Raw genomic sequence first — 57,671 nt, forward strand, 5'->3', positions numbered from 1 at the left:
CAGCTTTACCTATAGCCTTACCGACGCCAATGGCGACGTCAGCACCGCAACGGTCACCGTCAATGTGACACCGGTTAATGACCTGCCGGTGGCGGTTGCCGATACGGTGCAAGCCACCGAGGACCAGGTGCTAAATGGCTCCCTGGCAACCAACGACACCCCGTCCGCCGATGGCGGCAATGTGTGGGCCCTGGGCACCCAGGCGTCCAACGGCGTCGTCACCGTCAACGCCGACGGCACCTTCACCTACACCCCCAACGCCAACTACAACGGTGCGGACAGCTTTACCTATAGCCTTACCGACGCCAATGGCGACGTCAGCACCGCAACGGTCACCGTCAATGTGACACCGGTTAATGACCTGCCGGTGGCGGTTGCCGATACGGTGCAAGCCACCGAGGACCAGGTGCTTAACGGTAATCTGGCCGGCAACGACACGCCTTCGGCCGATGGCGGCAATGTGTGGGCACTGGGCACCCAGGCGTCCAACGGCATCGTCGTGGTGAATGCCGACGGCACTTTCACCTACACCCCCAACGCCAACTACAACGGTGCGGACAGCTTTACCTATAGCCTCACCGACGCCAATGGCGACGTCAGCACCGCGACCGTGACGGTCAATGTGGCTCCGGTCAATGATGCACCGGCCCTGCAGCCAAGCCAGATCACGGTTAATGAGGACGAGCTGGCGAGTGGCAATCTGCTTAGCAGCGCAACGGACGTGGATGGTAGCGATACTCTGAGCGTGGTGAACTTCACCATCGGCGGAAATACCCATACGGCGGGAACACCTGTAGTTATTGCAGGTGTGGGCACGCTGAACGTCGGCAATGATGGACAATACAGTTTTGAGCCAACCGCCAATTGGAGCGGCAGCCTCCCTACCGTGACCTTTACCGTCAGCGACGGCACCACCACGCAGCAGTCGAGCCTGAATATCGCGGTCACGCCAGTGGCAGACGCCCCGACCCTGGATTTGGACAATCCTCTTGCGACACCGACCCCCACGGGCCTGGTGCTGCAAACCTGGAATAACCTGCCACTGGGAACCGGTGGCAACGGAGCCGACCCCGCCACCCTGCAATCGACCATCGATCAGGCAGGGGCGCCGGCGACCACTGGACAGACCAGCGACGCCAGCAACACCAATGTAAACGCCGGCACGGCCAGCAAACTCTCTGGCCTGATTCATCTGGAAGCCGGACAAACCTACACCTTCAGCGGTGGCGGTGATGACAGTATTCGGGTCGTCGTCGGTGGCACGGTCGTAGGCCAAGGTACTTGGGGTGGCAGCAGCGGTACCTTCAACGGCACCTTTTCGCCGACCACCAGTGGCTACTACACCCTGGAGATCTATCACCATAACCAAGCGGGACCAGGCAATTACGACGTAAACCTCAGCGTCAATGGCGCTGCTGCGCAGAACCTCAGCACAGTAGCCAGCGAGATTTACCGCAGCCTCAGTGACCTCAGCGCTGACGGCGTCCGCCTGTCGGCCCTGCATGGCAGCAATGGCAGAGGCTATTACAACGAATATGTCCAGAACGAGGGCGACGAGGACACCGCCATCCCACTTTCGGCGATCGATTCGGCACTGACCGACATCGATGGGTCGGAGAGTCTGGCGGTTAGCATTGGCAATATTCCGGTCGGTGCGAAACTCAGTGACGGCGTCCACCAGTTCACGGCATCGGCTACGCAAAACCGCGCCGATGTCACCGACTGGGACCTCGGTAAACTGACCATTACCCCGCCGCTGGACTTCACCGGTCAGTTCGCCCTGCAGATCACGGCAACCTCCACTGAGTCGGCCAACAGTCTTTCAGCCGATACCAGCCTGCCGCTGACTGTGGTGGTCCACCCGGTCATTGTCCCGCCCGTTCAAACCAACAACAACCCAGTCACCACCAACGACAGCGTTACCACCGCTGAAGACAGCCCGCTGTCCCTGCCAGCGGCCACGCTGCTGGCCAACGACAGCGACCCCGATGGCAACCCGCTGACCATCAGCTCCGTGCAGGGGGCCAGCCACGGCAGCGTAGTGCTGCTCAACGGCAACGTGGTGTTTACCCCCGACGCCAACTACAACGGCCCGGCGAGCTTTACCTATACCGTGATAGACGGTCAGGGCGGCAGCAGCACCGCCACCGTCAATGTCAACGTGACGCCGGTCAATGACCTGCCGGTGGCCGTGGCCGATACCGTGCAAGCCACCGAGGACCAGGTGCTTAACGGCACCCTGGCAACCAACGACACCCCGTCCGCCGATGGCGGCAATGTCTGGTCCCTGAGCACCCAAGCGTCCAACGGCACCGTGGTGGTCAATGCCAACGGCACCTTCACCTATACGCCCAACGCCAACTACAACGGTGCCGACAGCTTTACCTACCGCCTGACCGACGCCAACGGCGATATCAGCACCGCGACGGTCACCGTCAATGTGGCGGCGGTCAACGATTTGCCGGTGGCCGTGGCCGATACCGTGCAAGCCACCGAGGATCGGGTGCTTAACGGCACCCTGGCAACCAACGACACCCCGTCCGCCGATGGCGGCAATATCTGGTCCCTGGGCACGCAAGCGTCCAACGGCACCGTGGTGGTCAATGTCAACGGCACCTTCACCTATACGCCCAACGCCAACTACAACGGCGCCGACAGCTTTACCTACCGCCTGACCGACGCCAACGGCGATATCAGCACCGCCACCGTCACCGTCAATGTCGCCGCGGTAAACGACCAGCCCGTGGCCGTGGCAGATACCGTGCAAGCGACTGAAGACCAGGTGCTTAACGGCAACCTGGCCGGTAACGACACACCTTCTGGCGATGGCGGCAATGTCTGGAGCCTGGGCACGCAAGCGTCCAACGGCACGGTCGTGGTTAACGCCAATGGCACCTTTACCTACACCCCGAACGCCAACTACAACGGCGTCGACAGCTTTACCTACCGCCTGACCGACACCAATGGCGATATCAGCACCGCCACCGTTAACCTGACCGTAAACCCGCAAAACGATGCACCGGCAGCGGCCAACGGCGCGGCCAGCGGCAACGAAGACACCCCGCTGCTGCTGAACTGGTCCCAGTTCAATGCCAGCGATGTCGACACCATCGCCAGCGCGCTGTCGATCCGCATCACCACGCTTCCGGCCGATGGCCGAGTGCAGTTCAACAACGGCAGTGCCTGGGTCGACGTCAGCGTCAATCAACTGATCGGCAAGGCGGATATCGATGGCGGCAAGCTGCGCTTCCTGCCAGATGCCGGCGAGTCGGGCGGCGACGCGTTCACCGCGGCGGGCGTCGGCGATCAGCGGGTTGACTACGCCCAACTCGGCTATCAGGTGTCCGACGGCAGCTTGAACAGCGGCAGCGCCACCCTGACCCTCGATATCGCGCCGCGGGTGGACATACCCAGCCTGAGCGTGAGCAACGGCACCCGTTCGGTCTTTACCACCAGTTGGGAAACGGCGACGAACTCTGACACTTCCTCGCAGAGTGTCTCGGGCAGCAGCTTTGAGGGCTGGACCCTGATCACCAGTCCGGACAGTGCCCCAGGCGGCACCAATAGCTTTGAAGTCTGGGCCAACGCCGACACCCAGGCCAATTCCGCAGGGAATTTCGTAACAGTCAACATGGCTCCCGGCAATGGCAACAATGCCCTGGAACTGAACAATGCGACCAACAGCCTGGCCCAGACGCTGGGTATCGAGCGCAGCCTGACCACCGAAGCCGGCAAGGTCTATGACCTGTCGCTGGACTACGCCGGTCGCCCGGGCTTTACCAGCGGCTTCACCTCCATCGCGGTACTGGTCGACGGTGTACAGGTGGCGACTTATGCCTCGACCAGCCCGGACAGCGGACTGAGCTGGCAAAACCTGCATTTCAGTTTCACCGGCACCGGCGCGACGCAAAATATCCGTATCGTTACCAATGCCACGAGCATCGACGCCAGTGGCCGCGGTGCCCTGATCGACGACATTCGGCTTACACAATACCAGGGCGCGATCGCCGGTAACGCAGCCGGCGGCACCCAGACCCAGATCGCCCTGGCGGCCTATGTGTTGGCGGCACTGGGCGATAGCGACGGCTCGGAGAAACTGACACTGACCTTCGGCAACTTGCCCAGTGGCGCCAACATCGTTACCGCGAGCCATCCATCCGGCTACAGCGTGGCCAACGGCACGGTCACGCTCGATGCGGCGGACCTGGCCAGCGCCAAACTGCAAGTGGCGGCGAGCTACAGCGGCCCATTGAGCCTGACCGTGGCCGCTCACGCCACCGAAGCCAATGGCCAGACCAGTGACAGCGTCAGCCAGCAACTGGACCTGCAAATCCTGCCACGCAATGTCGACGTAGCGGCTATCAGCACCGGCCCCACCACCGGATCCAACCACCAGACACTGACCGGCACGGCGGGGGCTGACGAGATCCATGGCCTGGACGGCAGGGACACGATCAGCGGCGGTGGCGGCAATGACCAGCTGTACGGTGGCACCGGCAATGACGTGCTCAACGGTGAGGGCGGCAACGACAGCCTGTACGGCGATGAAGGTACCGACACCCTCAATGGCGGGGTCGGCAACGACCTGCTCGACGGCGGCAGTGACAATGACGTGCTGTTCGGCAACGAGGGCGATGACCGTCTGCTCGGCAATCTGGGTAATGACCAGCTCACTGGCGGCAGCGGCCATGATCAACTCGATGGCGGCGCCGGCGTGGACCTGCTGTTCGGGGATGATGGCGATGACCGCCTGATCGGCGGCCTGGGCAACGACCAATTGACCGGCGGTGCCGGCCATGACAGCTTTATCTGGCAAGCCGGACACGCCCAGAGCGGGCAGGACGTCATCAAGGATTTCAACCTGAGCCAGGATCGCATCGATTTGCGCGACCTGCTGCAAGGCGAGAACGACGGTAATATCCTGAACTTCCTGCGGGTCAACACCGCCACCTCGACCCTGGAGGTGAGCAGTTCAGGTGGCTTCTCCGGTGGCAACGGCACGGCCGACCTGACCATCAAACTGGAGAGCGGTGGCAACCCGGTGGACCTGTCCGCCTACGGGGCGAACTCCTCGCAGATCGTCAATTCCTTGATCGCCGGGGCCGACCCGGTGGTCAAGGTCGATCACTGACGGTTAGCCTGCCCGACTACCGCAGCGGCGGTAGCTGGGCGCGCCGTGGCACACCGACAGATGAACTGGAGAAGCCGATGTTCTACGTACAACGCGATGCCCAGGGCGTATTGCTGCGGGTTGAGACCAACGCCTTCGCTGGCATGACCGAGACGGAACCTTCGGACGCCAAGGATGCCCAGGAGTGGTACGCCGCACTCCGGCTCGAGTCCAGTCGGCTGCAACTGAAGCAGAGCGACCTGGACATGATCCGGGTACTGGACGACTTGATCCATCTGCTGATGACCAAGGGCGTGATTCGCGTGACCGACCTGCCTGTCGCGGCGCAATCGAAGCTGATCAACCGCAGCCAGGCACGGGAAGTGCTGGGTGGCCTGAACCAGCTGATCGATGACGAGGAAGCGGGCGTATTCTGATCCGTTCGCCCCCCCTACCCCGGCATGCTCGCCCATTCGCCCGGTTCGCCGAACAAGCGACCCTGGATGCCCTGGATGCCCATTTCGCGCAGTATCAAAAACTCACCCTGGCTTTCGACCCGCTCGGCAATCAGCGGCAGGTCGATGCTGTGGGCCGCACGCTGCACGGCCTCGATAAACAGGCGCTTGTCCTGTTCCCGATCAATATCGCGAATATAGCCGCCATCGATCTTCAGGTAACCCAGGCCCAGGCGCGCCAGGTTGCCAATCATGCTGAAACGCCCGCCAAAGTGCTGCAAGCTCAGAGCAAACCCCAGCTCGCGCAGACGCCGTGCCAGTTGCTCGAGCTGTGCCGCGCTAGGCAGCTGCGCTTCGTCCAGTTCGAAGATCAGCCTTGATCCCAGATGCGGGACCAGACGCAGGCGGGCATACACCCGCTCCAGAGCAACGTCGTCCTGCAGCAGGGCACCGGATAGATTCAATGCCAGCACTCCCTGGTGAGCGGCCAGCTGCGCGATTACCTGCTCCAGCATGACCAGATCCAGACGTGCGGACCAACCAAATCGCTCAAGCCATGGCAGAAAACGACCGGCCGCCAGGGTGCGTCCCTGCTCGTCCCGTAGCCGCGCCAGCACCTTGTAATGCAGCACTCGCTCGGGCCGCAGACTGTCGATCACCGGCTGGAAAAACAGCCGGATACCGTCCTGCTGCAACGCCCGATCCAACCGGGTATGCCACAAGTGGCGTTCATCCCCGACTGGCACCGTCTGACCACGCTCCAGGCAAGCCCAGGCGTCTGAGCCCGCCTCGGCCTGAGTCAACGCCTGGTCACCCAGGTGGAGCAGCTGCTGCGGTGTATCGCCGCTCTCGAATGGCGCCAGCCCGATATGCGCGGCTGGCTGGCAATCGGTCGCGCCGGTGGCAGACAGGCTGGCCAGGCCGCTGTCCAGCAGCTGCGCCAAATGCTGCGCCTCCTCACGCAACAACCCAGGTGCCAACAACGCGAACTCACCACCACGGCTGCGCGCAATCAGGCTATTGACGTGCGGGAACGTCGCCGCAGCGCGTACCAATTGGTCGCCAACGGCCTTGAGCAACTGATCGGTGCGCTGCCCGCCCAGGCGTTGGTTCAGACCATTCAGGTCCTTGACCCGCAGTAACAGCAGGGACCCTGAGTCGGCATGCTCCTCCGCACTCAAGATCGCCTGCAATTGCATATCGAAATAGCGCCGGTTGGCCAACCCTGTGAGGCTGTCCTGGTAGGCCTCGGCCCGCAGTTGTTCGCTGCGCTGTGCCTGTTCCTCGAACAGCGCCTTGAGTTTATCGACCATCTGATTCATCGCCTGCACCACGCGGCGCAACTCCGGTGTCCGCGGCAACTCGGGCAGGCGGAGAAATTCCCGACGGGCGATGGCCTGGGATTGCGCGACCATATAGTCCAGGGGCTTGAGTTGCTTGCGCAGCAAAACTGCTCCCAGCACTCCACTCAGCAGGCCGCACGCCAACAGCCAGACCAGACTCCCCAACGCGCTTTGCCAGAGTTTGCCGACGGCAAACAGCGGATGACTGACCACTTCGACGCGAGCCGCCTGCTCCCAGCCACGACTGACAATGGCATCGCCCCCGGCCGACTCCAGCGCGATCAGCTCGACGAACCAGCCCGGCGCGGCACTGGCCGCGGGTATGCCGCTGCGCTCGACCCTGACCTGGCCGGACAATGGATCGACCACCCGGATGCTGGAGAAATAACCGCTGTCGAAGATCGAACTGACCATCAGCTCCATCATCGCCGGGTCATCCACATGGGGGGTCAAGGCCAGACCCAATGCGGTCGCGGTATCCTGGGCGTGCGAGCGCAACTGATTGACGTACTGCGTGCGTGAGCTTTCCAGTCCCACCAGAAAACTGCCGGTAAACGCGACGATCAGAAACAGACAGATCGCCAGCAACAGTTGCTTGAACAGCGACATAACCTCTCCTATTGAGCCCAGTCCGCAGGGAATCCCTCGGCACGCATTTTCGACATCAGATCCTGCCAACGGGACAACCGTTTGCTGTCGCCGACCCTTTTGCTCCCGGACCAGAGCCCCTCACCATTGAATGCATACACCGGCAGCAGGTCGGTTCGCTGATTGGCCGGTCGGATGTCGGCGAACAGGTTATCCAGCACCAGAGGAATCGCCTCGGGCGAGGCGTAGTAGGTCAGCACCATATGCGGCTGGTTCAAGCGCAGGGCTTTGACGTAGGTAATACGCAGTTTGTCGCTGGGCACGCCCAGGCGGCGCAAGCTGAAGTATTTGGCGATGGCGAAGTCTTCGCAGTCGCCCGCGCCGCGGCGTAACGACTCCACGGGGGTGGCCCAGTAATCAGCGGCCTGCCACAGCGAAAGGTCATCGCGAAACTGCAGCTGCTGGTTGAAAAAGCTGTTCACCGCGCGCAGCTGCTCCTGCACGCTACGACCGGCCTGCTTATCCAGCACCGCTTGCCAGGCTTCAATGCGCTCGCGGCCTGCGCCCAACGGGCCATACAAAGCCTCCGCGCGACGGCTGATATCGGCGATATTCCACTCGGCATGCAAACCGCCTACCAGCACCCACGCAAGCACCGCGGCGACTGAACGCCACGGTCGAGAAGAAGATCGAGTGTTGGTGGAACATGGCCTCACCGGACTCAGGTCCCTGCAACGCTAAAAGGAAGCGATGGTGGGACTTAAGCATTGAAAAAACAATGGCGTTTTGAGATCAATGAAGGGGTGAGCCGGGGCGGACTGCCATTAAACCAGGGGATCCGAGAACGACACACGAAGTCTGGGGCCAAGGATGAAAAAGCCGTCCGTGGCTTGAGGGTTTAGCGGAAGTTGAAATGCAAGCCGATGCTGGGCTCACGCCGAATCGGCTCAGGACGGTAATAGTATTGTTGCTGGGGAACCACGTAGTAAGTATTACCCTGGCGGTAGTCATTACCACGACCGTTGCGGTACCCATCACGGTAACCGTCGCGCCAGCTGTTGGCACGATTATCGCGATGTCCCTGGTGGCGATTACCTCGATCGTAACGGTCATAGTCACGACGTTCGTTTTCGCGACCATGGCGCCCTTGATAAACGATCACCACGGGATCACTGCCTCGACGATAGTCGTTGCCACGCCGATCCTGGTCGCCCCGATATTCGTAGTAAGCACGCCCGCCACTGTCGCCCGCAGCAGCCAGACCAGACAAGCCCAAACCCAATACAGCAAAACACAAAGTTCTGATGGTCATAGCGGCCTCCTGGGACCGCGAACGTGCCGGTCAGCGAATGCTGATCGACGAGTCTCCAAGAATACCCTGGGTCTCATCGGGTTGGACAGTTCAGCAGGGGACCTGGTGCCCTGCCTGGGCGGGCAATATGTATGACCAAATAAATCCAGGAGAACTTGGACTGCCTGCTTCGAACAACAGCTGACGACTCCAAGGCATGGCGTTGACAGGCCCAAAGGCCTGCGCGCGAACCCTGCCGATTACCCTGTACACAGGTATTCGCGGGGCAAGCAGGCCCACCGGCCAATTGAGTTAACGCCCCGGCGGCACCCACCTGGGCAGCAGGGGCGCCGCCGCTAGAAACCGGCTTGATCGAGCAGGGCCTCGACGCTGCCCCGAGGTTTGCGGCCATAGAAAGCCAGCAACAGGTCCGGACGGTTGCTGAAAAAGCCGTCCACACCCAGGGCGCTGAGCCGAGCCAAATCCGCGGGGTCGTCCACGGTATAGGCATGGATTAGCAGCTTCCTGTCATGGGTCATCTGATTCATCCAGGGCTTGAGCAGGTCCGGGTAACTCTCCGCGCCGCCCTGATCCAGTTGCGCCGAGGGGCCGGTACCGACCGCGCCATTGGCCACGGCAAAATCCAGCCAGGCAGCCAATTCCGCCTCGGACTGCACTTGCTGCTGGGCGTAGTAACTGGCGTAATCCTTGGCACCCGATTCGGCGTAGGACTGTTCGGTCTTTTTCGCGATATAGCCGTCGCCCAGCCACAACAGGAAAATCTTCGGCACCTCGGGCATGTATTTGTGCAGCAGGCTCAGGCTGCTTTTCTCGAAGGTCTGCAGGATCACCCGCCCCTCGCCGTAGCCCACCGCGACCTGTTGCCCGGCATCGAAGCCGACCGGCGCGGCCCTGTCATCTCCCAGCCAACCGCGCTTGTTCAAGGCCTGCTGGAGCTGCAACTCGATCCCCGGAAATTGCCCCGGCACCTTGGTTTCGATGTACAACCCGGGCTTGTTGTCGCCCCCCTCGGCGATGTCCAGCACCTCGTCCAGGGTCAGTATCGTCAAGCCGACAAAACCCGGGCGAGCGCGCTCGGGAAATGCCGTATTGAACCAAGTGCCGGCATCCAGCTGCTTGAGCTCGGCCAAGGTAAAATCGCTGGCGGGCCGGTCCGCCCGATCGGGGAAGACCGCCTGCACATTGCTGGTACGCTTGAGCGTGTCGTCGTGCAGGGCGATCAGCACACCGTCCTTGCTGCGCTGCAAGTCCAGCTCCAGGTAGTCGGCACCCAGGTCCCGCGCCAACTTGAACGCCGCCGCCGTTTCCTCAGGCGCATGGAAAGAGGCCCCTCGATGGGCGATCACAGCCTGGTAGGGCACCCCGGCACGCTGACTGAGCGATTGACCTGGCGGCTCCTGGGCCTGTGCCGTAGCCCCCAGCATGGCCGTCAACAGCACCACGCCAGCCCATACACCCCTCTGTTCAGCACGGATCGTCATGATTTCACTCCCTGGCGGGCCAGCGCCGCATGCCCAAGGCTCACGTGCGCAGCCGGTGACATCGAATACAGCGGCAGACCCTTTACCCTAGCGTTCGCCACGGACGCCGAACAACCAGCCGGGCGGCACTTGTCGCACACACCTATGCCGAGGTCGGGAGCGGACGAGTGACTGGCCCGGGACCGGCAAGCAGGCTAGCATGGCGCTCTCGTTCCTTAGGTCGCCGCCATGCCTCCTCCCACTCCTTCCGCCGTGTGCAGCGACCGCACTGGCGCGGCCAACCTGGCCCCGGAGCCTCAACGTGGATAGCAGCCTCTGTCCACTCTGTGGCCGCGCCAATCGCTGCGCCCAACTGCAACCCCAGGTCGCAGCGTCCCCCTGCTGGTGTTTTACCGCGCGCATCGCCCCCGAGGTGCTGCAACGCGTGCCGCCGGACCAGCGCGACCAGAGTTGCCTCTGTCCTGACTGCGCTCAGGGGATTCAGGATAAAAAGGCCGGCACCGAAGCCGTCGACTGATTGACCAAAATGCCCTCGCCTGCCGTGAAACGCCCATGCGCCTAGACCGTCTGCTCAGCAACCTACCGACCCTTAGCCGTCAGGCCAGTCGCCTGCTGCTGATCGAGGGCCGCGTGCGCGTCGACGATCAGGTGGTCCGCGACGGCCAGCACGAAATCCGTGAGTTCGCTCACGTGACCCTGGACGAGCAGGTAATCCAAGTCGGCCGGCCAGCCCGCTACTTCATGTTGCACAAACCGCCCGGCTGCGTCAGCGCCACCCAGGACCCCGAGCACCCCACGGTGCTGGACCTGCTGGCAGCGGAGGAGCGCGTGGGCCTGCACCTGGCCGGTCGGTTGGACTTCAACACCTCGGGCTTGCTGCTGCTGACCGACGACGGTCGCTGGTCACGGCGCCTGACCCAGCCCCAGAGCAAGCTGCCGAAGGTCTATTGGGTCCGCACCGAACAGCCGATCGGCAGCGAATACGCCGAGGTGTTTGCCCGCGGCCTGTACTTCGCCTATGAAAACCTGACCACACTGCCTGCCCAGCTTCAGGTGCTGGACAGCCACCATGCCCGCCTGACGCTTTACGAAGGGCGCTACCACCAGGTCAAACGCATGTTCGGTCACTTCAACAACAAGGTCCTGAGTTTGCATCGGGAGAGTATCGGCGGGCTGCACCTGGACCCCGACCTTCAGCCGGGTCACTACCGCGCATTGCAGACAATGGAGATAGAGCGGGTCCTCGTTGACTGACCGCCTGGCAGAACCCACCGAACAATTGCCAATCAAAGCTTGCACCTTACCGCTCATCCTGCTTGAATCACCCCCACGGTCCGGAATGTGACCAGTTAGTCAGCAACACACTCTAAGAAAGTTTTTTGTGATCGACGGCACCCTTGGTGCCTTGCAGGGACTGCCATTTAAGCCACGCCAAGCACCCTCGGGCAATCCCATGGTGCCGCGCAGCGCTTCTAGTTCCCTGATCGCAGAATCGCCCGCCAATAACAATTCCAGTCGGCCAGCCTTATCGGATCGTCTAGGGCTGCTGATTGCCAGGCACTTGCTTACCTGTCCTGTAGTTCGCGCAATGGAATGTGCCGTTGCGCGCTTAATAAAACTGCACGTCAGAGGAATTGACATGAGTCCAGAAACCGCAGTGGTGAATATTCAGGGGCAATACCAAATCTACACGGAGTTTTATCACGCTGAGGGCGCCAAAAAGACCATCATCCTGGTCAATGGCTCACTGGCCACAACCGCATCCTTCGCGCAGACGCTGCGCTACCTGTATCCGCATTTCAACGTGGTGCTGTATGACCAACCTTACGCGGGTCAGTCCAAGCCGCATAACCGGCACGATCGGCCGATCAGCAAGGAGGACGAGGCCTATATCCTGCTGGAGCTGATCGAGCATTTCGCCGCCGAACACGTACTGTCGTTTTCCTGGGGCGGCGCGGCAGTCCTGTTGGCACTGGCCTATCAGCCACGGCGAATCGAAAAAGCGGTGATCACCTCGTTTTCGGCGCATCTCAACGGACCAATGCGCGCTTACTTGGAACAAGGGGTCAAGTTCCTCGCGGCCTGCGACCGCCAGGGTATCGGCGGCCTGATCAACACCACCATCGGCAAACACCTGCCGTCGTTGTTCAAGCGCTTCAACTACCGGCATGTGATCAGCCTGGCTGAACACGAGTATGCCCAGATGCATTGCCATGTCAGCGAAGTGTTGAGCCAGGACAACCACTACTACCTCAACTGTGCCGACGCCATCCAGGCACCACTGCTGTTCATCAACGGCGAGCTGGACGAGTACACCTGCACCGAAGATGCGCGCCTGTTCGTCGGGCATGCCCGCGAATGTCACTACAGCACCATCCTCAACGCCGGGCACTTCCTCGACATGGAGCACAAGGCCGCCTGGCTGGCCACCCAGCAGGCCACCCTCGGTTTCCTGCAGGCCCCCGCTCGCGGGCAACGTCACCTGCCCGTGCATGCCCTGGAACCTCAGGCCATGGCTGGCTAACGCCGATCGACCACCCCGAACGGGGCTCCCTCAGGAGCCCCCTAAGGGAACCCACAAGAAAAAGGGAGCCTCGGCTCCCTGGTTCCTACTCCACAGCCCTGTTCAACGCGTGCCGATATCGCCCGCCTGCCAGCGCGCCTCGCTGCTGGCCAGCGCCTCCGACAGGCTGGCGAGTGAGTCCGACGGCAGCTGCTCTGGCAATGGATCCAAGCCGACGCTGGCAAACACCTGACCGTAAGCGTTGCGCAATTCGGCATACGCCAGGTCGCGGCGCAAGTTGGCCTGCAGGTTGTTCAACTCGCCCTGGATCAACTCGAGTTCGCCAATGCCATCGGCCTTGCGGCGGTTGCGCAGCTGTTCGGCGATCTGCTCGTCCAGCCCCGCCAACTCCTGGCTGGTCTGGAACTGGCGCGTGGCCTCGTGGTAGTTGGCATTGGCCACATACAACTGGGCCAACACCGCCATCGACATGGCCTGACGCCGGGCCACTGCGACTTCCTCGCCCGCCTTGGCGACATCGATCGCCGCCGGACCCGACAACACGTTGAACAGGTTCCAGGTTACCTTGACCCCGTAGTCCGCCCAGCTCTGATTGATCAGGAAGGAGTTGCTGTCGTAGTGCCCGCCTGCGGAAAATTCCAGGCCCGGCAGCAAGCGCAGCATCGCCTTGCGCGTTTCGGTCGCGCCGATACGGGCCTGGTAGTCCTGCTCACGCAGCTCCGGCCGACTGGCCAGCGCCTCGCGCTCCAGGACCGCCATATCGACCTTGAGCTCCGGCAACGGATAAGCCCCGTCCGCCCCGGCCAAGCGTACTTCACTGCCGATCGGCAAATTGATCAGGGTCGCCAACTCGGTCTTGGCCAGCGACAGCGCGCGGCGCTGCTCCTCCAGCTGACGGGTCGCTTCGATCAGCGCCCGCTGATAACCCAAGGCCTGCACCGGGTCGCCGATACGTTGTTCGCTCATGCGTTGGCTGTCGCGGCGCGCCTGCTCCACCCGCGCCATCAGGCTGTCGATCTGCGTCAACAGGCGTTCAGCCGCCAGGGCGCGCCAGTAGGCCGAGCGCACATCCTGGGTGATGGTGTGCACGACCTTGCGCTTGCGTTCCTGCACGATCAGGCGCTGGTCACCCGCCTGCTGGGCGCTGAGGTAACTGACGCCAAAGTCCAGCACGTTCCACACCATCGTCAGGTCCGCCACGTCGCGATCGCGGTCCTGGGAGGTCGAGGGCTCCAACGATTCCTGGCCGGTCTCGACGCTGCGGCTGCTCGACGCGCTGACATTGCTGCGGCCGGCATAACCAGCCGAGGCCGCCATGCGCGGCAACATGTCGAAACGGCTAAGGTCGACCTGGCGCTGCGCCAGGGCTTCCTCCATCACCTTCAGACGGCCCTCGAGGTTGTACTTGATCGCCCGCGCCATGGCGTCATGCAAGGTCAGCGGGCCGCTCAGCGGCTCCTGGTCCTTGAACATGGAGGCTAGGTCACCTTGGACCCGCTGCTCGCTGGCACTGCGTTCGATCGGCTCGCTGGTCACCGCGCAACCGCTGATGGCCAGCGCCAACAGACTGACACCGAAAAACTGCTTGTTTATATTCATCCGTGAGCCGCCCCCTGGTTACGGCCTGTTCTTCTTATCTAAAACCCTTTGTGTGGACGTATCAGGCCGCGCTTTCGTCGGGCGGATTGTCGACCGATGGCGCGGCTGGCGCGAACTGGGCCAAGGCTCGCGCCAGCTCACTGACCGGGCGCGGCACCGGCAAGTCCCGCAATTGCTGGCCCAGGCTCGGCGCGCTGAAAATGCCGCGCAGCCCATCTTTTGCCTCCCCCCCGCCGCGTTGCTTGCCGCCAAAGGCGTTCAACGAGGTGTCGTACTGCGGCACGTCCTTGCCGAACACCGACGACAAGGTGCTGCTGCCGAACACGCCCGCATCGCCGCCGCCAAAGCCCAGGAAGCCGGAACCCGAGCCGTCACCGCCGCTGTCGCTGCTGGCGAACACCTGGGCGATAAAACTCGGTGCCAGGGCCCCGTTATGGATAAAGATGCTGCCCAGCGGCGGGATGCCACTGCCCAGTCCCGGGTTGTCGAACAGGCCCGGCGGCACCAGCGGCGACACCGGGTTGACCGGCGCAATGGAAAACGACGGTGCTGGCGGCAACGGTATGTCCGCTGGCGGTGGCAGGCCCTCGTTAGCCAGGAACTCCGGATCCACGGCCGGCGGCGGAACTGGCGGCTGGCCGTTCAGCACATAGGTTTCACCTGCCAGCCCCGCCACCAGATTGTTCCCCGCGGTATCGCTGATACCGCTGCCCACGGCATTCAGCACCAGGCCGAGGCTGCCGGCCCCAGCCAGACTGCCCACCGTGATCTGGTAGGTGCGGCCATCGAGCTGTACCACCGATTGCACCACGCCCGTGGCGCTGCCGCTGCCTTGCAGGCTGAAATCGCTGGCGTTCACTCCCGCCACGACTTCGTCGAACGTCAGGGTGTATCGCACTGAGTCAGCCTGCGCCGGCGAGGCATCGAGCCGCACCAGTCCCGTCACCGACGGGGCCTGGGTATCGACCAACACACCCGCGCCGGAGGCCACTCCATTGAGGGCCAGGGCCAGGTTCAGGTCCTGGCCCTGAAGGTCGCGCAGCACGCCGCCATTGAGCTGCAGCGCACTGCCCAGGGCAATGCCGTTGAGGTCCATGTCACCCGGCTGCACGGTGTAGCGAAATACCAGGGCAGAACTGCCCGAGCCGGCCACATAGCTGGCAAACACCGTACGCCCGTCCAGCTCCAGGGCCAGACGGGGCGTGCCGCCGCTGCTGTCGACCAGCACCGCCTCGTTGGTGTTGACGGTAAAACTCAAGACATCGCCCGCGTTATAGGCGCCGTTTGCGGGCAGCGACACCGACGTCACCGCCGCATCGCCCAAGGTATCGATCAGCACACCGTTGGTGTTGCCCAGGCCGTTGAGCACCAGGCTTGCCGGGTTACCCTGCACATCGGCAATGCGGGCGCCATTGAGCTCCAGGCTTCCGCCCACCACTATGCCGTTGCCGTCCCGCTGGCCGCCAGCCACTAAGATGCGGAACACCAGCGCACTGCTACCGCCCCCCGACACGTACCGGGCGAACACCGTGCCGCCGGTGTCCAGGGTCACGGCTAGACGCGGCACGCCGCCCGAGGTGTCGACCTCCACGGTTTCATTGAAGGTCACGGTGAAATCCAGGATCTGACCGAGCCCGTAGGTCCCGCTGGCCGGCACGGCGACGCTGAGCACCTGCGGCGCCGTGGCGTCGAAGCTGTAGGCCGCACCGCTGACACCACCGACCAGGTCGTTGCCGGCCAGGTCCTGGATACCGGTACCGCTGGCATTGAGGCTCAACTGAACGCTGCCCACGCCACTCAAGCCGGTCAGCGTGATGTCATACGTCAGACCGTCCACACTGCTGATGGCCCCCAGGCTGGCGCTGGCGCTGCCGGTGAACACCAGGCTGAAATCCGCCGCGGTCACGCCCGCCACCGGCTCGGAAAATACCAGGCTGTAGTGCAAGATTCCGCCCGGGCTGCTGGCACCCGGCGACAGGCTGCTGGGGGTGGGTGCCAGGGTATCGACCTGCACACCGCTGGTGTCGCCGACCGCATTGAGGGTCAGGTTCAGGTCGTTGCCGGCGGCATCGCGCGCGGTGCCGCCGTTGAGTTCCAAGGTGCCAACCAGGATGCCGTCGTTGTCGTTGTCGCCCGCTTGCACGCTGTACTGGAACAGCAGGGCCGTACTGCCAGAACCCGACACATAGTCGGCATACACCGTGGTACCGCCCAGATCGAGGGCCAACCGCGGTGTGCCGCCGGTGCTGTCCACCAGCACCGACTCGCTGGCATTGACCGTGAAGCTCAACAGGTCGCCGGCGTTGTAATGACTGGCGGACGGAACGGTCACACTGGCCACGAGGGGCGCCGCCGCATCGATCAACACGCCGGTGGTACTGGCCACGGCGTTGAGACTGACCAGGGTGGTATTGCCCACCGCGTCCTGCAGCGTGCCGCCATTGGCCTGGATCTGGCTGCCCAGGGCAATGCCCGTGCCATCGAACTGGCCGTTGCTCACCGTCAGGCGGAACACCAGGGCCGAACTGCCCGAACCGGACAGATAGTCCGCATAAACGCTGCCGCCGCTGTCCAGGGTCACGGCGATACGTGGCGTACCGCCCGTGGTATCGACCACCACCGCTTCCGACAGGTTGACCGTGAAGTCCAGGTGCTGCCCAGCCACATAGGTGCCGTTGGCCGGCACCGTCACGCTGACGACAGTCGCCGCCACGCCATCGATCTGGATTTGGTGCTGGCCGGCAATCGAGTCCGCACCTCCCAGGGCCGGCAAGGTGAGGACCGCGGCGTCGCTGGTGATGCTGCTGATGGTCGCGCCGTTGAGCGCCAGCGCGCCGGTGCTTTGATAATCCAGGTCGGCGCTGAGGTCGCCCGCCTGGACGGTGTAGCTGAAGGTCAGGGTATCGCTGCCCGAGCCCGACACATAGGTAGCCGTGCGGTCGACCGCGCCGGTTTCCAGCAGCAGGGTCGGCGTGCCACCGGTGGTGTTGACGATCACCGCCTGGTCGAAGCGCACCGTCACCAGAATCGAATCGCCCAGGCCATAACCGCCGTCCGGGTTGCTTACCTGCACGCTACTGACCAGCGGGTTCAACGAGGCCACGCCGATATTGATCAGGTCGGTATCGGTCTGGGCGCCACCGCTGCCCGCCAGCCCCAGGTCACTGGTGGTGATCTGCAGGCTGGCCGCGCCGTTATAACCGGGCGTTGGGGTAAAGATCAGGCCGTTGAGCGCGGTATTGATATCGGCGATGCTGCCGTCGAAGGTCATGCTGCCATCGTTGCTGCCGTTGCCGACGATAAAACTCAAGCCCGTGGTGCCGGGCAGTGTGATCAGTCCATTGCTGGCGTTGAGCGTGACCCGCACGGTGCCGCTACCGGCATCGATATCGCCGATGGCAATCAGGTTGCCATTGCCGCTGCTGAAGACCAGCGTCGCATCCTGGTCAACACCCTGGGTCGCCGGCACCTGGTTGACCGGCGCATCGTTGAGCGCGGTCACCGCCAACGTCAGGGTGCCGCTGTCGGTGAGGTTGCCACCGCTGCCGCTGTTGCCGCCATCGTCGATGCCGACGCTCAAGGTGACATTGGCGGTGGCGTTGCTGGCGGTGGTGAAGCTGAGATTCGAGCCCGCGATAAAGGCATTGATGTCCGCCACCGTACCGGTCAGGGTCAAGGCGCCACTGCCACTGCCCAGCACCGCCACCCCCCCGCCGCTGATGGCGGCCAAGGTACCGGAGGGGACGCCGAAGGAGACGGTGACCGGCGCGCTGCCGGCATCGGCATCACTGAAGCTGATGCCCGTTAACGACGTGCCGACGTCCTCGTTGACCCCGATCGAACCCGGCAGGCTGAGGGTCGGTGCATCATTGGCCGGTGTAACGTCCAGGGTGATGCTGCCATCCGCCGGGCCGGCGTTGGCTGCATCGCGGATGCGTGTGGCAATGGTGGCATCCTGGTCGCCGTTCGCCGCCGGGGTAAAGGCCACCGCGGCCAGCGCCGCATTGACGTCCGCCAGCGCACCCGTCACGGTCCACACGCCGGTAGCGGCGCTATAGGTGGACGTGGCCGAACCGAAGGTGCCAGTGGTCAGCACACCTGCCGCCGGGTTACTCAGGGTTAGGGTGGCGGTCAGGCTGTCGCCGCCGTCGATATCGCTGGCCAGGATATCGCCCAAGGCCACGTTGCCGCCCGGATCTTCGTTGTAAGTCACCGTCTGGGTCAGGTTGCTGGCCGTCGGCGCGTCATTGACCGCCGTGACATCCAGGGTCAGGGTGCCATCCGCCGGACCGGTATTGGCGGCATCGCGAATCCGCGTGGCAATGGAGACGTCCTGCGCCCAGTTCGCCACCGGGGTGAAGGCCACCGCAGCCAGCGCCGCGTTGACGTCCGCGACCGAGCCGTTCACGGTCCACACGCCGGTACCGGCGTTGTAGCTGGAGGTGGCCGAACCGAAGGTGCCGGTGGTCAGCGCACCCGCCGCCGTGTCGCTCAGGGTCAGGGTGGCAGTCAGGGTATCGCCACTGTCGACATCGCCGACCAGGATATCGCCCAAGGCCACGTTACCACCCGGGTCTTCGGTATAGGTCACGGTCTGGGTCAGGTTGCTGGCCGTGGGCGCGTCATTGACGGGCGTGACATCCAGGGTCAGGGTGCCATCCGCCGGACCGGTATTGGCGGCATCGCGCACCCGGGTGGTAATGCTGACGTCCTGCGCCCCGTTCGTCGCTGGGGTAAAGGCCACCGCGGCCAGCGCCGCGTTGACGTCCGTCAGCGAGCCAGTGACGGTCCAGACGCCGGTACCGGCGTTATAGGTGGAGGTGGCCGCGCCGAAGGTGCCGGTGGTCAGCGCACCCGCCGCCGTGTCGCTCAGGGTCAGGGTGGCGGTCAGCGTGTCGCCACTGTCGGGCTCCGTTATCACGATATCGCCCAGCGCCACGTTGCCGCCCGGATCTTCGTTATAGGTGATGGTCTGGGTCAGGTTGCTGGCCGTGGGAGCATCGCTGGCCGGCGTGACATCCAGGGTAATGACGCCATCCGCCGGGCCCGTATTGGCCGCGTCGCGAATCCGCGTGACGAGGGTGACGTCCTGGTCCCCATTCGCCGCCGAGGTGAAAGCCACAGCCGCCAGCGCCGCGTTCACGTCCGTCAGCGAGCCAGTGACGGTCCAGACGCCGGTGCCGGCGTTATAGGTGGAGGTGGCCGCGCCGAAGGTGCCAGTGGTCAGCGCACCCGCCGCCGGGGCACTCAGGGTCAACGTGGCGGTGAGGGTATCGCCACTGTCGACCTCGCTGATCAGGATATCGCCCAGGGCCACGTTGCCACCCGGGTCTTCGTTATAGGTGACGGTCTGGGTCAGATTACTGGCCGTGGGCGCATCGTTGACCGCCGTGACGTCCAAGGTGATAACGCCATCCGCCGGGCCGGCGTTGGCCGCGTCGCGGATCCGCGTGGTGACCGTCACGTCCTGATCCCCGTTCGCCGCCGGGGTAAAGGCCACCGCGGCCAGTGCCGCGTTGACGTCCGTCAGCGAGCCAGTGACGGTCCAGACGCCGGTGCCGGCGTTATAGGTGGAGGTGGCCGCGCCAAAGACGCCGGTGGTCAGCGCACCGGACGCCGCGTTGCTCAGGGTCAGGGTGGCGGTCAGGGTATCGCCGCTGTCGACATCGCCGACCAGGATATCGCCCAAGGCCACGGTGCCGCCTGGGTCTTCGTTGTACGTCACGGTCTGGGTCAGGTTGCTGGCCGTGGGCGCATCATTGACCGGCGTGACATCCAGGGTCAGGGTGCCATCCGCCGGACCAGTATTGGCCGCGTCGCGCACGCGGGTGGTGACGGTGACGTCCTGCGTCCAGTTCGCCGTCGGGGTGAAGGCCACGGCCGCCAGCGCCGCGTTCACGTCCGTGAGTGAGCCGGTTACGGTCCAGACGCCAGTGCCGGCGTTATAGGTGGAGGTGGCCGCGCCGAAGGTACCGGTGGTCAGCGCACCCGCCGCCGTGTCGCTCAGGGTCAGGGTGGCGGTCAGGGTATCGCCACTGTCGGGCTCCGTTATCACGATATCGCCCAGCGCCACGTTGCCGCCCGGGTCTTCGTTATAGGTCACAGTCTGGGTCAGGTTGCTGGCGGTCGGCGCATCGTTGACCGGCGTGACATCCAAGGTAAGGGTGCCATCCGCCGGGCCGGTATTGGCGGCGTCGCGGATCCGCGTGGCGATGGTGACGTCCTGGTCACCGTTCGCCGCCGGGGTAAAGGCCACCGCGGCCAGCGCCGCGTTCACGTCCGTGAGTGAGCCGGTGACCGACCACACACCGGTGCCGGCGTTATAGGTGGAGGTGGCCGCGCCAAAGGTACCGGTGGTCAGCGCACCCGCCGTCGGGGCACTCAGCGTCAGCCGGGCAGTGAGGACATCGCCTACATCGGCGTCGCTGACCAGAATATCGCCCAGCGCCACGTTGCCACCCGGGTCTTCGTTATAAGCGACGGTCTGGGTCAGGTTGCTGGCCGTGGGGGCGGCGTTGGGCAGCACGGCGGTACTGACAACGATATCGTCGATAATAAAAGCGATATCGGCATCACCGTTCTGCTGCACCACGCGAAACTCATCGATATTCTGCCAATCCGCATCCCCGCCATGATTGGTCGTCAGGGAGGTGATGACGCCACCGCTGGGCGCGGTGAAATCCTGGGACGCGACTATCCCACCGTCGCGGTAGCCCACCAGGCGCACCGCCGCCGCCATGATGTTGTTTTCCAGCTTGAAGGACTGCAACCAGAACTGCCCGCCATCGGTCGAACGGAATTGCGCGGCCGCCACCACGCCGAAATAGCCGTTAACGTTCAACGCCTGCCCGCCGCCCGTCGACACGATATTCGAGTCCGCGGCGTTGCCGGTCACATCGAGGTAACTGGGTGTACCGCTGGGGTCGCCCGGCGCATTGTTGCCGCCAGCATCGAGCAGCCTGATGGTCCAGCCATTGATAACCCGGGGGCTGTCACCGAAACTGCGGGTGCTGTCACCGTCACTGTCAGCCGTCAGGTCGATGCCGTTGAAGGTCTCGGTGGTGACCGCCGCCAGCAGGGCATCGAAGGCCGGCGCCAGGGCGTGGTCGGCCACCTGGCCAACCTGCCGCTCCAGCAGCCAGTCGCCGCCCAGGCGCGCGGCACCGGTGTTGTCGCTGGACGCCGCGACGTCCGCGCCGGTCATGCGGGCGATGCCCTCGAGCAAGGCCTGCCCGGCTTCACCCTCGCCGGTTTTGCAGCCGTACAGCAGGATATCGCCATCAGCCGCCAGTGCCGCGCCGATGCCCGCGAGGGCCTGGGCATGGGGCTCGAGGTTCTCGGCATGCAGCCAGCCGTCACCGACCTTGACCGTGCCTTCGGCGCCGTGGGACAGCAGGTGCACGGCATCGATGCCGCTGCGCCCCTGGAGGTAGGCGGCCATCTGCTGCACACCGTCATTCGCCGGGTCGAGTATCACCACTTCACGGTCAGCGGTGGCGGGCAAGGCGGCCAGCAGTTGCTGAAGGTTTTGCACCTGACCGTCGACGAATACCACCTCCTGACGCGGCTCGCCTGCAGGGGCCGGAGGAGTGGTATCAGCAGCGGGTTCGACCGGCACCTGCTCGGCTACCGTCGCGGCGACCGCGCCGTCGAACATCATGCGCGGCTCGAGGGAAAGGACCAATGGGCTGCGCGCTTGCGGAGGAGGGACTCGGACCGGGGCTTCTCCTTTACCGCGGAAAAGGTCGAGTAACTTCATGACATACCTCCGTGTAGTGCCGGACCGCATCAGTCCAATAAAGTTCTGAATCGCCACTATCGCGCGTTTTAACGACACTGGCAATTACCTATCACTGGACGCGACCAGGTGGTTTCACCCGGTCGTGCCCACGTCGCGCCTTAGTTACGCGACGGGAAGATCCCTTCCACGGCAATGATGAAATTCGTCCCCAGGTACGGGTTGCGAACGGGCAGTGGCTGACTGCCACCGACGGGGGCGGAGGTCGCCGCCGGTATATTGGCATTGCCGTTCAGGGTCACGTCGAAGGGCTTCAAGGTGTCGGTGGCATTTTGCGCGCTGTTGTAAACCGGGAACGGGCGACCGGAGTTGGCCGGCGCGGCCGGTACGGCGCCTACTGGCGAGGCGACAGTGGCCGTGACGGAGGAGGCGGGAATCGCCACCGCCCCCGTGGTGGAAATGGCCACCGCCTGCGCCGGCATCTGCACCGTATGTATCGGCATCTGGGTGGTCAGGATGTTGACGTGCTCCGAACCGGCGACTTCGCCCTGCACGACAGGGGTCAACCCCGGCCCCGGGCCCATGCCCACGGGACCGCGACCACGCATATCGGGCAAGGCGAAGGTGGTCTGGCCATTGCCGCCGTAGGTGGTGCCGAGCAAGGCGAACAGCGCACTGTTCTGGGAAATGCTCATCTGCTGCCCCGCGCAAAACATCCAGCCCCGTGGGGCGTAGTTGAAACCCACCATGCGAATTTCACCGAGAAAGGGTTCGCTCATCGTCTTACTCCTAGTGGTTTATCGTTGCGGGCGTCCAACGCCTGCCCGCACTCTTTGCCGATACGGCAAATCGGTCAGGCCTAAGCCAAGGCTTTTTCCCGGTGGAACACCGCCTCCAGGCAGGGGCGCTGCTCGACTACGGAGCGTACCGGCGTCAGCATCAGGTCCCACTCCTCCCCTGGCTGCCCACGCACGCGGTACTGGTCCTGCGGCAAGGCATGGCCCGTCGGCAGCAGAAACAGCAGGGAAAAACACTCATAGCGGGCGTTCATCGCCACCCCCTGGTCCACCTGGTGCAGCTCGACCTCCAGCGCCTGCTCGGGCCCCAGCAGCAAGGCGAACAGCCGGCCTCTGGCCTGGAGAAAATACTCGTAGCTGGGTAGGACTAACATGCGCTCTCCTTACGGTGTGCACGCGGTAGCGGCGCTGGAGGGGTTCCTCGCACGGCTTACAGCAGGCCTGCGCAGCTCCAGGTAGATATCGCCTTGCGCCACTGCCGCAAAACCCAACCGCAGGTACAGGCGCAGCGCCGGGTTGTGCCTTTCCACATGCAAACCCACGGCCAGGCCTTGGGCATCGGCGCGGGCCAGCAGCTCACCGAGCAGCGCAGTACCCAGCCCCGCACCGCGGTGCTCGGGCAGTAGCGTAATGTCGATCAGTTGCAGGGTGGTTTCACCCCAGAACAGGTACAGCCGGCCCATGGCTTGGCCGGCTCGCTCGATCAGCCAGAACTCGCCATCGGCAAAGTGTTCTTGGTAGTAGCGATGCTGCAGGCTGAATTGCTGCGCCAGAAAGGCGGCGATGGTCGCGGCGGGCCAGCCACTCGCGGCCATTTCGGCTGCGCGGGCGGAGGCATACAAGGACTGAAGAAACGCCTGGTCGGCGGCCGTGATGGGGCGAAAGGTCAGTGCGGCATTCGGCATAACAAGCATCCCTGCATATTCAGGCCGACCCGGAACAGGCCGCCACTCCAGCTTGTAGGACAATATCCTAGCGCATCGGGAACTTTTGTCACGTCTGTCAGTCCGGCCCGTCAGCGATAAACTCGCTGAAAGCCGTAGCACCGTGTTTTTGTCGTATGGTCAGTCCAGCCTTGCCGGCCGGCTGACAGCCCGTGTGCTTGGATGCAGGCCGATACGGGCTAATATGCCTCAGGCTGACGGCAGTAACGGCCTCCTCAATTTTCCTGTGTCTCGTCCTGCCTGGTTTGCCATGCCAGCTGCGCCAGTGCCCAGGCCAGATCGCCCTCCGGGCGGGACGCCGGTAGGTCCTGCAATTGCTGGCCCAGGCTCGGCGCGCTGAAAATGCCGCGCAACCCGTCCCGCACCTCGCTCCCGCCGCGTTGCTTGCCGCCAAAGGCATTCAACGAGGTGTCGTATTGCGGCACGTCCTTGCCGAACACCGACGACAAGGAGCTGCTGCCAAAAACCCCGGCATCGCCACCGCCGAAGCCGAGGAAACCTACGCCAGATCCATCGCCGCCGCTGTCGCTGCTGGCGAACACCTGGGCGAGAAAACTCGGCGCCAAGGCTCCATTGTGGATAAAGATGCTGCCCAGCGCTGGGATACCGCTGCCCAGTCCCAGGTTGTCGAATAGGCCCGGCGGCGCCAGCGGCGAGACCGGGTTGACCGGCGCGAGGGAAAACGCAGGCGCTGGCGGCAAGGCTGCATCGGGCGCTGGCGGCAAGCCGTCGGTGATCTGGAACTGCGGATCCACCGCCGGTGGCAAAGGTGGCTCGAGGGGAGGCACGGGCGGCTCGACCGGGGGTACAGGTGGCTCGACCGGCGGCACGGGTGGCTCCACCGGCGGCACAGGCGGCTCCACCGGGGGCACAGGCGGCTCCACCGGGGGCAGCGGTGGTTCAATCACCGGGACGGTATCGATCGCATAAACGTTCGACGAGGTAGCGCCCTGACCGACATTGCCCGCCAGGTCGGTCACGCCCACATTGGCGAGCGCGATGACATTCAGGGCATCGGTGGTATTGACAGTCGGTGTCAGCAACACCGTCCAGGTGATGCCACCGTCACTGGAACTGACCGCACTCAGGGTGCCGTTTTCGACCGTCAGATCCGCATGGTCGAAGCCTGTCACCGCTTCCGAGAAGGTGATGGTCACCAGCGAGGCCTCACCCGGCATCAGAAGGTTATCGGCCACCACGATGGACGCCGTCGGGCGCAGGGTATCTATAGCGTAGCTGTTTGAATCGGTGCTGCCGATGCCGGCATTGCCGGCGCCGTTCTGCACCCCGGCGACGTTCAGTGCAACCCGGTTGCTGCTGTCGGCGATGCCCGGGCCAGGGGTCAGCACGGCCGTCCAGGTGATACCACCGTCCGTGGACACGACGTCACTCAGGGTGCCGTTCTGGACGGTCAGGTCCCCATTGTCGAACCCGCTGACCGCCTCGGAAAAGGTGATGGTCACTACGGAGGTTTCACCTATCGCCAATGCGCTATCCGCCACCACCAGGGTCGCAGTCGGCCGCAGGGTATTGACTACAATGGCGTGTTGACCGGCGATGGAATCGGCACCGCCGGTGGGCGGCAGGGTCAGGAAAGCATCGCTACTGGTGGCGCTGCGTATCGTCGCGCCATTCAGGGACAAGGCCGCCATGGACTGGTAATCCAGGTCGGCACTGCTGTCGCCAGCCTGGACCCTGTAACTGAAGGTCAGGGTGTCGCTGCCGGAACCGGACACGTAGCTGGCTGCACGGTCGATAAGGCCGGTCTCCAGCAACAGGGTCGGTGAGCCACCGCTGACAATCACCGCCTGATCGAAGATGACAGTCAGGGCGATAACGTCCCCCTCCCGGTAAAGTCCGTCCGGGCTGCCGGACTGGACGGCGATAACCAGGGGGTTCAGTGCCGCGACCGCGATGCTGATGGTGTCGCTGTCGGTCTGAGCGCCACCGCTGCCGCTCAACCCGAGGTCGTCGCTGACGACCTGCAGGCTGGCGGCGCCGTTGTAACCCGGAGTGGGCGTGAAGAAAAGTCCATTTAGCGCGGCATTGATATCGGCGAGGCTACCCTCGAAGGTCATGCCAGCGTCGGCCGAACCGCTGCCGACGAGAAAGCCCAAGCCGCTGGTGCCGGACAGGGTGACCAGCCCATTGCTACCCGTCAGCGTAACCCGGACGGTACCGCCGCCTGCATCGACATCACCCACACTGATCCGGTTACCGTTGCCGCTGCTAAAAACCAGGACCGCGTCCTGGTCCACCGCCTGACTACCCGGCACGCCATTGACAGGGTTGTCATTGACCGCCGAGGCCATCAGCGTAACGGTCTCGCTGTCGGTCAGGTTGCCGCCGCTGCCGGTATTGCCACCGTCGTCGAGGGCGACGGTCAGGGTGACGTTGCCGGTGGCATTGCTGGCGGTGGTGAAACTGACGCCGCTGGCGGCGATAAAGGCGTTGAGGTCGGCGAGGCTGCCGGTCAGGGTCAACGCCGGGCCGCCACCACCTACGAGCACGCCGCTGCCGCTGGTCGCGGCCAGCGTGCCGGAGGCCACGCCGAAGGTGGCGGTCATCGCGCCGCCAGCGGCATCCAGGTCGGCGAAGCTGATCCCGGTCAGCGCGGTGCTGACATCTTCGTCGACACTGATGGAAGCCGGTACGCTGACCACCGGGGTATCGTTGACCGCGCTCACTTGCAATGTGGTGGTGTCACTGTCGGTCAGCGCGCCGCCGGTGCCACTGTGACCGCCATCCGTGATGCTGGCGGTCAGGATCACAGCGGCGCTGGCGTTGCCGGCCGTGGTGTAGCTAACGCCGCTGGCGGCGATAAAGGCGTTGATATCGACGAGACTGCCGGTCAGGGTCAGGGTCGAACCGCTGCCGCCGATGGTCACGCCCCCTGCGCTGCTGGCCGCCAGGCTGCCGGACGCGACGGCGAGCGTGGCGGTGACCGAGGTGCTGCCCGCATCGATATCGCTGAAACTGATGCCGATGATGGCGCTGGCGACATCCTCGGTAACACCGATAAACGCAGGCACACTGACCTGAGGCGCATCGTTGATGGCCGTGATGTTGATGGTGCTGGTCGCGGCCTGGCTAGTTTGTGCGCCCGCGCCGTCGGAGTTGGCGTCGGTGACCGTCCAGCTAATGGTGCGGCTCGCCGAGCCACCTGCGGGATCGCTGGAGCCGCTGGAAAACGTGACCGAGCGCAACGCAGCCTGGTACTGGGCCACGCTGGCGGAGCCCGCGAGGGTCAATACGCCGGTACCGGCGTTAAAGCTGCCGGTAATGCCGTTCTGACTGGTAAAGCCCAGCAAGTCACCGGTGGTGTAGCCGGCACTGATGCTGACCGCGGCGCCGCCGAGCTGACTGTCGTCGGCGTCGGTGACGGTCAATAAGGTATCGAGGGCGCTGGGGCCGCCGTTTTCGGTGTAGGCCAGTGTGCCGCCGGCGCCCAGCACCGGCCGGTCGTTGATGGCCGTGAGGTCGATCTGGCTGGTCTCGGCAAAGCTGCTGCGCGCCCCGCTGCCACTGGCATCGGCGTCAGTGACGACCCAGGTCACGCCCCGCGTGGCCGAGCTGGCGGTGGGGTCGTCCGCGGTGCTGGCAAAGGTCACCGAACGCAGGGCCGCTTCGTACTGGGCCGTGGTGGCAGTACCGGACAGGGTCAGCGCACCGGTGCCCGTGTTGAAGCTGCCGGTGATACCGTTCTGATTGGTGAAGCCCAGGATGTCACCGCTGCTGAAGCCGCTGCTGATGCTCGCCGTGGCGCCGACCATCTGCAGGTCATCGGCATCGGAGAGGCTGATGGTCGCATCGATCACCGTGGCGCTGGCGCCCTCGGTGTAGGCCAGCGAGCTGCCCAGGCTCACCACCGGCGCATCGTTTATACCGGTGATGCCGACCGTGACGGCGGACAGGTTGCTGGTACCGCCATCGCCGTCAGTGACACTGATGCCGACGGTGCGGGTCGCCAGACTCGGATTGGTCGCCGCGCCGTTGTCGTAGGTCAGGTTGCGCAGCAAGGCGGCCACCGCGGCCGGGGTGGCGCTGCCATTCAGCGAGACACTCAGGTCGCTGCCGTTGGCGCCGCCGCTGAAGGTGCCGATCTGCACCCCGCCATAACTGACCGCGCTGCCACTGACACCGATCTGCCCCACCGCAACGCCCTGATTGCGAATGGCCAACAGGTCTTCGCCACTCGCCTGGTTGGCGCTGATGGCGACCAGCACCGTGCCGCCATTGAAATCGGCCGAGTCACTGTCGAGCACCGTCGCGTCGCCGCCCACATCCAGCAGCACCGGACCAGCACCCTCGCTGAAATTGGCAGCGTCGCCATTGAGGTTGTTGACTACCGGGGCCACGTTGGGCGCAACGGCAACGGCGATGGCGATATCGTCGATCCAGAACTGGATGTCCGCCGAGGCGTCCGCCTGGACGATCCTGAAGGCGTCGATGAATTGCCAATCGAGGTCGCCATCGAGGCTCGGATCCACCGCGGTGACCGTCGAGTCCTGCGGGGCGGTAAAGGCGTAGCTGGCCACTTCCACCCCGTCGCGATAACCGACGATCTGCAGATCGGGCAGCATCAGCCCTTCGTTGGAGACCACAAAGGACTCCAGCGCAAACTCCTCCTGCGTGGTCGCGGAAAACTGCACCGCGCTCACCAGGCCATAAAAGCCGTTGATCCGCAGGGCCTGGTCGCTGCCGCCGTCCAAAATGATCGAATCGCCGGCGTTGGCCGAGACGTCCAGGGTGTTGTCGATACCGTCAACCGCCACATTCTGGTCCGCCCCGTCCAGCAGACTGACGGTCCAGCCATTGATCACCCGCGGGCTGTCACCAAAGCTGTAGCCATTGCCATCGACGGCCACCCCGTCGAAGGTCTCGCTGACCGGCGCCGCCAGCAGGGCCTCGACGTCCAGCACCAGGGCCGGCCCATCGATCGCCCCCGTCTGGCGCTCCAGCACCCAATCACCACCCAGGCGCGCGGCACCGGTGGCATCGCTGGAGGCCGCGACGTCCGCCCCGGTCAAGCGGACCATGCCCTCGATCAAGGCCTGCCCGGCGTCAGCCTCGCCCGCGTTGCAGCCATAGAGCAGGATATCGCCGTCGGCCGTCAGGGCCGCACCGATGTCCGCGAGGGCCTGGGCATGCTGATCCAGACGCTGGGCGTCCAGCCAGCCATTACCGACCCTGACCGCCCCCTCCTTGCCGTGGGACAACAAGTGCACGGCATCTAGGCCAGTGCGGCCCTGCAGGTAATCGGCCATCTGTTGCAGGCCATCACGGGCCGGGTCGAGCACCACCACCTCACGGTCAGCGGTGGCCGGCAAGGCGGCCAGCACTTGTTGAAGGTTTTGCACCTGACCGTCAACGAACACCACCTCCTGGCGCGGCTCGCCGGCCACCGCGGACGGCGCCGGGGCCTCCTGGACAGGGTCGGCCGGGGCTTGCTCGGCCACCGTCGCGGCAACGGCGCCGTCGAACATCATTCGCGGCTCGAGGGACAGGGCCAAGGGCGTACGGCGCTGCACGGGCGGGACTCGAACCTGGGTTTCTCCCTTACCGCGGAAAAGGTCGAGTAACTTCATGGTATCGCTCCGTGTGGCGCCGGACCCGCTCGGCCCAAACAATTGTAAAGAGCCACTATCGCGTGTTTTCAGAACCCTGACAAATAACCACTGGCCGGCTCCGGACCGCGTAGCACTTCGGCCCTGGCGGAGAGCAGAAGGCCACGACTATCACGTCATCCCTGCGCCCTGCAGGCCCCGTTCAAAACCCGCTCTCACGTACCCCCAGCGCCGCCAGGCGCCGCCAGACGGCAAGCAGAATCGACTCGCGCCGCCCGTGCACCTCGACTACCCCGCGCAGGGGCTGCAGAACCGCCGAAGGCGTATCGACACTCAGCTGGACGGCGTACTGCGCCTGCAACGGTCGGGCACGCTGTTCCTCATCCCGGCGAACCGCCAGTGGCCCGCCACGGTCGGAGGCCAATGCTTCATGCTCCAGATAGGTTGCACCGGTGGCGGCAATGTTTTGCAGGTGCACGGCCAGGCGCTCCCGGGCGGGATCGTCGGCGATAAAGTAGCCGGCCGCCCCCGCCTCGACCCGCCACAAGTCACTTTCACGCAGGTAACCGCGCAGCCGCACTCCACCGGCGACCACCCGTGCCAGTACCAGCTCCATGGCCAGCCAGCGGCCGGCGTGCAGCTCGTCGGGCAGATCCCGCACCACCCCGGCGTAGGGCGCCCGCACCAGCAGGCGCTCGCGCTGGGCGGCCAGCCCACGGTATTCGGCCAGCGCCTGGGCCAGGCGCTGCTCGAGGATGCCCGCGTCCGCGGCGGTCTCGCTGCGGCCGGCCTGACGGCGCAATTGCAGCTGCAGGATCTCCACCTCCTGGCGGGCGATCACTTGGCGGTACTCCAGGTCCGGCGACTCCAGCTCCAGCAGCACCTGACCGGCCTCGACCGCCTGCCCCTCGGTCACCCGCAGCTGCTTCAGCCGCGCCGCCACCGGCGCGTGCAAGGCCGCGACCCGTGTCGCCTCGAGCAAGGCCGGCAGTTGCACGGCGCCGCGCCAGGGCAACACCAGCACGGCCAGCGGCAGCGTCATCAGGGCCAGCCCAAGCAGCAGGCGCAACGGCTGCACCTGGGAGCGGCGCTGCCACCACTCTCCCAGTTCACGCAGCACCGGCAGCGCGATAAACCAAGCCAATTCAACCACCATCAGGAAAATGCCCAGCAGCTTGAAGAACATCAGGTAGACCGCCAGGGCGATGCCGAAAAACAGCACCGCGCGCCAGAGCCAGGCGCTGTAACCCCAGAGCAGCAGTCGCCGCTGCAGCCTGGGCGGCAGCGATTCGGGGGCCGGTTCGCCGTAGTCGAACAAGGCCTCGCGCAGGCGCCAGCGGCACAAGGCGAAGGCCCGCCCCTGCAGGTTGTCCACCCCCCACAGGTCGCTGAGCAGAAAATAACCATCGAAGCGCAGAAACGGGTTGAGGTTGATCAACAGGGTGGTGATCCAGGTGGCGCTGGCCAACATAAAGGCCGCCGTGCGCCAGGGCCCATCCGGCAGCAGCGACCAAGCCAGCAGGGCGACACAGGCCAACAACAGCTCGGCGAGGATGCCTCCGGCGCCGATCAGCAGCCGCGAGCGGCGATCATTCACCCGCCAGGCATCGCTGACATCGGTGTAGAACAGCGGAAACAACACCATAAAGGCCAATCCCATGCTCTGCACCCGGCAACCCGCGCGTTTGGCCATATAGGCGTGGCCGAACTCGTGGCAGAGCTTGGCGAACGTCAGGGCGATGCCAAACGCCAGGGCACCGCCCAGGCTGAACAGATGCGGAAAAGTTTCGACGAAGCGCTGCCAATCACGGGCGACCAGAAACAGACCGAGGGCGAGGGTCAGCGGCAAGCCCACCCGCAGCAGGGCGCCACCATGGCGCCGTAGCCAGGGCCAAGTGCGGTTGAGAAACGGATCGGGACGCCATAGGGGAATGCGAAAGAACAGGTATTGATGCAGCACCTGGGTCCACAGGCTCTGGCGCTGGGCGGCGGCCTTCGAGGCATAGCTGGCGCGTTGTTCGGCGTCCAGGCCGGCGACTAGGTCGTGACCGCGCAAAAAGCGCAGCAGCGTTTCCAGGTCTTCACCAACCACGGGGTCGCCCGGTTCGCGGTTGGCGGCCGCCAGCACCTGCTGCGGCTCACCGAGGGCCCAGTGGCGCAGCAGGCGAATGGCCGCGCCACCGAGCTTGAAATACCGTCCGCGCAGGGGATCGGCCAACGTCCATTGGGGCGCGCCGTTGACATTTGTCGCCGCCGGCGACAACTGCAGATCCGCACGCAGCTCAGGCAGGCGCATCAGAGCCCCACGGCCTGACGTAATGCAGCCAGTGGTCGGCGCAGCAGGTAGAGCGCCAGTGGTACCCGCTCACCGTACAGCTTGGCGGTGCCACGCAGGCCGATGCGCGGCACCGCATCGTCAAAGCGAGCGTCCAGCCGGTACGCCAGGTGCCCGCCGTCGGTCAACTGGGCTTCGTAGGCGGCGCGCGCCAACCGCGCCGGGTGGCGGTGCAACGGGTCGCTGTCGAGGAACACCGCGACGGGCGCCGCGGGTTGCAGCTCGATCGCATCACCGACCGCCAGCTCGATGCGCACTTTGCCTTGCTGCGGATCGGCAATCACCATCAGCCGCTCGCCAGTGCGCACCGGCTTGCCGCGCCAGCGCTCCGCATCGGCGAACACCGCAATGCCTTCGCGCTCGGCCCGTACTTCGCTGCGCGCCAGCAAGTCGCGGGCGTAATCACGCTCGGCACGCTTCTGCTCGACCCGCGCGGCCAGCAGGTCCAGGCGGGCGCCGGACTCGGCGTCGGCAAAGGCGCGTTGCGCGGAGCCGCGATGCTCGGCCTCCGCGACCGCCAGGGTACGCTCAGCCACGTCGGCCTGGGCCCTGAGGCTGGTGGCGTCGAAGCGCAACAGCAGATCACCCGGCTTGACCGGCGCGTTAGGTTCGACCAGGAACTCGCTGATGACCCCATCCAGCGGCGCCGCCACCACCTGTCCGCCCAACGGCACCACCTCAGCCGGCGCCAACACCGATTGGCGTACCGGTATCAACAACACCAGCAGCGCCCCCAGGACGGCCGCCAGCAACCGCTTGCGCGGCCAGCGTCCACGCCAGCGACGAGCCGGCTGCAAGGCCAGCCAGGCGTGCGCGTAGCTGTCGCCCAACTGCTCCAGCAAGGCCTGCTCGGCGCCGCTCCAAGGTTGCTCGCGGGCCAGCCAGAGGCCGCCAAAAGGCGCGCCGCCGCGCTCGCGCAGCGGCAGCCAGTAGACCTCCACCGCCGACAGCGCCTGCGCCTCGGCCAGGGCGGCGGCATCCAAATGGTGCAACTCGACCACGCCTGGCTCGGCCAGGCGCTGTTGCTTGAGCAGCTGGCCGCAGGCGCGCTCGACAAAGGCCACGAACGGCGCATGGGGCTCGACCTGACTGACGCCCGTCAACGCCCGTACCCGACCACCAATCAGCAACGCGGCATGGCGAAAACCGAACAGTCCCTGACCATCATTGACCAGACAATAGGCCAGGCTGTCACTGTCGGCCGCCGCACGCGCCTGGCGCTCCAGTGTCAGGAAATGGGCGAATAAACGCTCAGCCGCGGAAGCCACCGGGGCGTTCATGGCGCATCCGCAAAGTGCGCACTGCCACTCATGCCGGTGAGCAAACCGGTGACGGGCTGATTCAGCTCGCCAATCAGCAGCAGCGTCTGGCTACCCTCATCGATGCGCGCGCCCAGGCGTTTGATACTGGCGGCCAGCGGTTGGCCCGTCTCGTCAGGGGTGAAGCTGAATGCCTGACCTGGCACCAGTTTACCCAGCCAACTGGACGGCACCAGCAGATGGATTTCCAGGCTGCGGTTGTCGACCACCTCCAACAACGGCGTACCCGCGGCAACGCTTTCGTGGGGCTGCGCGCGGCGCTGCACCACCTGGCCATCGAAGGGGGCGACGATGTTGCAGCGTTTGACCTGCACCTGATAGACCTGCGCCTCGGCCTGGGCCTGGGCCTGCCGCGCCTCGGCCAGCGACACCTCAAAGCGCCCAACCGAATTCAGGGCAGCCAGTTGCTTTTTGTGCGCCAGTTCTTCACGGGCAGCACGCCCGGCGGCCTGGGCGGCATTCAACTGTGCCTGATAGGCGCTGCAGTCAAAGCGCACCAGCATCGCCCCCTGGCTGAACCGCTCGCCCTCGCGAAAGGGTAGTTCGAGGATGCGCCCGGCCAGTTCGCTCGACAGCAGCGCCTGGTCGCGCGCGCGCAAGACCCCTCGTGCCTCGGCAGCGGTGCCGGCTCCGACGCCCTCTGCCGGAGGAGACGGGGACGTCAGCGGATCAGCGGCCGTCACCGCTTGCGCCGCGCCCACCGCGCCGACCCAGCAAACCGCCCAACACAACCCGATGAACCGCTGCATGCGCGCACTCCATGCCTGACTGACGAGGATCTGTAGGTTACACGAGCGGCGCCATGAATCCAGGCGGCCGATGGCCGTTCATTGGCGCCAGCACTCGGCCTGCCAGGGTCAAGGATGACAAAACCTTCAAGCCCGTAGCGCGTTCTGAACTATGCTGCCCCCAATGCTGGAAGGCCGCCTGTTGGCGCCCCAGGGAAGCTCACAGGGAGCGCTTCACGTGCAACCCCAGGACCCACTCAATGCCTTGGCGCTGGAGCATATGCCGGTTGGTATTCTGGTGTTCGACCCTGGGCTACGGATCGAATACTGGAACACCTTTATTGGCCAACGCACCGACTGCCCATTGGCCAAGGCGCTCGGCGAGCCACTGACCAAAGTCTTCGCCGACGCGGACAGCGCTCGCTTGCAACAGCTGTTGGCGCAACAGCAAAGCGCGCAACAACCGGTGTTTTCGCTCTGGCGCGAAGCGCCTTGCCTGCTCCAGCTGACCCCTCCGCAAGGCCAACTGCGCAGGCTGCAAAGCACCCTGTTATTCGCCTTCGCCGATCGCCAGAACCAGTTGCATTACTGCCTGGCCCTGCTGGACAGTTCATCGGTCGACAGTGCTCCCTACTTGCAGGCCGCGCTGCGCGCGCTGGCTGGCAAACAAATCGAACAGAGCCTGCTTATCGACAAGCTGGAACAGGCCAACAATCAGTTGCTGCAGTCTGAAAAGATGGCCGCCATCGGCCAACTGGCAGCCGGCGTCGCCCATGAAATCAACAATCCGATCGGCTTCGTTTCGTCCAATCTGCGCACCCTGGGCGAGTACGTGCACCAAATGCTGCAGATTATCGACGGTCTGGACAGCACCAGCAGCCTGGACGAACTGCGTCAACTCAAGCAGGACCTCGAATACGACTACATGCGTGGCGATATCCAGGCCCTGCTCGGCGAGTCTGAAGATGGCATCCAGCGCGTGCGCAAAATCATCACCTCCCTCAAGGATTTTTCCCACAGGGATGCCGATGAGTTTGCCTTGGCAGACCTGCACCGCGGCATAGAGACCACGCTCAACGTGGTTGCCAACGAGCTCAAGTACAAAGCCGAGATCATCAAGGAGTACGTCGCGCTCCCCGAAGTGGAGTGCATCGCTTCGCAGATCAACCAAGTGGTGATGAACCTGCTGGTCAACGCCGCGCATGCCATCGAACGCTTTGGCCGCATCACCATTCGCACCGGACTGCTCGATCAACAGGTCTGGCTGGAGGTCGAGGACAGCGGTCGCGGTATCGAGCCGCGCCTGCTCAACCGGATCTTCGAACCTTTTTTCACCACCAAACCGGTGGGCAAAGGCACCGGCTTGGGGTTGTCGCTGTCGTACAACATCGTGCAAAAACACCATGGCCGTATCGAGGTATTCAGCCAACTCGACCAGGGCACCCGCTTTCGGATCTGGCTGCCCCTTCGCCAACCGCAACTGGAGAGCTTGCCGGAAGACCCCACGCGAGGCTGACGCCCCCGGCCCTTAGCCTTTAACGAGTTGAAAAATCAGTAAAATCACACGCCGGGCTTCACCTTGCGCGCCACTTCTGGTACAAAGACAGCCGCTCAAGCGGGCGTCGTATAATGGCATTACCTGAGCTTCCCAAGCTCATGACGAGGGTTCGATTCCCTTCGCCCGCTCCAGTTTTGCACGAGAGCCGCCCAGCCGGCTCTTTTCTTGGCTACCGTTACAGCAAGGTCCATGACTTTGCGTGTGGCCAAAAACCCACTGACTTGGGTAAACAACGTGACCAAAGACGAACTGCGCGCCGAACTCGAGCGCCAGGCGCAGCGTTACACGGAAGTCAACGGCGGGGAGATCATCACCTACGCCGCTCAACCGGAACCTGAACGCAAACCCTGGCGCAAAAAAGCCAGCCCCCTCGACCAGGCGTTCGAGAGGGAGCTGCAGCAAATTGAAAAAGAACAGGCGAGCAAGCCCGACCCGGCTGACGACTGAGCTGCCGAATTAGCGCCGCTTGCCACCCAGCAGCGACCCCAGCAAGCCGCGCACCAGTTGCCGCCCGAGCTGGTTGGCGGCCTGGCGTACGGCCGTCTTCATCAATTGACCGGCCAGGTCGCCGAGATAATCACCGGCCTGCTCGCCCAACCCAGGCTCCGGTTTTGTCGCGGCCGGGGGCGCTTTTACGCCCTCGTCAGGCAGGGCCTCGGCCTGCCGCGCATTGAGCATCTCGTAAGCGGATTGCCGGTCAATGGCTTTGTCGTAGCGCCCGGCCTGAGGGGATTGTCGAATCAACTGGGCTCGCTCAGCCTCGCTCAACGGCCCTATCCGCGACTGGGGTGGCGCGATCGCCACGCGCTGGACCATGGCCGGCGTACCCTTATCCTCCAAAGCACCGACCAAGGCCTCCCCCGTTCCCAGCTCGGTAAGGACTTGCAGGCAATTGATGGACGGGTTGGGACGAAATCCCTCGGCCACCGCGCGCAACGATTTTTGTTCACGGGCGGTGAACGCCCGCAGGCCATGCTGAATCCGCAACCCCAATTGCGCCAACACCTCGTCCGGCAGGTCAGTCGGCGACTGCGTGACGAAGTACACCCCCACCCCCTTAGAGCGAATCAGTCGCACCACTTGCTCAAGGCGCTCTTGCAACGCCTTGGGCGTATCGGCGAAGAGCAGATGCGCCTCGTCGAAAAACAAGGCCAGTAAGGGTTTGTCCGCATCACCGCGCTCAGGCAATTGCTCGAACAATTCCGCCAGCAACCACAGCAAGAAGGTCGCATAGACCTTCGGCGCCTGATGCACCAGGCGACTGGCATCGAGCAGGTGAATACGCCCGCGCCCGTCGGCTTCCGGGCGCAGGATATCCTCCAGGCGCAGCGCCGGCTCGCCGAAGAGCGCCTCAGCGCCCTGCTGCTCAAGCGTCGACAGGCGTCGCAACAATGCCTGGCTGGAAGGTTGAGTGAACAATGCCTGGTCGTCGCCAAGCAGCTCGGCATGGTCCTTCAGATGAATCAGCAGGGCCTTGAGGTCCTTCAGGTCCAGGAGCAGCAAACCTTCGCGATCAGCCACCTGAAACGCGGCGTACAGCGCCGCCTGCTGGCTATCGGTGAGCTCCAGCAAATTGCCCAGCAGCAGCGGCCCCATTTCACTCAGGGTGGTGCGCAGCGGATGACCGCTGACACCCTGTACATCCCAGAGCGTGACCGGGTAAGCCTGGGGGCTATGGGTCAACCAGGGCATGCTGGCGATGCGCTCAGCCACCTTGCCCTGGGGCGCGCCTGCAGCGCCCAGACCGCAGAGGTCACCCTTGATGTCGGCGGCAAACACCGCGACGCCGGCATCGCTGAACGCTTCGGCCAGACGCTGCAGCGTCACCGTCTTACCGGTTCCGGTGGCCCCGGCGATCAAACCATGCCGATTGGCCAGACGCAGGGTTTGCGCGATCGGCTGGCCGAGCGGATCAGCGCCGAGCAGCAACTGAGGGATCAACGACATTTCACGTGCTCCTGGGTTAAAGCTTTATGGCAACGGTGCCGACACACAGAACATCGCCCGATCTCCAGATCAGCGCAGCTCAGCTCAGCGGGCCAGACGCCTATCGAACCTCAACGGATGCAGCAAACCATGACGAAAAACTTGAAGTTCAGCCACAAGATTCTGCTCGCCGCCTCCCTCGTGGTGATTGCCGCGTTCTCGCTGTTCACCCTCTACAACGATTACCTGCAACGTAACGCCATTCGCGACGATCTGGAAAGTTACCTGCAGGAGATGGGCAACGTCACCGCCAGCAATATCCAGAACTGGCTGTCGGGGCGCATCCTGCTGGTGGAAAGCGCCGCCCAATCGGTGGCCAACAACCCGGCCGATGACGCCCTGGTGAATCTGCTGCAACAGCGCGCGCTGACCACGACCTTTGCCTTTACCTACCTCGGCAAGGCCGACGGTGGGTTCACCATGCGCCCGGAAAGCGCCATGCCGGCCGGTTACGACCCGCGCACCCGCCCCTGGTACAAGGATGCCATCAGTGCCGGCGGCACGACCCTCACCGAACCCTACATCGACGCGGCGACCAGCGAGCTGATCATCACCATCGCCACCCCGGCAAACGCCGCGGGCGTGGTCGGCGGAGACCTCAGCCTGCAGACGCTGGTGCAGATCATCAACGCCCTGGACTTCGACGGTATCGGCTACGCCTTTCTGGTGAGCGCCGATGGAACCATCCTGGTGCACCCGGACAAGAGCCTGGTGATGAAAAACCTGCAGGATGTCTTCCCCGCCCAGACGCCGCGGATCAGCAGCGAGATCAGCGAAGTCGAACAGGATGGTGCTACCCGTATCCTCACCTTCAGCCCGGTCAAAGGCTTGCCTTCGGTGACCTGGCACGTGGGCCTGAGCATCGACAAGGCCAAGGCCTATTCCATGCTCAGCGAGTTCCGCACCTCGGCTGCCGTCGCCACCCTGATTGCCGTGGTGCTGATCATCCTGCTGCTGAGCATGTTGATCCGCGTATTGATGCAGCCCCTGCATGTGATGGGCAAAGCCATGCAGGACATCGCCCAAGGTGAGGGCGACTTGACCAAACGCCTGGCCATCCAATCCCAGGACGAATTCGGTGCCTTGGCGGCCGCCTTCAACCAGTTCGTCGAGCGCATCCATGCCTCCATTCGCGAGGTCTCCTCGGCCACCGCACACGTCAATGAAGTGGCCAAGCTGGTGGTCAACGCCTCGAACTCGTCGATGATCAATTCCGATGAACAGGCCAGCCGCACCAATAGCGTGGCGGCGGCCATCAACGAACTGGGCGCCGCCGCCCAGGAAATCGCGCGCAACGCCGCACAGGCGTCCAATCAGGCGTCCGACGCCCGGCATCAAGCCGAGGACGGGCGCCAGGTGGTGCAGAAGACCATTCAGGCGATGAACGACCTGTCCGGCAAGATCCGCGCCTCCTGCAGCAACATCGAAACCCTCAACGGCAAGACCGTGGATATCGGGCAGATCCTCGAAGTGATCAAGAGCATTTCGCAGCAAACCAACCTGCTGGCACTCAATGCGGCGATCGAGGCGGCACGTGCAGGGGAAGCGGGACGCGGCTTTGCCGTAGTGGCCGACGAGGTACGCAACCTCGCCCATCGCACCCAGGAATCCGCCCAGGAAATCCAGAAAATGATCGAAGAGCTGCAGGTCGGCTCCCGGGAGTCGGTGACCACCATGACCGAAAGCCAGCGCTACAGTGAAGAAAGCGTAGAAATAGCCAACCAGGCCGGCGAGCGCCTGGGCAGCGTGACGCAGCGAATTGGCGAAATCGACGGCATGAACCAGTCAGTGGCCACCGCTACCGAAGAGCAAACCTCGGTGATCGAGTCGCTCAATATGGACATCACCGAGATCAACACACTCAACCAGGAGGGCGTGGAAAACCTGCAGGCGACCTTACGCGCCTGTGGCGACCTGGAACAACAGGCATCGCGCCTGAAACATCTGGTCGACAGTTTCCGGATCTAATCGATGCCCCGCCCCGCCTGGCTCTGCGATCCCGGCGCGGCCGCCGGGTCGGCGCGCTCATCGGTCGCGCCCGGCGGCCCATGCAGGCGTTGCCACAGCGCCGCGGCTTCAGCAAATTCACTGCCCGACTCATCATCCAGCGCCGCAGGATCATAGCGCCTGACACAGCCTTCCCCGAGGGTCGGCGGGGCACTGGAGGTGGCGCGTTCCAATGGATCATTCATGGCAGCCCCCCAGGGCGCGCGCTAACGGTGGGCAGCGCAGAGAACGGGTCGAGCAGCACCGCACCACCCAGCCCTCGTTATACAGCACTCTGCGCCCTCTGGGCGCAAGGCGACGACCTTGTCGCTCCAAAGAGCGGGGGCCACGGCAACTCAGTCAAAGACCACGGTCTTGTTGTCATGCACCAAAACCCGGTCTTCCAGATGAAACCGCAACCCGCGGGCCAGCACCATTTTTTCCACATCCTTACCCAAGCGAACCATTTCTTCCGTGGTCTCGCGGTGAGTGATGCGCACCACATCCTGCTCAATGATCGGACCGGCGTCGAGTTCCTCGGTCACATAGTGCGAGGTCGCACCAATCAGCTTCACCCCGCGCAGGGACGCCTGATGGTAGGGCTTGGCCCCCACGAATGAAGGCAAAAAGCTATGGTGGATGTTGATGACCCGTTGAGCGAACTCGCGGCACAAGTCGGCGGGGAGGATCTGCATGTAACGCGCCAGAACCAACGCATCCGCACGGTACTCGCGAACCAGGCGTGAGACCTCGCTAAAGGCCCCTTCCTTGTCCCGCGGATCGACCGGAACCCAGTGATAGGGAATCCCGTGCCATTCGACCATGCTGCGCAGGTCGTCATGGTTGGAGATCACACAGGGGATCTCGCACTCCAACTCGTTGCTGTGCCAGCGATGCAGTAAATCAGCCAAGCAATGTGACTCTCGACTGGCCATCAGCACGACGCGCTTTTTCTGCGCCGAATCGGTAATGCGCCATTCCATGGAAAACTCCTGCGCAATGGGCGCAAAAGCCTGACGAAAAGCGGCGAGATCGAAGGGCAGGGAATCCGCGCGAATTTCATGACGCATAAAAAACCAGCCACTTTGATTATCCGAGTGATGGCTCGCTTCGGTAATCCAGCCATTATGACCGGCGAGGAAACTACTGACCTTGGCGACGATCCCGACACGATCCGGGCAAGCAATTACCAGGCGAAAAGTACGCATGAAACACTCCCACTATACGCAAAGCGCGCATTCTAACGATTGCCGGACAAAACTTCAGCAGTCCTCCGCCATCCCGCAACCGGCGCGGCAACCCAGGGCAGCACGCCGGCCAGGCCAACCACCGAGAAGTTCCTGGCATGAATTAGGACTTGAATTTAATAAGCAGGCCTCCCGCCCCTCTGCGGTTTCGGCAGGATTGCGTAGCGACCCGCTGATTAGTTGAGCGCTTTTCTACACGTCCGCTGCAAAATGACAGCACCGAGCTATTGCATTCAAATGCGACAAATTCCTTCAAACATGTTTACTTGCCCAAAGCGCCTGACTATTATTGTCAACACTTAGCCCCCATCCAAACTCTCAAGGTACAGCACATGTCGTTGATCAATGAATACCGCGCCACCGAAGAAGCCATCAAGGAACTGCAAGAGCGCCTGCAGAACCTGTCGCAAGACGACAAGCTGAAAAAAGAGCTGGAGTTCGAAGGCAAGCTGCGCACCCTGATGGGCGAATACCAGAAGTCCTTGCGCGACATCGTCGCCATGTTGGATCCCGACACTAAGGGCGGCAAGGGTCTGCGCCCCAGCAAAACCACGGGCACCAAGCGCGCGCGCAAAGTCAAACAATACAAAAACCCCAACACCGGAGAAGTCATCGAAACCAAAGGTGGCAATCACAAGACCCTGAAAGAATGGAAAGCCAAGTGGGGCTCAGACGCAGTTGAAGGTTGGGCGACCCTGCTCGACTGATTCAATCGACATCCCCCTCAAAACGCCAGCTTTGCTGGCGTTTTTTATGGGAATTTTCCTGGCTGAAAGCACACCAGGTTATTACAGCGAATAGCGCAACCTTAAGTGTTGCCCATACTCGCGCCATGCCAACAGCACAGACGGCGCGCCACCATCAGCGCTATCGAGCATGTGCTGCAGCTCCGCCTCGAACCCAGCCAGCGTATTGGGAGCCCCGTACTCCGATGCGCTCAAGCGCCGTCGGCAGAACTCATGCCACTGCTGTGCCTCCGCAGCGCTGAGGGTTTCCGGAAAGTTGCGCGCCCGATAGCGGAAGAACAATTCCGGGAGACGAGGATCGTCAAAAGGCCATTCTTCCTGAGCCAAACGCTGGGGTTCAACGCAACGCACCTGGTCGCAGAGACGCCGATCCCGATCCCCCAGAAAACCGTCATACAGACATTGCTCAGGGTCCTCGCTTGGCACAAAATCCCCCTCGCTGTATAAACCGGGCAGAGTATCCCGCCACCCTGTCTGCTCCTGCACGATGCGCTCGGCCCTGCGCGTGCAATTGTTCAGGTCAATATTCAGACGCTGCTGGTCCTGCACCCTTAATATCTTCAACGGCAACACAACCGGGCATCGATTGACGTGGAGCAACTTCAGCGGTACTGGCCGCTCCCCCGCCTGCAATTGATCGCGCGGGAGATAAAGCCGTCGCCGCAACTCTTCGACCTCCACCCCCAGCCAGTCCGCTGGGTCGGCTTGCAAATCGCAAACAATCAGGGCATTGCGGTTACGCGGGTGCCACGCGAGCGGCAGTACCACCGACAGGAACGAACGCGCGGCTGAATAGCGCCCCGATACATGCACCACGGGTTGCAGTAAGCGAATTTCGTCGAGCACCCGGGATTTGCTGCGCAGCCGATAAAGGTGTTCGAAGAGCTTAGGCTGTTGGTCGCGCACCAAGCGCGCCAATGCAATGGTGGCACGCACATCGAAAAGGGCGTCATGCGCTTGCCCATGGGCAATCCCATTGGCCGCGGTCAGCCCCTCCAACTTCAGGCTGAGTCGCCCATCAACCTGTGGCCACACAATGCCCTCTGGACGCAAGGCGTAAGCCGTACGCAACACGTCGATAAGATCCCAACGACTGTTACCCCCCTGCCATTCGCGGGCATAAGGGTCGAAAAAATTACGATAGAGGCTGTACCTTGTCACCTCATCGTCAAACCGCAAGCTGTTGTAGCCCGCACTGCAGGTTCCCGGCAGAGCGAACTCGGCATGCAGGCGGGTCATAAACTGCGCCTCGCCTATACCCTGTTCAAGTAAACGCCGCGGCGTGATGCCGGTGATCAGGCACGCCATTGGATGCGGAAGAATGTCATCGCTGGGCCGGCAATAGAGATTGAGCGGCTCGCCTATCTCATTCAACCCCTCATCGGTGCGTATACCCGCCACCTGCAACGGGCGGTCGTTGCGCGGATTGATTCCGGTAGTTTCGTAGTCGTACCAAAAGATGCTGGAGGCCATGGACGACTCCTGACAATAAATATCGACCCAGTCTAACACTGCCCCCCACTCGTCGGGACTGCCCGCGGGGACAGCCCCCCCCCGGCTCCGCCGTCCGAGACAAGGTAGCGGCAGTCATTTCTAAGCGACTCACGCAACCTCGAGGGAACAAAATAGCGGGGCTGGTGCACGGCCGCGGACGCTGATCCTTGCTTCCTTGCCTGCCGCTGGCTAGCATCGGGCTTTAATCCATACAGTCCGCCAATGCTTTCGCGTTCCGCTGCCGTCAGCCCCCTATCCGATTCAGCTGCCTCCCCGTTGCTGGACACACGCTTTCACCTGGAAACCCCGGAAGGGGTCGACCTCACTCTGCGCCCCGCGGGCCTGGTGCCGCGCGCCCTGGCGTTCGCCATCGACCTGGTTTTTCGCGGTGTGACGCTGCTGGTGATGTTTATTCTGCTGGGCATGCTCGGGCAATTTGGTATGGGGCTGGGCACGCTACTGCTGTTTTTGGTCACCTGGTGGTACATGGTGCTGTTCGAAGTGCTGAATCAGGGCCGTTCGCCGGGTAAGCAGCTGATGAAACTGCGCGTCGTCCATGATGACGGCACCCCGATCGGCTGGGGGGCCTCGCTGACCCGTAACCTGCTGCGAGTAGTCGACCTGCTGCCGTTTGGCTACACCTTGGGCGCGCTCAGCTGCCTGAACCATCCAACGTTCAAACGCCTGGGCGACATTGCCGCTGGCACCCTGGTGGTGTACCGCGACCTACCCTCGGTTCGTCCGCAGTTGCCCGAGGCGCCGGCGCAACGGGCGCCATTTCCCCTGACCTTGATCGAGCAGCGGGCCCTACTGGGCTTTGCCGAACGGCAAGCCGGCCTTTCCAGCGCGCGCCGCACGGAAGTGGCGGCCATTCTGGCCGAGCCCCTGCAGGTCGGGGTCGACGAGGCCGAAGCACGCCTCAACGGCATCGCCCGCGGCTTGCTGGGGCACGTATGAAACAGAGCCTATTCGAAAGCCGCTACCAGGCCGACTGGCAAGGATTCGACCAGATGCTCGTTGCGCTGGAACGAGGCAAGGCCGACAGCAAGCACATGGTGGGTTTCGCGCCGGCCTATCGACGCCTCTGCCAGCACCTGGCCCTGGCCCAGGAACGGGGTTACAGCAGCCACCTGATTGATCTGCTGCAACAACTGGCAATGCGCGGCCATCAGCAGTTTTATCGCCACAACAGCCGCCTGGGCGCACAAATCATCGGCTTTGTCCTCGCCGGCTTCCCCCGCCTGGTGCGGGCCGAGTGGCCCGCGGTGGCAACCGCCAGCCTGCTGTTCTTTGGCAGCCTGTTCGGTATGGCGCTGCTGGTCTATCTCTTCCCCGACCTGATTTATAGCCTGATGGCACCGGCTGAAGTGAACAAGATGGAAGCCATGTATGACCCTGCTGCGCGTCGGATCGGACGCTTCGCCGAGCGCGGCTCGGGCGAAGACTGGATGATGTTCGGCTTCTACATCATGAACAATATCAGCGTCGGCTTTCAAACCTTCGCCAGCGGTTTGCTGTTCGGGTTGGGCAGCCTGTTTTTCCTGCTGTCCAACGGCCTGACGATCGGCGCCGTCGCGGGCCACCTGACGCAGATTGGCTTCAGCGAAACTTTTTGGTCCTTTGTCATCGGCCATGGCGCCTTCGAGCTGACGGCGATCGCGCTGGCCGGCGCCGCTGGCCTGAAACTCGGCTGGGCACTGCTTGCGCCTGGGCGACAGCCACGCGCCGAGGCGCTGCGGGTGGCAGCAGGGCGCAGTGTGCAACTGGTGGCTGGGGTAATACTGTTTCTGTTGATCGCCGCCTTTATCGAAGCCTATTGGTCGTCCATGACCTACACCACGCCCATGGTCAAGTACGGAGTGGGCGCTGCGCTGTGGCTGCTGGTCGGCGCGTATCTGGGGTTTGCCGGACGAGCTCAGCATGCGCCTGACTGACGCCAGCGTCGCCATCCGCCCACGCAACCGCTGGGAAGCCATGGACCTGGGGATCCTGCTGGCACGCCGACACGCCGGCATATTAATGGCCAGTTGGGCCCTGTTGACCCTGCCGGTGTTCACCCTGCTCAGCCTGCTGCTGTGGCGTTACCCGGCCTGGGCGATCTTCGCCTTCTGGCTGATGAAGCCCCTGTATGAGCGGCTTCCACTGTATATCCTCTCACGCGCCCTGTTCGGCGACGTGCCCAGTCTCAAGCAAGCCTTGAAGGCCCTGCCACGACTGTTGCGTCCGCAAGTGCTGGCCAGTCTGACTTGGCGTCGCCTGAGCCTGACACGCAGTTTCGATATGCCGGTCATGCAGCTCGAAGGTCTCAACGGTGCGGCCCGCACGCGTCGCCTGGTGGTGCTGGGGCAACAGGATGTCGGCGGCGCCAGCTGGCTGACTATCGTTGGCATGCACCTGGAAGGCACGTTGTATATCGGCCTTATCCTGTTTTTCTACTTTATGATCCCGCACCAGATTGAATTGGACTGGGATTGGAAAAGCTTGGCCGAAGCCGCCTCCGGAGACTGGTTGTGGCTGGAGCACCTGTCCAACCTGTTCTACGTCCTGGTACTGATCGTCTGGGAGCCCGTGTATGTGGCGTGCGGCTTTACCCTGTATCTGAACCGCCGCACCTTGCTGGAGGCATGGGATATCGAACTGGTGTTCCGTCACCTGCGTCAGCGCCTGTCCGGCGTCGCCTATGCGCTGCTCCTTGGCTTCGCCCTGTTCCTGTTACCCCCCGCCGACATCGTCTGGGCAGCTGGCGAAGCCAGCAGTTGCCCGCTGCCCATAGTCGACCCTCACGGCCCCGACGCCGATCGCCTGACCCAGCAGCCGCTGAGCAGTGCCGCCGCCCGGCAGAAAATCAGCCAAGTGCTCGACCAGGCGCCGTTCGAGAACCGTGAAACCGTCACCCGCTGGCGTTTCGGCGAGGAAGAACCGGCCGACGACAACAAGGGCTTCTTTGACAAGCTGGTCAAGTTGCTCGAATCGATATTCAAAGGCGATCGCCCACGCGACCCGGCCAAGCCCGCAGAAGCTGTCCCCCTGGTGGCCGAAACCATTCTTTGGGCGCTATTGGCCAGCCTATTGGTGCTGCTCGTCTGGCGCTACCGCGACTGGCTTAGCGCATTTGCCGGCCGTGTCGGCTTGCCAAAACGACGGCAGCGCAGCGCGCCGCAGACATTGTTCGGCCTGGAAGTGGCACCCGAAAGCCTGCCCGACGATGTTGCCAGCGAAGCCGAACGGCTATGGGAAGATCATCCCCGCGAGGCACTGGGCTTGCTCTATCGCGCCCTGCTCAGCCAACTGTTGCACCACTGGCGCCTGCCCTTGAAAGCCGCGCACACCGAAAGCGAAGTGCTGGATCTGCTGCACCGGTTGGAACAGCCTGAGCTCAGCCGCTTTGCCCAGGTCTTGACCCGCCATTGGCAAAACCTCGCCTACGGTCACAGCGTGCCGCCCAGCGCCCTGAAGCGGGGGCTGTGCGAAGGCTGGCGCCGGCTGCTCGCACAAGGAGCCACGCCATGAGCCGCCCAGGCAGTTGGGCACTGGGCGCAGGACTGGCGCTGCTGCTGGGCCTACTGGGTACCTACCTGATGCACACGGCCGTGCCCTATGAAACCACCCTTGAACACGGTCCCTCGCCCGAGGTCGCGGCCAACCCTTACCTGGCTGCCGAGCATTTCTTGCGCGGACAGGGGCGGGTGGTCAAACGCGCGGACAATTTTGCCGCACTGAGCAAGCTGCCATCCAAGGGCCAGACCCTGATGCTGCTCGGCGACCGACATCGCCTGACGCCGCGCCAGGCGGAACGGCTACTGCTATGGGCGGAAAAAGGCGGCCACCTGCTGTTCGTCGCCGCACACCAGTGGGACGACGAAACAGGTAAAAGCGGCGACCCCCTGCTCGACAGCCTGGGGATTCGACGGCAGCTGAGCAGCGAACTGGACGAGTCACAAGGCAACGAAGAAGCGGCGAGCGCCGAAATCGCCGACGAGGCAGAAGAAACAGCAGCGGGCAGCGACACCGCGCCGCTCGACAATGCCCGGCCAGCGGGCAAGGGCAAATCCACGCAGGCGCCGGCAAAAGGCCACGCGGACACCAGTGAAGCGGGCGAGGACGAGGAGGATGCCTATCCCGAACTGACCAAGATTTATTTGGAAAACGAACAGGCCCCGGCCTATTTCAACTTCGATACCGACTATCACCTCTACGATGCGCAAAACCGCGCCCACACCTGGGCCAACAGTTCCGGTGCCACGCACCTGCTCCAGCTTTACCACGGTGAAGGCCTGATCACCGTCCTCTCGGACGACGGCATCTGGCAGAACGATGAAGTTGCCAGTTACGACAACGCCTGGCTGCTCTGGTACCTGTCCCAGGACAGCGAGGTCACCCTGCTCTCCCGGGCCGACCACGATAGCCTCGGCACGTTGTTGCTGCGCAATTTTCTGCCGGCGCTGGTTGCCTGTGGCCTGCTGATCGCCCTGCTGCTGTGGCATGTCGGTCAACGTCACGGCCCCCTGCAGGCACCTACCAGCCGCTCGCGTCGCCAGCTCGAAGAGCACTTGCGCGGCAGCGCCGATTTCCTGCTGCGCCACGGTGGGCAGCACAACCTGCTGCAAGCCCTGCAACAGGATATTCAGCGCCGGGCGCGGCGCCGTCATCCCGGCTTCGAGCGACTCGCCGTTGCCGAACAATGGCAGGTGCTCAGTCGCCTCACCCGACAACCGACCGGTGCTATCGGTCAGGCGATGCGCCCTACGACCGCCAAGCGCCTCTCCGCCGCCCACTTCACCCGCCAGGTCGCCCACCTGCAAAGCCTCAGGAATGCCCTATGAGCGAACAGCCGTCAGACCCGATCAGCAGTACCGCGCCCAGCAGCCCGCCCGCCGCGGCACCCGCTACACCGGCCCGAGCACCGACGCCCCACATGGCACAACGGCAGCGGGCCAGCCAGCTGGCCCAGGCACTGCGTCTGGAGCTGCAAAAAGCCCTGATTGGCCAGACGCAGGTGATCGACGATGTACTGACGGCACTGCTCGCTGGCGGTCATGTGCTGATCGAGGGCGTCCCCGGGCTGGGCAAGACCTTGCTGGTTCGCGCCCTGGCGCGCTGCTTTGGCGGCGAATTCTCGCGCATTCAATTTACCCCGGACCTGATGCCCAGCGACGTGACCGGTCATGCCGTGTACGACCTGCAGTCCGAGCAGTTCAAGCTGCGCAAAGGCCCTGTCTTTACCAACCTGCTGCTGGCCGATGAAATCAACCGCGCGCCAGCCAAGACCCAAGCCGCGCTGCTGGAAGTCATGCAGGAGCGCCAGGTGACGCTGGAAGGGCAGCCACTGCCGGTGCCGCTACCTTTTATGGTGCTGGCAACGCAAAACCCGATCGAACAGGAAGGCACCTATCCCTTGCCGGAAGCCGAGCTCGATCGCTTCATGCTCAAGCTGCAGATGGACTATCCGCTGCTGGACGAGGAGCTGAGCATGGTGCGCCAGGTCACCCGCTCCTCCCGCGCCGACATGCTCGACGTCACCCCGCTGCGCACGTTGCTGCAGGCCAAGGACGTTCAGGCGTTGCAGAAAATCGCCAGCGAATTGCCGCTCGACGAGCAGGTTCTTGACTATGCAGTGCGCCTGGCGCGCGCCACCCGCACCTGGCCAGGTCTGGCGATGGGCGCCGGGCCCCGTGCGTCGATCGCCCTGGTGCGCGGTGGGCGCGCCCGAGCACTGCTGCGCGGTGGCGACTTCGTGCTACCCGATGACATCAAGGGATGCGCCCTCGCCGTGCTGCGCCACCGGGTGCGGCTGTCCCCGGAACTGGATATCGAAGGCCTGTCGGTCGATCAAGTGCTGCAACAGCTGCTCGACCAGGTTCCTGCCCCCCGCCTATGAAGACCCAGTACCGATGAAACCCTCTCGCACACTGTTGGGTTTGCTGGGCACCTTGCTCGGCCTGGCGCTGCTGCTGGGCAGCCTGAAAGCCCTGCAGATCGAGCCGCCGACCACCTTGCACGCCTTGTGGTGGGGGCTGCTGCTGAGCCTGACGCTGGTGGCTGGCGTCGATGCGGTCTGGCTGCGCGGACTGCCATCGCCACGCCTGGAACGCAGCCTGCCCGGCAACCTGGCCCTGGGTCGCTGGGGTGAAATTCGCATGATCGCGCACCACCCGTATGCAAGACGGATCAGGATAGAGGTGTTCGACCACGTGCCCAGTGGCATGCAATGGGAACACCTGCCCCAGCGCGTAGAGCTGCGACCCGGCGAACAAACCCAGTTCGGCTATCGGCTGCAACCGCTGCAGCGCGGTCATTTCCGTTTCGAGCGCTGCGAAATCGGCGTACCCAGTCCACTGGGCCTGTGGCGGGCCAGGCGTTACCTGGAGCTGATTGGCGAGACCCGGGTTTATCCGGACTTTGCTCGGCTTTACGGTGCGCAACTGATGGCGGTCGATGACTGGCTCAGTCAACTGGGGGTACGCCAGCGTCCACGGCGCGGCTTGGGCCTGGAGTTCCACCAACTGCGGGAGTTCCGTGACGGCGATACCCTCAGGCAGGTCGACTGGAAAGCCACCGCGCGCAAACGCACGCCCATTGCCCGTGAGTACCAGGATGAACGCGATCAACAAATTGTCTTCCTGCTCGATTGCGGCCGCCGCATGCGCAGTCAGGACGGCGATCTCGCACACTTCGACCACGCCCTCAACGCCTGCCTGCTGCTGAGCTACGTGGCCCTGCGCCAGGGCGATGCGGTGGGCCTGTCAACCTTCGCCGGCGAGCACAAGCGCTTTCTCCCGCCGGTCAAGGGACCGGCGCAATTGAGTGTGCTGCTCAATAGCGTCTATGACCTCAGCAGCAGTACCCGCCCCGCAGACTTTGCCGCCGCGGCCGACGAGTTGTTGAGCCGCCAGCGCCGCCGTGCGCTGGTAGTCCTGGTGACCAACCTGCGCGATGAAGATGACGAGTCATTGCTCAGCGCGGTCAAACGCCTCGGCAGGCAGCACCGGGTGCTGGTTGCCAGCCTGCGCGAAGAGGTGCTCGACAACCTGCGCCAGACACAGGTCCAGGGTTACGAGCAAGCCCTGGCCTATTGCGCAACCGTGGACTACCTGAATGCGCGCGGCGCCCTGCACGAACGGCTCGCCGCCCATGGCGTACCGGTACTGGACGCGCGCCCCAGCCAGCTGGGACCCGAGCTGGTGGGACGCTACCTGGCCTGGAAAAAAGCCGGCGTATTGTAAGGCGCCAACACGCCCCGCCCACCCTGCGAGGTGGGCTATCGCTCAGACCGACGCGGCCAGCGGACGGAAACTGAAGTAATTGCGCAGATCCCCCAGCATTTCCACGTAATCGGTCGGTGGCGCCACCAGCGAAAAACCGGAGTCGTAACTGCCTGGCGTGACATCTTCACGGCACCATTGGCAAATGGCCGAGAAATCGATATAGCGCTCCGGCCCCTCGCTGGCAGGAATCTTCAAGCGCAGGTCGAAACTCGCCCCGACCATCATCCGCAGCTGGCTGATCAGCATCAGACCGTCCAGGGAAAGATTGCCGATATAGCCCATGGGCTTGTCGGTGACCTGATTGAAGACCTTGAGGTAATACAGTAATTGATGACGTTCGATACGGCGTTGAGTTGACATACTGGCATATCGCTATAATAGGCAATGGAGTATGGCCGCACTACTGCAGTAAAACCAACTTTAGTCACAGCGCTCAGCAACGCGGCTGCTCAGTTGACGACGTGCGGTATCGATTTCGGTATCGCTGTGAAACACCGGTTCGCCCTTCTCATCCCTGGAATAATAGCGACCGCCTTTGGACAGCTGCGCCAACTGACTGCGCAACGCCTGACACTCCTCCTTATGCTGACCTTGCCGCACGGCGGCCTTGTCCGCAGCCTGCACCTGCTCGTCACGCCGGGCCTGATAAAAACGCTCAGCCCGGGCCTCTCGCTCGCGTGTCGCGTCATCTCGCTCAACCACTTGCGGCTTGACGTCGACACGCTCACCACCGGCCACTGGCCGTTCACCAAAATGCACCTGCCCCTGGGCATCGGTCCAACGGTAGATCTCGGCACTGGCCAGCCCTGGCAGCAGCACTACACACCACAACAGACGACGCATGAAGCTCCTTCCTTACCGGAAAAATATTAGTTCAACGTGACCCGTCTTGCCCACCGCGCCCATGCGCGGTCATGACGCTCGCTGGGAAGTCACTTAAAGCGCGGCGGCATGGGCTTTAGCCGGTTCGTTTATTGGATAGTGACCGAGCTGACGCAGGGTTTCCAGTCGTGCGCGCGCACGGAAGCCATATTCACTGTCGGGATAGCGGGCCAGGATGAATTCATAGGTCTGCGCGGCATCCACATACAACTTCTGCCGCTCCAGGCATTGTCCACGCAACAAGGATATCTCCGGCTGCAGGTAACGCCGAGCGCGGCTTTTTCGCTCGGCCTTGGACAACTCGAGCATGACCCGTGCGCAGTTGCCCTGGTCATAGGAGCGGTAGGCGTTGTCCATATGCTGGTCCAGCGACCAGCGCGTGCAACCCGGGAGTAAAAACGCCAAGGCCAGAATCAGAGTCATGCGCATGAAGGGATCCTCCTTTAACTACGGGTATCGGCCGTTGCCGGCCAATCTTCAACCGACATCGGCTTATCCATCGGCGGGCATATCCTCCGTTGGGTCCTCTACCGGCATCGACCCGCAGGCCAGGGGCACTGTTAGACTGCAGGCTCCCCTCTTGTAGCCTCTGGACCTGCCATGCGTAGCCTGCAATCCGCCTTGCTCGTCCTGCTCCTGCTCCTGCTGAACGGCTGCGCACCGACCACCCCTTTGTTCATCGTCCAACTCAGCACCCAGGAAGTGGCCGAGTACAAGACCCTGAAAAGCCATCGCATGACCGCGGCCGTGGAAGAGGAAGGCGACCTGCTGACCTATACCGCGCTGGCCATTCGCGACAACAGCAGCGCCGACGCCGAACGACTGTACCTCAGTGGCTACCAGGACACGGGGCTAAGCGACCAGGTGCGGGCCATTGCCCTGTACCAGATCGGCCTGCTCTATATGAACCGCTACAACGAGGCGCGGGACGACGGCAAGGCGCTCGATTACTTGCAGCGGGTGAACCGTGAGTTCCCCACCAGCCGCGCGGCCGAGCGGGCTGTTGTGCGCATTGCCTCGATCCGCCAGCGCCTGGCCGAACCGCTGCAACAGAGCGCACGGGAGCGTCTGGACCAGTGGCATCCGGACCAGAACCTCGACCTCTATCAGACCAGCCTGGACCCGGACCTGACGCTGCTGTCGCGCCGTGCGGTGTTGAAGAACCGGGTGGCCGAGGCAGAGGAGCTGTATTCGCTGGCGCTTGCCGATCCGGGCGTGCCCGCCGACATTAAGCAAAAAGCCCTGTATCAGTTGGGTCTGATGTACCTGGCGACCGACAATCCGCAGCCCAGTCGCACCAAGGCCATTACTTACCTGAGGCGCCTACTGGAGCAATACCCGCACAGCGAACTCGCAGACAAGGCCGCGCGCCATCTCGACCAGGCGCTGAATCAGTCAGGCTCCTAAACTGATTCAGATCAAGCCCCGGACTGGGGGTTTGCGCTGCAATGCAGCTGTAGCCACCTTCCGGAGAGAGCCCGATGAGACTGCGTCAGTTACTGGTGGTGATCGACCCCACCCAGGAAGCCCAACCAGCGCTGCAGCGAGCCGCCTGGGTGGCGTGCCAGAGCGGCGCCGCCCTGGAGTTGTTGCTGGTGGAGTTCAACACCGCGCTGGAGGGTAACCGGCTGCTGGCAACGCAGACCCAGGACAAGGCGCGCGAAACCTTGCTGGCCAGCCTGGCGCAGCGTGTCGAGGCGTTGGCCCGGCCGCTGCGCGAGGAGGGGCTGGCCGTGAGTGTCCAGGTACGTTGGGGCCGGCCCTTGTACCAGGAAATCCTCGCCCGGGTCGAGGCACTGCAACCTGACCTGCTGTTCAAGGCGGCCGGCCACCACAGCCTGATCCGGCAATTGCTGCTGGGCAACACCTGCTGGCAGTTGATCCGCCATTGCCGCGTGCCGCTGTGGTTGGTGCAACAAGGGGACTGGCAGGGTCAGCGCCTGTGCGCGGCACTGGACCCGGTGCATGAACACGACAGCCCCGCCGCCCTGGACCACCTGCTGGTGCAGACCGCCCGCGAGCTCGGCAGCCAGCTGGGACTCGACGCCCACTACCTGCACAGTCACGCGGCCCTGCCCCACAGCCTGCTGTTCGATGCCGAGTTGGTGGCCGACTACGATCGTTATGTGGCCCAAAGCGCCGACCTGCACCAGGGTGCGTTTGCCCTGCTGCTGCGGCCCTACGCCATCGATACCGAGCACCGTCACCTGCTCCAGGGCTTCGCTGAAGAGACCCTGCCGCGCTTTGTCCGCGAGCAGCGCATCGACCTGCTGGTGATGGGTGCCGTGGCCCGGGGCCGTGTGCACGACGCGTTGATCGGGCATACCGCCGAACGGGTGCTGGAGGCGGTCGACTGCGACCTGCTGGTGCTCAAACCAGCCGCCGCGGGGCCGGCAGAAGGTAGTGCCGCGGAACAATGACTACAGCGACGGCGCATAGTAGCCTCGTGTTCTGCGTGAACTCAGGAGCCATTGCATGACCTTTCGTCGTACCAAAATCGTCGCCACACTCGGTCCATCCAGCAACTCGCCCGAGGTGCTGGAACAGCTGATCCTCGCCGGGCTGGACGTTGCCCGGTTGAATTTCTCCCACGGCACGCCGGACGAACACAAGGCCCGCGCGCGCCTGGTGCGGGAGATCGCCGCCAAGCATGGTCGTTTTGTCGCCCTGCTCGGCGACCTGCAAGGGCCGAAGATCCGCATCGCCCGCTTTGCCGACAAGCGCATCGAACTGAAAGCGGGCGAGCCGTTCCGCTTTTCCATCAGCCACCCGCGCGATGCCGGGACCCGTGAAGTGGTCTGCATCGACTACCCGGACCTGATTACCGACTGCAAGGTGGGCGACGAGTTGCTGCTGGACGACGGCCGCGTGGAAATGCGCGTTGACGCCGTGTCCCACGACGAACTGCTGTGCACCGTCCTGATCGGCGGGCCCTTGTCCGACCACAAGGGCATCAACCGTCGTGGCGGCGGTCTCACCGCCCCCGCGCTGACCGACAAGGACCGCGCCGACATTATCCTGGCCGCCGAGATGGACCTGGATTACCTGGCCGTCTCCTTTCCACGGGATGCCGCCGACATGGACGAAGCCCGTCGCCTGCGCGATGCCGCCGGCGGCCATGCCTGGCTGATCGCCAAGGTAGAGCGCGCCGAAGCGGTGGCCGACGACGCCGTGCTCGACGGCCTGATCCGTGCCAGCGACGGCGTGATGGTGGCCCGCGGCGATCTGGCCGTGGAAATTGGCGATGCCGAGTTGGTCGGTATCCAGAAAAAAATCATCGCCGCCGCCCGACGCCTGAACAAGGTGGTGATCACTGCCACCCAGATGATGGAGTCGATGATCCATAGCCCGATGCCGACCCGCGCCGAGGTCTCGGACGTCGCCAATGCCGCGCTGGACTACACCGATGCGGTGATGCTGTCGGCTGAAAGTGCCGCTGGCGAGTACCCGGTCGAGGCGGTCAAGGCCATGGCACGCGTCTGCCTGGGCGCGGAAAAGCACCCGACCAGCCAGAAATCCAGTCACCGCCTGGGCCGGACCTTCGAGCGCTGCGACGAAAGCATCGCGCTGGCGGCCATGTACACGGCCAACCATTTCCCCGGCGTCAAGGCGATCATCTGCCTGACCGAAAGCGGCTATACCCCGCTGATCATGTCGCGCATCCGCTCCTCGATGCCGATCTTCGCCTTTTCGCCGAATCGCCCGACCCAGGCGCGCGCCGCCATGTTCCGCGGCGTGCAGACCGTGCCGTTCGACCCGGCGGCGCTCCCCCCCGAGCAGGTCAGCCAGGCGGCGGTGGACGAGCTGTTGAAGCGCGGCGTGGTGCAACCCGGTGACTGGGTCATCCTGACCAAGGGCGACAGCTATCACACCATCGGTGGCACCAACACCATGAAAATTCTCCACGTCGGCGATTCGATGGTCTGACCCCCTGCGCCACGGCGCCCAGGACGAAAAAGCCGCTCACAGTGAGCGGCTTTTTTACACCCGGGAAGCGACCACTCAGGCGAACCTGGAAAAGTCAGCGGGGCGACGTTGCATAAAGGCACTCAAGGCTTCGATCGCCTCGGGCGAGCGCAGCCGTTGGCCGAACAGCTCAGCCTCCTCGACCATTACCCGGCGCAACTCCTCCCGACCAGGGGCGCGCATCAGGCGTTTGCTGTCCGCGACCGCCGAGGGCGCCAAACCAGTAAACCGCAGGGCCATTTCACGGGCCCTGGCCAGCGTCGTCGGGCCATCCTCCAACGCCGCGTTGGCGATGCCCCAGGCGCAGGCCTGTTCGCCGTTGAACGCCTCGCCCAACAGCAGCAGTTCGGCGGCCTTGGCCGGCCCGAGCAACCGCGGCAGGATCAGGCTGGAGCCGAATTCCGGACACAGCCCCAGGTTGACAAAGGGCATCTTCAGGCGCGCATCACGGCTGACATACACCAGGTCGCAATGCAGCAGCAGGGTCGTGCCGATACCCACGGCCGGGCCGGCAACGGCCGCCACCAGGGGTTTGCTGAAATCGAACACCGCCCGCATAAACTGGAACACCGGGTTGTCCAGGCTGGTCGGCGGCGCCTGCAGAAAGTCACTGATATCGTTGCCACTGGTAAAACACTCCGGGCCGCCGGTGATCAACACGGCACGCACCGTCGGATCCAGGTCGGCCTGCTCGAGCGCCTCGGCCATATGGCTGTACATGGCGCGGGTCAGGGCGTGTTTTTTATCCGGGCGATTGAGCCGCAGGGTCCAGAGCCCGGCTTCGCGCTCGACGACGATATGCTCGTTCATGACACTCCTCAGGGGGTTGCCCGCACCAGCCTTGGCGGTTCTAGGCGGGGCCGGCGCGGGGCAGGAACAGGTCGGTGAACAACTGGTTACGCGGCAGGCCAGCCAGGTACAGGCGGCGAGCGAACGCATCGACGCTGTTCGGATGGCCGCAGAGTAAGGCCAGGGTCTGACGCGAAACAAGGCGCAGTTCGGCCAAAGCCGCGGTCAACTCGGCCGCCGTCCAGTAGTCGACCTGCAGCTGGGGATGCTCCTCGGCCAGGGCCTGCAGCGGGCCTTTCAGATAATGCGCCTCGGCCTGGGCCGCCAGGTGAATCAAGCGGATGGGCCCCTGGTGCTCCTGGCGCAAGGCCTCGCGCAGCACGCCGTACAGCGGTGCCAGCCCGGTACCGGCGGCCAGCAGCCAGAGCGGGCGGGCCTGCCAGTCGCAGTCGTAATGCAACGCGCCGCCGCGCAATTCGCCCAGGCGCAAGCCATCACCGACTTGCAACCGCCGCGCCACCTCGCTGAAGGCCCCGGCGGGCCGGCAATCGAGGTGGAACTCCAGCCAGGGATCGACTCCCGGCAAGCTGGCCAACGAGTAGGGGCGCGCCACACCGTCGTGGCTCCACAGCACCAGGTGCTGGCCGGCGCGATAACGCAGCGGCCGCTCCGGTACCAGGCGCAGGCGCAGCACCTCACCACTGAGCCAGTCACAGCCCTCGACCCGCGCCGGCAGGCCATCGCGCAACGGCTCGAACACCTCGACCTGCAAGTCGCCTTCGACCCGGCACTGGCAGGCCAGCCGCCAGCCGGCGTCACGCAGCGCCCCCTGCAAGGCTTCAGGCTTGGCGTCCACGGGCTCACCGCGCACGCAGCGCACCAGGCAGGCATGGCAGCTGCCCGCGCGACAGCTGTAGGGGACGGCGACGCCGCCCTCGCGCAGGGCGTCCAGCAAGTTGCACGCCGCCGGCACCGACCACTGCCGGCCACCGACCGCGAGCTCAGGCACCACTGGCCTCCCAGGCCGCCGCGCAGCGATTGCGGCCGCTGTCCTTGGCTCGGTACAGCGCCTGGTCAGCACGCTGCAACGCCTCGTCGAGGTCGTCACCGCGGCGCAGCAGGGTCATGCCCGCGGACAGGCTGATGCCCTCGATCCGTACCCCGAGCGGCTCGGCATGGGCGAAGGCCTCGCGCAGCCGCTCACAGCAGCTGGTGAATTGGTCTGCATCGGTATTGGGTAACAACAGCACGAACTCCTCTCCGCCATAGCGCGCCAGGATATCGCCTTCTCGCAGGCAGGCGCGACCCACGGCCGCAAAGGTTTGCAACACCCGGTCGCCGCTGGCGTGGCCATGCTGGTCGTTGATCCGTTTGAAATGATCCAGGTCGATCAGCGCCAAGCCATGCTGGCGTCCCGGCCGCAAGCTGGCCAGTTCGCGTTGCGCCAGGCGCAGGAAGTGCCGGCGGTTGCACAGCCCAGTCAATTCGTCGGTGGCCACCAGCTCCTCGAGCTGGTGCATCATGCCGCGCAAGGTGTCCTGGTGGGCTTGCAGGGCGAAGCGGCGCTGACGCATGCGCAGGCGCAGCGAATGCACGTAGCTGGCGAAGAGGCTGAGCCAGACCAGCACGAAAAACAGCACACAGGCCTGCAGCAGGACCAGGCCCGGCTGCGCCAGGCGCTGATAGTAGGCCTCCCACAGGTGCAGACCAGCGAAGCCGAAAAAGGCGAAGAAGGCACAGCGGACAAAACGCCGGGGCGGCAGTTGGTACACGCCGAACAGCAGGACCAGCACATAGAGCATCAGGAAGGTGCCACGCGCCAACTCGATAAAGGTCAGCAGGTAGCTGAGCCAGGCCAGTGCCACCAGCACCTGGGGTTCGGTCAGGCTGGGGTCGGCGAAGCGCAGGTTGC

General features: G+C 63.9%; 40 protein-coding genes, 1 tRNA gene and 3 pseudogenes (1 of these 44 running past the window's edge). 20 read left to right on the forward strand and 24 right to left on the reverse strand.

All coding sequences use genetic code 11. The features are described from left to right. Both ABWY06_RS07550 and ABWY06_RS07555 read left to right on the forward strand, forming a co-directional pair. A partial coding sequence (locus tag ABWY06_RS07550) for an Ig-like domain-containing protein (RefSeq protein WP_353924950.1) occupies positions 1 to 5,131 on the forward strand: 5,131 nt, incomplete at its 5' end. A 77-nt stretch (positions 5,132 to 5,208) separates the two neighbouring features. Continuing rightward, the gene (locus ABWY06_RS07555; protein ID WP_353924951.1) at positions 5,209 to 5,547 is read left to right on the forward strand and encodes a tryptophan synthase subunit beta; all 339 of its coding nucleotides are present in this window, start codon (positions 5,209 to 5,211) and stop codon (positions 5,545 to 5,547) included. 14 nt (positions 5,548 to 5,561) lie between these two features. Here ABWY06_RS07555 and lapD read toward each other — a convergent pair whose 3' ends face one another. The 4 genes from lapD to ABWY06_RS07575 all read right to left on the reverse strand — a co-directional run bounded on the left by lapD (position 5,562) and on the right by ABWY06_RS07575 (position 10,289). Beyond that, positions 5,562 to 7,517, reverse strand: coding sequence for a cyclic di-GMP receptor LapD (gene lapD / locus ABWY06_RS07560; RefSeq protein WP_353924952.1), 1,956 nt, complete (start codon positions 7,515 to 7,517; stop codon positions 5,562 to 5,564). A gap of 8 nt (positions 7,518 to 7,525) precedes the next feature. Further along, the gene (gene lapG, locus ABWY06_RS07565) at positions 7,526 to 8,212 is read right to left on the reverse strand and encodes a cysteine protease LapG (RefSeq protein WP_353924953.1); all 687 of its coding nucleotides are present in this window, start codon (positions 8,210 to 8,212) and stop codon (positions 7,526 to 7,528) included. Between the two features lie 182 nt (positions 8,213 to 8,394). After that, positions 8,395 to 8,808, reverse strand: a complete 414-nt coding sequence (locus ABWY06_RS07570) for a hypothetical protein (protein ID WP_353924954.1) — start codon at positions 8,806 to 8,808, stop codon at positions 8,395 to 8,397. A 335-nt stretch (positions 8,809 to 9,143) separates the two neighbouring features. After that, the gene (locus ABWY06_RS07575; RefSeq protein ID WP_502948169.1) at positions 9,144 to 10,289 is read right to left on the reverse strand and encodes a glycerophosphodiester phosphodiesterase; all 1,146 of its coding nucleotides are present in this window, start codon (positions 10,287 to 10,289) and stop codon (positions 9,144 to 9,146) included. A gap of 301 nt (positions 10,290 to 10,590) precedes the next feature. Between ABWY06_RS07575 and ABWY06_RS07580 the strand changes: the two genes are divergently transcribed. The 3 genes from ABWY06_RS07580 (at position 10,591) to ABWY06_RS07590 (ending at position 12,813) form a co-directional block, all read left to right on the forward strand. Further along, on the forward strand, positions 10,591 to 10,806 hold the full coding sequence (locus tag ABWY06_RS07580; protein ID WP_353924955.1) for a cysteine-rich CWC family protein: 216 nt from the start codon (positions 10,591 to 10,593) through the stop codon (positions 10,804 to 10,806). A 35-nt stretch (positions 10,807 to 10,841) separates the two neighbouring features. Beyond that, positions 10,842 to 11,543, forward strand: coding sequence for a pseudouridine synthase (locus tag ABWY06_RS07585; RefSeq protein ID WP_353924956.1), 702 nt, complete (start codon positions 10,842 to 10,844; stop codon positions 11,541 to 11,543). Between the two features lie 385 nt (positions 11,544 to 11,928). Next, positions 11,929 to 12,813 carry an alpha/beta fold hydrolase gene (locus tag ABWY06_RS07590; protein WP_353924957.1) on the forward strand — a complete coding sequence of 295 codons (885 nt, stop codon included), beginning with the start codon at positions 11,929 to 11,931 and terminating at the stop codon, positions 12,811 to 12,813. Positions 12,814 to 12,915: 102 nt separating this feature from the next. Here the strand turns inward: ABWY06_RS07590 and ABWY06_RS07595 are convergent, their stop codons facing one another. The 10 genes and pseudogenes from ABWY06_RS07595 to ABWY06_RS07635 all read right to left on the reverse strand — a co-directional run bounded on the left by ABWY06_RS07595 (position 12,916) and on the right by ABWY06_RS07635 (position 33,861). Continuing rightward, the gene (locus tag ABWY06_RS07595; protein ID WP_353924958.1) at positions 12,916 to 14,412 is read right to left on the reverse strand and encodes a TolC family protein; all 1,497 of its coding nucleotides are present in this window, start codon (positions 14,410 to 14,412) and stop codon (positions 12,916 to 12,918) included. Between the two features lie 61 nt (positions 14,413 to 14,473). Beyond that, a complete protein-coding gene (locus ABWY06_RS07600) occupies positions 14,474 to 22,072 on the reverse strand; it encodes a DUF4347 domain-containing protein (RefSeq protein WP_353924959.1) in 7,599 nt (2,532 codons plus the stop codon). Between the two features lie 239 nt (positions 22,073 to 22,311). After that, entirely contained in the window at positions 22,312 to 22,929 is a 618-nt protein-coding gene (locus ABWY06_RS07605) for a phage tail protein (protein ID WP_353924960.1), read from the reverse strand. Between the two features lie 80 nt (positions 22,930 to 23,009). Then, entirely contained in the window at positions 23,010 to 23,321 is a 312-nt protein-coding gene (locus ABWY06_RS07610; RefSeq protein WP_353924961.1) for a DUF6916 family protein, read from the reverse strand. Between the two features lie 9 nt (positions 23,322 to 23,330). Then, a complete protein-coding gene (locus ABWY06_RS07615; protein ID WP_353924962.1) occupies positions 23,331 to 23,852 on the reverse strand; it encodes a GNAT family N-acetyltransferase in 522 nt (173 codons plus the stop codon). A gap of 953 nt (positions 23,853 to 24,805) precedes the next feature. After that, a pseudogene (locus ABWY06_RS25875) lies at positions 24,806 to 25,426 on the reverse strand (Ig-like domain-containing protein); the annotation flags it as partial. A 3,405-nt stretch (positions 25,427 to 28,831) separates the two neighbouring features. Next, positions 28,832 to 29,479, reverse strand: a pseudogene (locus ABWY06_RS25880) (DUF4347 domain-containing protein); the annotation flags it as partial. A 181-nt stretch (positions 29,480 to 29,660) separates the two neighbouring features. After that, entirely contained in the window at positions 29,661 to 31,754 is a 2,094-nt protein-coding gene (locus tag ABWY06_RS07625) for a site-2 protease family protein (protein WP_353924964.1), read from the reverse strand. Then, positions 31,754 to 33,073, reverse strand: a complete 1,320-nt coding sequence (locus ABWY06_RS07630; RefSeq protein WP_353924965.1) for an efflux RND transporter periplasmic adaptor subunit — start codon at positions 33,071 to 33,073, stop codon at positions 31,754 to 31,756. The genes ABWY06_RS07625 and ABWY06_RS07630 overlap by 1 nt, the downstream gene beginning before the upstream one ends. Further along, positions 33,070 to 33,861, reverse strand: coding sequence for an efflux RND transporter periplasmic adaptor subunit (locus ABWY06_RS07635; RefSeq protein WP_353924966.1), 792 nt, complete (start codon positions 33,859 to 33,861; stop codon positions 33,070 to 33,072). The genes ABWY06_RS07630 and ABWY06_RS07635 overlap by 4 nt, the downstream gene beginning before the upstream one ends. Positions 33,862 to 34,120: 259 nt before the next feature. On the opposite strand from ABWY06_RS07635, the pseudogene ABWY06_RS25885 reads away from it, so the two are divergent. The 4 genes and pseudogenes from ABWY06_RS25885 to ABWY06_RS07650 form a co-directional block, all read left to right on the forward strand. Next, a pseudogene (locus ABWY06_RS25885) lies at positions 34,121 to 34,342 on the forward strand (PAS domain-containing protein); the annotation flags it as partial. A gap of 675 nt (positions 34,343 to 35,017) precedes the next feature. Further along, a complete protein-coding gene (locus tag ABWY06_RS25890) occupies positions 35,018 to 35,356 on the forward strand; it encodes an ATP-binding protein (RefSeq protein ID WP_502948170.1) in 339 nt (112 codons plus the stop codon). Positions 35,357 to 35,455: 99 nt separating this feature from the next. Next, positions 35,456 to 35,529, forward strand: a tRNA-Gly gene (locus ABWY06_RS07645). Positions 35,530 to 35,632: 103 nt separating this feature from the next. Beyond that, positions 35,633 to 35,845 carry a hypothetical protein gene (locus ABWY06_RS07650; protein ID WP_353925018.1) on the forward strand — a complete coding sequence of 71 codons (213 nt, stop codon included), beginning with the start codon at positions 35,633 to 35,635 and terminating at the stop codon, positions 35,843 to 35,845. 9 nt (positions 35,846 to 35,854) lie between these two features. On the opposite strand, the gene ABWY06_RS07655 is transcribed toward ABWY06_RS07650, so the two are convergent. Further along, positions 35,855 to 37,345: a helicase HerA-like domain-containing protein gene (locus tag ABWY06_RS07655; RefSeq protein ID WP_353924968.1), complete on the reverse strand. Its 1,491-nt coding sequence runs from the start codon at positions 37,343 to 37,345 to the stop codon at positions 35,855 to 35,857. Positions 37,346 to 37,474: 129 nt separating this feature from the next. Here ABWY06_RS07655 and ABWY06_RS07660 point away from each other — a divergent pair, with 129 nt between their 5' ends. Then, positions 37,475 to 39,352, forward strand: a complete 1,878-nt coding sequence (locus tag ABWY06_RS07660) for a methyl-accepting chemotaxis protein (RefSeq protein ID WP_353924969.1) — start codon at positions 37,475 to 37,477, stop codon at positions 39,350 to 39,352. On the opposite strand, the gene ABWY06_RS07665 is transcribed toward ABWY06_RS07660, so the two are convergent. After that, positions 39,349 to 39,576 carry a hypothetical protein gene (locus tag ABWY06_RS07665; protein WP_353924970.1) on the reverse strand — a complete coding sequence of 76 codons (228 nt, stop codon included), beginning with the start codon at positions 39,574 to 39,576 and terminating at the stop codon, positions 39,349 to 39,351. The genes ABWY06_RS07660 and ABWY06_RS07665 overlap by 4 nt on opposite strands. 150 nt (positions 39,577 to 39,726) lie before the next feature. Next, on the reverse strand, positions 39,727 to 40,578 hold the full coding sequence (purU, locus tag ABWY06_RS07670; protein WP_353924971.1) for a formyltetrahydrofolate deformylase: 852 nt from the start codon (positions 40,576 to 40,578) through the stop codon (positions 39,727 to 39,729). A 371-nt stretch (positions 40,579 to 40,949) separates the two neighbouring features. Here purU and mvaT point away from each other — a divergent pair, with 371 nt between their 5' ends. Then, entirely contained in the window at positions 40,950 to 41,324 is a 375-nt protein-coding gene (mvaT, locus tag ABWY06_RS07675) for a histone-like nucleoid-structuring protein MvaT (protein ID WP_353924972.1), read from the forward strand. Between the two features lie 81 nt (positions 41,325 to 41,405). On the opposite strand, the gene sbcB is transcribed toward mvaT, so the two are convergent. Next, positions 41,406 to 42,836: an exodeoxyribonuclease I gene (gene sbcB / locus ABWY06_RS07680; RefSeq protein WP_353924973.1), complete on the reverse strand. Its 1,431-nt coding sequence runs from the start codon at positions 42,834 to 42,836 to the stop codon at positions 41,406 to 41,408. Positions 42,837 to 43,079: 243 nt separating this feature from the next. On the opposite strand from sbcB, the gene ABWY06_RS07685 reads away from it, so the two are divergent. The 6 genes from ABWY06_RS07685 to ABWY06_RS07710 all read left to right on the forward strand — a co-directional run bounded on the left by ABWY06_RS07685 (position 43,080) and on the right by ABWY06_RS07710 (position 50,080). Further along, on the forward strand, positions 43,080 to 43,814 hold the full coding sequence (locus ABWY06_RS07685; RefSeq protein ID WP_353924974.1) for an RDD family protein: 735 nt from the start codon (positions 43,080 to 43,082) through the stop codon (positions 43,812 to 43,814). Continuing rightward, entirely contained in the window at positions 43,811 to 44,791 is a 981-nt protein-coding gene (locus ABWY06_RS07690) for a stage II sporulation protein M (RefSeq protein WP_353924975.1), read from the forward strand. Before ABWY06_RS07685 ends, ABWY06_RS07690 begins: the two co-directional genes overlap by 4 nt. Next, positions 44,778 to 46,367: a DUF4129 domain-containing protein gene (locus ABWY06_RS07695; protein WP_353924976.1), complete on the forward strand. Its 1,590-nt coding sequence runs from the start codon at positions 44,778 to 44,780 to the stop codon at positions 46,365 to 46,367. Before ABWY06_RS07690 ends, ABWY06_RS07695 begins: the two co-directional genes overlap by 14 nt. Next, complete coding sequence (locus ABWY06_RS07700; protein ID WP_353924977.1) at positions 46,364 to 47,680, forward strand: DUF4350 domain-containing protein; 1,317 nt, start codon at positions 46,364 to 46,366, stop codon at positions 47,678 to 47,680. The genes ABWY06_RS07695 and ABWY06_RS07700 overlap by 4 nt, the downstream gene beginning before the upstream one ends. Before the next feature lie 92 nt (positions 47,681 to 47,772). Continuing rightward, complete coding sequence (locus ABWY06_RS07705; RefSeq protein ID WP_353925019.1) at positions 47,773 to 48,735, forward strand: AAA family ATPase; 963 nt, start codon at positions 47,773 to 47,775, stop codon at positions 48,733 to 48,735. 13 nt (positions 48,736 to 48,748) lie between these two features. After that, positions 48,749 to 50,080, forward strand: coding sequence for a DUF58 domain-containing protein (locus tag ABWY06_RS07710; protein ID WP_353924978.1), 1,332 nt, complete (start codon positions 48,749 to 48,751; stop codon positions 50,078 to 50,080). 42 nt (positions 50,081 to 50,122) lie between these two features. Here the strand turns inward: ABWY06_RS07710 and ABWY06_RS07715 are convergent, their stop codons facing one another. The 3 genes from ABWY06_RS07715 to ABWY06_RS07725 all read right to left on the reverse strand — a co-directional run bounded on the left by ABWY06_RS07715 (position 50,123) and on the right by ABWY06_RS07725 (position 51,433). After that, the gene (locus tag ABWY06_RS07715) at positions 50,123 to 50,482 is read right to left on the reverse strand and encodes a PilZ domain-containing protein (protein WP_353924979.1); all 360 of its coding nucleotides are present in this window, start codon (positions 50,480 to 50,482) and stop codon (positions 50,123 to 50,125) included. A gap of 60 nt (positions 50,483 to 50,542) precedes the next feature. Beyond that, complete coding sequence (locus ABWY06_RS07720) at positions 50,543 to 50,965, reverse strand: DUF4124 domain-containing protein (protein ID WP_353924980.1); 423 nt, start codon at positions 50,963 to 50,965, stop codon at positions 50,543 to 50,545. 93 nt (positions 50,966 to 51,058) lie between these two features. Next, the gene (locus ABWY06_RS07725; RefSeq protein ID WP_353924981.1) at positions 51,059 to 51,433 is read right to left on the reverse strand and encodes a tetratricopeptide repeat protein; all 375 of its coding nucleotides are present in this window, start codon (positions 51,431 to 51,433) and stop codon (positions 51,059 to 51,061) included. Positions 51,434 to 51,604: 171 nt separating this feature from the next. Between ABWY06_RS07725 and ABWY06_RS07730 the strand changes: the two genes are divergently transcribed. From ABWY06_RS07730 to pyk, 3 genes are all read left to right on the forward strand, one after another. Beyond that, positions 51,605 to 52,411, forward strand: coding sequence for a tetratricopeptide repeat protein (locus tag ABWY06_RS07730; RefSeq protein WP_353924982.1), 807 nt, complete (start codon positions 51,605 to 51,607; stop codon positions 52,409 to 52,411). A 74-nt stretch (positions 52,412 to 52,485) separates the two neighbouring features. Beyond that, a complete protein-coding gene (locus ABWY06_RS07735; protein WP_353924983.1) occupies positions 52,486 to 53,424 on the forward strand; it encodes a universal stress protein in 939 nt (312 codons plus the stop codon). A gap of 55 nt (positions 53,425 to 53,479) precedes the next feature. Beyond that, positions 53,480 to 54,931 (forward strand): pyruvate kinase, encoded by a 1,452-nt coding sequence (gene pyk / locus ABWY06_RS07740; RefSeq protein WP_353924984.1) that lies wholly within the window; start codon positions 53,480 to 53,482, stop codon positions 54,929 to 54,931. Between the two features lie 75 nt (positions 54,932 to 55,006). On the opposite strand, the gene ABWY06_RS07745 is transcribed toward pyk, so the two are convergent. The 3 genes in view from ABWY06_RS07745 to ABWY06_RS07755 are tightly spaced (at most 40 nt apart) and all read right to left on the reverse strand, a layout consistent with a single transcriptional unit that may run on beyond the window. Further along, a complete protein-coding gene (locus ABWY06_RS07745; RefSeq protein WP_353924985.1) occupies positions 55,007 to 55,780 on the reverse strand; it encodes an enoyl-CoA hydratase in 774 nt (257 codons plus the stop codon). A gap of 40 nt (positions 55,781 to 55,820) precedes the next feature. Continuing rightward, complete coding sequence (locus tag ABWY06_RS07750) at positions 55,821 to 56,768, reverse strand: iron-sulfur-binding ferredoxin reductase (RefSeq protein WP_353924986.1); 948 nt, start codon at positions 56,766 to 56,768, stop codon at positions 55,821 to 55,823. Continuing rightward, positions 56,761 to 57,671, reverse strand: partial view of a GGDEF domain-containing protein gene (locus ABWY06_RS07755; protein WP_353924987.1) — the 3' portion only. 217 nt of this gene lie beyond the right edge of the window; only the last 911 of its 1,128 coding nucleotides appear in the window; its start codon lies off the right edge, out of view; it ends in the stop codon at positions 56,761 to 56,763. The genes ABWY06_RS07750 and ABWY06_RS07755 overlap by 8 nt, the downstream gene beginning before the upstream one ends.

The sequence above is a fragment of the Pseudomonas sp. genome, from assembly GCF_040514055.1.
In the GTDB taxonomy this organism is placed as follows: domain Bacteria; phylum Pseudomonadota; class Gammaproteobacteria; order Pseudomonadales; family Pseudomonadaceae; genus Aquipseudomonas.

Coding starts and splice junctions, on each gene's coding strand:
- ABWY06_RS07555 (WP_353924951.1), top strand. CDS start 5,209: ATGTTCTACGTACAACGCGATGCCCAGGGCGTATTGCTGCGGGTTGAG.
- lapD (WP_353924952.1), bottom strand. CDS start 7,517: ATGTCGCTGTTCAAGCAACTGTTGCTGGCGATCTGTCTGTTTCTGATC.
- ABWY06_RS07570 (WP_353924954.1), bottom strand. CDS start 8,808: ATGACCATCAGAACTTTGTGTTTTGCTGTATTGGGTTTGGGCTTGTCT.
- ABWY06_RS07575 (WP_502948169.1), bottom strand. CDS start 10,289: ATGACGATCCGTGCTGAACAGAGGGGTGTATGGGCTGGCGTGGTGCTG.
- ABWY06_RS07585 (WP_353924956.1), top strand. CDS start 10,842: ATGCGCCTAGACCGTCTGCTCAGCAACCTACCGACCCTTAGCCGTCAG.
- ABWY06_RS07590 (WP_353924957.1), top strand. CDS start 11,929: ATGAGTCCAGAAACCGCAGTGGTGAATATTCAGGGGCAATACCAAATC.
- ABWY06_RS07595 (WP_353924958.1), bottom strand. CDS start 14,412: ATGAATATAAACAAGCAGTTTTTCGGTGTCAGTCTGTTGGCGCTGGCC.
- ABWY06_RS07600 (WP_353924959.1), bottom strand. CDS start 22,072: ATGATGTTCGACGGCGCGGTCGCCGCGACGGTAGCCGAGCAGGTGCCG.
- ABWY06_RS07605 (WP_353924960.1), bottom strand. CDS start 22,929: ATGAGCGAACCCTTTCTCGGTGAAATTCGCATGGTGGGTTTCAACTAC.
- ABWY06_RS07610 (WP_353924961.1), bottom strand. CDS start 23,321: ATGTTAGTCCTACCCAGCTACGAGTATTTTCTCCAGGCCAGAGGCCGG.
- ABWY06_RS07615 (WP_353924962.1), bottom strand. CDS start 23,852: ATGCCGAATGCCGCACTGACCTTTCGCCCCATCACGGCCGCCGACCAG.
- ABWY06_RS07625 (WP_353924964.1), bottom strand. CDS start 31,754: ATGCGCCTGCCTGAGCTGCGTGCGGATCTGCAGTTGTCGCCGGCGGCG.
- ABWY06_RS07630 (WP_353924965.1), bottom strand. CDS start 33,073: ATGAACGCCCCGGTGGCTTCCGCGGCTGAGCGTTTATTCGCCCATTTC.
- ABWY06_RS07635 (WP_353924966.1), bottom strand. CDS start 33,861: ATGCAGCGGTTCATCGGGTTGTGTTGGGCGGTTTGCTGGGTCGGCGCG.
- ABWY06_RS25890 (WP_502948170.1), top strand. CDS start 35,018: ATGAACCTGCTGGTCAACGCCGCGCATGCCATCGAACGCTTTGGCCGC.
- ABWY06_RS07655 (WP_353924968.1), bottom strand. CDS start 37,345: ATGTCGTTGATCCCTCAGTTGCTGCTCGGCGCTGATCCGCTCGGCCAG.
- ABWY06_RS07660 (WP_353924969.1), top strand. CDS start 37,475: ATGACGAAAAACTTGAAGTTCAGCCACAAGATTCTGCTCGCCGCCTCC.
- ABWY06_RS07665 (WP_353924970.1), bottom strand. CDS start 39,576: ATGAATGATCCATTGGAACGCGCCACCTCCAGTGCCCCGCCGACCCTC.
- purU (WP_353924971.1), bottom strand. CDS start 40,578: ATGCGTACTTTTCGCCTGGTAATTGCTTGCCCGGATCGTGTCGGGATC.
- mvaT (WP_353924972.1), top strand. CDS start 40,950: ATGTCGTTGATCAATGAATACCGCGCCACCGAAGAAGCCATCAAGGAA.
- sbcB (WP_353924973.1), bottom strand. CDS start 42,836: ATGGCCTCCAGCATCTTTTGGTACGACTACGAAACTACCGGAATCAAT.
- ABWY06_RS07685 (WP_353924974.1), top strand. CDS start 43,080: ATGCTTTCGCGTTCCGCTGCCGTCAGCCCCCTATCCGATTCAGCTGCC.
- ABWY06_RS07690 (WP_353924975.1), top strand. CDS start 43,811: ATGAAACAGAGCCTATTCGAAAGCCGCTACCAGGCCGACTGGCAAGGA.
- ABWY06_RS07695 (WP_353924976.1), top strand. CDS start 44,778: ATGCGCCTGACTGACGCCAGCGTCGCCATCCGCCCACGCAACCGCTGG.
- ABWY06_RS07700 (WP_353924977.1), top strand. CDS start 46,364: ATGAGCCGCCCAGGCAGTTGGGCACTGGGCGCAGGACTGGCGCTGCTG.
- ABWY06_RS07705 (WP_353925019.1), top strand. CDS start 47,773: ATGGCACAACGGCAGCGGGCCAGCCAGCTGGCCCAGGCACTGCGTCTG.
- ABWY06_RS07710 (WP_353924978.1), top strand. CDS start 48,749: ATGAAACCCTCTCGCACACTGTTGGGTTTGCTGGGCACCTTGCTCGGC.
- ABWY06_RS07715 (WP_353924979.1), bottom strand. CDS start 50,482: ATGTCAACTCAACGCCGTATCGAACGTCATCAATTACTGTATTACCTC.
- ABWY06_RS07720 (WP_353924980.1), bottom strand. CDS start 50,965: ATGCGTCGTCTGTTGTGGTGTGTAGTGCTGCTGCCAGGGCTGGCCAGT.
- ABWY06_RS07725 (WP_353924981.1), bottom strand. CDS start 51,433: ATGCGCATGACTCTGATTCTGGCCTTGGCGTTTTTACTCCCGGGTTGC.
- ABWY06_RS07730 (WP_353924982.1), top strand. CDS start 51,605: ATGCGTAGCCTGCAATCCGCCTTGCTCGTCCTGCTCCTGCTCCTGCTG.
- ABWY06_RS07735 (WP_353924983.1), top strand. CDS start 52,486: ATGAGACTGCGTCAGTTACTGGTGGTGATCGACCCCACCCAGGAAGCC.
- pyk (WP_353924984.1), top strand. CDS start 53,480: ATGACCTTTCGTCGTACCAAAATCGTCGCCACACTCGGTCCATCCAGC.
- ABWY06_RS07745 (WP_353924985.1), bottom strand. CDS start 55,780: ATGAACGAGCATATCGTCGTCGAGCGCGAAGCCGGGCTCTGGACCCTG.